Below are 41,254 nucleotides of genomic sequence, written 5' to 3'. Positions count from 1 at the left end.
GAGATCTTGAGAGGGCGCAGGCGCTGTATCAGCGTGCTCTTGAGGCGAGGGAACGCGTTCTGGGTTCGGATCATCCGAGTACGTTGGCTTCATTGACTAACCTCGCTGCTGTGTTGCAGGATCAGGGAGATCTTGAGAGGGCGCAGGCGCTGTATCAGCGTGCTCTTGAGGCGAGGGAACGCGTCCTGGGTCCGGATCATCCGAGTACATCGACAACGAGGCATCAACTTGCGTCCTTGCTCAATGCGCAAGGCCGTGTTGAGTCTGCCCAACAAATCTCAGCTGGTCGCTCAAGGTCTGAAGAGATCAGAGTTGCAGTGCTGGGAGAAAACGCGCGACCGGATTTGGAATCACTTCAAGAGTGGTTGAATTCCGATCCTCATCTTCGCGCCGTACGGATTGCTACCCCGCATCCTGAGCCAGGATCAATGGGTGCGGTTGCAAATGCCATTTCTGTGGTGATTCCGGCGCTGGAGGTGACGTCGCCATTTGTTGCGGCACTCGTAACATGGCTACGGACGCGTAGAGGTAGAAATATTCGGGTAAGTTTGACCTCGTCTAATGGTGTCGGATTGCAACTTTCAGCCGACAAGCTCGGCCAGCTGTCGAATGAAAAGGCCGAGGATCTCACGGCTACATTGTCTGTTGCTCTACGTCAGGATGTTTGAGGCCGATTCCTCATCACACCTGAACCCGGTGAGTTAGCCCAAATCCGGGCATGTACCGGAGCGTGGCTCATTTAGAGCTTGTGACACGTGGACATAGCCGCGTGACGAAGGTCATATGGTCGCTTCGCCAGCACGGATGCGCGTTCCGCCGGGGTGAGGGCTCGCGACCGGGCCTCGGCCAAACTTCGTCGTATCCCGTGTCTTGGATCAGTGCGCCGCGCATCGTTTGGAACACGCGGCCGTCGGGGGCCGTGCCATACGCGGTCACTGCCAGCGCAGCAAGGCGACCAGCTCCGGCGGGATCGGTACGCGGCGAACCGCCTTCCGCGGTCGGTGCTTCAGCCCCTTCTTCTCGTGTGCTTCGCCGTTGTCCGTCCAGATTTCAACCCGCGGACGTCGTGGGACGCACCGGAGGCGGCCCAGTCGCGCCCACGCGCGTGTGCCGTCCAGATGCAGAGTGCCCGGCCGGACGCGGGCAGCTCGCAGTTCTCCCGACGGAGTCAGACGGCTTCCCCCGCCGGCCGCATGGCGGCGTGGTACGGGCAGCCGGAGAACGCGTTGAGGTGCCGGCCACGCGTCCCCTGGTCTACGACGACCTCCAGCAGCGCGAGCCTGCCGCGGGTTGACCACGCAACCCGCTGAACCCGGGGCAGTAGCCGAAACGGGTGTGCGACGGCGGGCCCTGCGACATCAATGACAGCCACCTCCCGCTTGCCCTCTGTCGGCTGCCTTCAGCGGTCAGGGTCCGCGAGCGGCTGACCGGTAGCCGGAGGCGGCCCGGCGCTGCAACGTCTCGAAGGCACCGCCCCGACCGCCGGTTCGGGCCTGTTCGGGTCCTGCTGGTCGCGCTTTCCCGCACGGGTACTAGAATCGAACGTGTGAACGATAACCGTCCGCTGACGCGTCTCGACATGCTGCGCTTCGCGCGCCGCGTCGTCGAACGTCAGGCGGCCAGGCAGCTCGCGCTCATGGACCGGTGGATCGCGGACGAAGAGCGCCGGGAGACCGAACGGCAACGCCGCCTGGCGGTCCGGCAAAACGTTCCGGACTGGTTGGTCGAGCGCGGCCTGGACGGCCGGAACGCGGTCTACGTCCACGTCGGCGGTTGTTCGAGCGCCGGCGGCCGCTCGAAGGGGGTCGGGCGGGAGCAGGCGGTACGCGCGCTCACCGAAGCGGGTGTCGCGGCATGCCCGCTGTGCCGGCCGGACACCGTGCTGGGAATCATCGAATGACCGGCCCGGGTGCGGGAGCGGGCGGTCCGGACGATGCTGGAGCCATGGCCGGGAAACGTCCCATCATCGTGCACCTGCCGTCCCCGACCGGCGGCCGCCGGGTCCGGGTGGACGGCGAGATCCTCGGTCTCGCACACAATGTGCGGGACCTCGTGGAGTTCCTGCGCCGGGCCGGGCTGGAGATCGAGCCCGAGCAGGTGGCCGATTCGCCGCTGATCGACTGGCGCGGAGTGGGCCCCGACCGGTGGGAGGCGGAGACCCGGACCTGACGGCGATGTCGCCTCCGCCCGGCTACGGGCACACTGACGGCATGTCCTCCCGACGCAGAACCTGTCCCGTGTGCCACCGCGAAATCGCCGTCGTCGCGGGCCGCTTCGCGCGCCACGACCCGCCCGGGGCGCGGAAGAGCGCGGACCTCGTCTCCTGCGCCGGATCCCGGCGACCGGCACAACCGGGGGCGGTGCAGCCGTCGTTGGACGGGTACGTCGTACCGCACTTTCCCGGGCAGCTCCCCCTGTTCTGAGTTCCCGGTTCTGAGTTCCGACGGACGGAACTCTGGCGCCCCGACGGTGCGTCAGCGGTCCTCCCGGGCATTGCCGGTGGCCCGCCGCGCATCGCCCATGGTCCCGACGCCCCACCATTCATCGGCCGGCGCTCGGACTCAGTTCCCGGCCACCGACTTCACGGCGACCGACACCGGCGTCGAGCCGCTGATCAGCTCCAGCGTCAGACCGGCCGTCGCCGGCGTGTCCACCAATTCCGCCAGGACGGCCGCCACGTCGTCCCGTGGCACCGACCCCGGCCCGGTGTGCGCCTCCAGCCGGACCTGGCCCGTGCCCGCGGCGTCCGTCAGCGAGCCGGGGCGCAGGATCGTCCAGTCCAGCGCTTCCTGCCGGGTGACGTAAGCGTCGGCCTCACCCTTGGCGCGCAGGTACACGTCGAAGACCTCGTCCCCCTGGTGCGCCGGGTCCGCGCCCATCGAGGACACCACCACGAAGCGGCGTACGCCCACACGGACGGCCGCGTCCGCGAACAGCACCGCCGCGCCCCTGTCCACCGTCTCCTTGCGACCCGTACCGCTGCCCGGGCCCGCGCCGGCCGCGAAGACCGCCACGTCGGCGCCCTGCAGGTGCGCCGCGACCCCCTCCACCGAAGCGGACTCCAGGTCGAGCAGGACCGGTTCGGCTCCGGCCGCCCGCAGATCGTCGCCCTGCTCGGCCTTGCGGATGATTCCGGCCACCTCGTCCCCGCGCGCGGAGAGCAGACGCTCCAGCCGCAGCGCGATCTGACCATGACCACCAGCGATGACAATACGCATGATTCCGACCGTACGCCCGAAGAGGCGCATCCGCCGCACGAGTTAACCGGCGCGGCCGGAGCGCGCCCGGCTCACGCGGAAACGGCGGGCGCTCGGCGTGCGGCGACCGTCCTGCGCCCGCCGTACACCGGCTGATCGCACCCCAGGGAGCAGTGATCGGTCAGGCACCCCGCGCGCACGCCGTATCCCGCGCCGTCGACACGCTCGGGCCGCCGGCGCATACGCCGGACCGCGCGCCCCGCCGGGCGCCGTACCCCGCTCCGCACCGCCTCACGACAGTTCTCCCCGGCCCTGCCGCGGCAACCCGAGTTCCGCCGCGGCCGCCGAGTTGCAGTACTCGCGCACCGCGCTGGTGCGTGCCACCACCCGGCCCCGGTGCACCACGATCCGGCTGTAGGCCAGGGAGAGCGCTCCGGCAAGGTGATCGCCGCGTACGGCGAGGAGCTCCGCCGGAAAGCCCGCCTCCACACGCACGTCCGGCAGACCCAGCACCGCTCGGGCCGAGGCGCACACCGCGTCGTAGGCGTCCTCCGGGCGCAGCCCATGGGCGGAGGCGAGGAGGTAGGCGGCCTCCAGCGGGTCGCCGCGGCCGACGGGGTTGGAGACGTCGCGCAGGGCGCCGCTCCCGGCCGCCACCCGCACCCCGGCCGCGCGCAGCAGCCGTACCGGAGCCGTGCCCTGCCGGTCGGCTCCGCCGCAGCCGCCCTGGGGCAGGCACACCACCGTCACGCCGGCCGCCGCGAGCTGGTCCGCGGCACGGGAGGCGGCCTCGGGGGGCAGGCGCGCGAGACCGGCGCACGGCCCGATCGTCACGCCGGGGCGCAGGCCCCCCGCCATGGCGGCGAGCCGGGACAACCGGGTCGGGTCGGCGGCGTCCGTGTGCAGGTCCACCGGGCAGCCGTGTTCGGAGGCCACCTCCAGGACCGCCTCCACGTAGCCCGTGGGGTCCGGGTCCAGGTCCGGGCAGCCTCCCACCACGGAGGCGCCCATCTTCACCGCGTCCCGCAGCATCACGAGTCCGTCGGCCCCGGCCACCCCGGTCAGCAGCCGGGGCATCGCCACCGTCGTCAGCTCGGCGAGCCCTCGCAGCGACCGCCGGGCCTGCAGAACCGCGCCCAGCGCGCCGAGTCCCTGGACGTCGCCCACGCGCACGTGCGCGCGTGCCGCCGTCGCCCCGTGCCCGAGTTGCAGCAGGGCCGCCTCCGTCGCCCGGCGCTGGACGTCCTCGGGGGCGTACGACGCCGGGCCGGGGCGTTCGGCGGACAGGGCGGTGTCGCCGTGGGCGTGCGGTTCGGCGGGTGCCGGGAGGAGCAGGTAACCGCTCAGGTCCACGCGCGCGGCGGCCTTCCGGGCCGGGCCCGGCGCGAGGCTGCCGGCCGTGCCCACCGCCTCGATGCGCCCGCCGCTCAGCCGTACGTCCACGGTCCGGCCGTCGGTGAGCCGCGCCCCGCACAGCAACAGGGCGGCCTGGTCGGCCGATCCCGAGGACCCCGACGAGTTCGGCGGAGGGGGCTGCGGCTGGCTGTCGGGCATCGCGCTCCAGGGTCGGGCCGGGGGCTCTGGACTGGCCGGCGTGAGGGCTCGGAGGCCGGGACCCCAAGATCACGCAGAGTGAGTCGAGCCTAGGGTGACGCACCCCGCGGGACGCGTAGGAGCGCAATAGTCGTACCGGCGTGGTCCACCCTTGGCGGTACACGTGTCGCCCAGGCGCGTGGCGCTCGCCGTTCCCGGCGACGGCCACCTGCCCCGCGCGCGTGCTCTGCGCGTAGGCGCGAACGCGCGCGTGCCCGCCCTCGCACCGCAAAGCCTCGTCCCCGCCCGCATGGCCGCCTGCGCCCCCTCGCGAAGCCGCCCGCCCGCGCCCACACCGTCGCGCGCCCGTGCCGTCGCCGCCGGCCCAGGCCCAGGCCCGTCGGCACACCCGTACTCCCTGGGGGCTCAGGAGGCGGCGGAGAGGGCTGGGAAGCGGGGCGGGATGGGCGGCCGGATACGGATTTGGGTGAACGGCGGCGGACCGTGTAATGTCTTCATCGCTCGCCCCAATAGCTCAGTCGGCAGAGCGTCTCCATGGTAAGGAGAAGGTCAACGGTTCGATTCCGTTTTGGGGCTCTGGTGTGAGAGGCTCCCGTCGAGAGACGGGGCCCGATCGCATCTCAGCGGTGTAGCTCAGTCGGTAGAGCAAGCGGCTCATAATCGCTGTGTCACCGGTTCAAGTCCGGTCACCGCTACTGACAGTAGCCGATTGCGGGGTCGGTCCTTCGATCGGCTACTCTTTCTTGCGTTGAATTAGTCCATCCGTTCGTCTTAGGAGCACTCACGTGGCTGCCACCGACGTCCGCCCGAAGATCACGCTGGCCTGCGTGGAGTGCAAGGAGCGGAACTACATCACCAAGAAGAACCGGCGTAACAACCCGGATCGTCTTGAGATGAAGAAGCACTGCCCGCGTTGCAATGCGCACACCGCGCACCGCGAAACGCGATAAATAGGCTCGTTCGTGAGGCCGTCCCCTTCCGAGGGGGCGGCCTCACGGCGTTTTCGCCACTCGGCGACCGGCAGGTCCGGCCCACTCGGCGACCGGCAGGTCCGGCCTACTCGGGCGACCGGCAGGTCGGCCGGCTCGGTGGACCCGCTCGTTCGTCTGCTCGCCGCCCCCTCGTTCACCGGCTCGGTGATCACTCGCCGACCCTCGCCCCACGCGCCCCGGCGCACGTCCCCGGCTGGTTTCCGGCTAATTTGGGGCCATCACAGCAGAGATCAGGAGGTGCCGGGCCATGGCGCTCGACCAGTCCTTCGTGGGACGGACCTACCCGCCCACCGCGCCCTATGAGGTGGGCCGGGAGAAGATCCGCGAGTTCGCCGAGGCGGTGGGAGAGGCCAACCCGGTGTACACGGACCCGGAGGCCGCAAAGGCGTTCGGCCACCCCGACGTGATCGCCCCGCCGACCTTCGTGTTCTCCATCACCTTCCGCGCCGCGGGACAGGTCGTCCAGGATCCGCAGCTCGGGCTGGACTACAGCCGCGTGGTGCACGGGGACCAGAAGTTCGCCTACAGCCGGCCGGTCCGGGCCGGCGACCGGCTCACGGTCACCTCCACCATCGAGGCGATCAAGTCCCTCGCGGGCAACGACATCCTGGACATCCGAGGCGAGGTGCACGACGAGGCGGGCGAGCACGTCGTGACCGCCTGGACCAAGCTCGTGGCCCGCGCGGCCGAGGAGGCGTGAGGACCTGATGACGGCGAAGATCGCGTACGACGACGTCGAGGTCGGCAGCGAGCTGCCGGCGCAGAGCTTCCCCGTGACCCGTGCCACGCTCGTGCGCTACGCGGGCGCCTCGGGGGACTTCAACCCGATCCACTGGAACGAGAAGTTCGCCAAGGAGGTCGGCCTCCCGGACGTCATCGCGCACGGCATGTTCACCATGGCCGAGGCGATCCGGGTGGTCACCGACTGGCTCGGCGACCCCGGTGCGGTCGTGGAGTACGGCGTCCGCTTCACCAAGCCCGTCATCGTGCCGAACGACGACGAGGGCGCCGTCATCGAGGTCAGCGGCAAGGTGGCGGCCAAGCTGGACGACAACACGGTGCGTGTCGACCTCACGGCCATGAGCGCGGGTCAGAAGGTGCTGGGCATGTCCCGGGCGGTCGTGCGACTGGCCTGACGAGCCGGAAGAGCTTGCAGGTAAGGGGCGTCCTCCCTTGTGGGGCGTCCCTTACGCGTACCGGCGGCCGGGCGGACGGTGTGATCCCTTGACCAAGTTAGTGATTGAGTACTAACTTATTCGGCATGCCCAGAATGAGCGCAGAGGAGCGGCGTGAGAGCGTCATCCGTGCGGCGACCACCGAGTTCGCGCGCGGTGGCTACCACGGCACCTCCACCGAGGCGATCGCCAAGCGGGTCGGGGTCTCGCAGCCGTATCTCTTCCGGCTCTTCCCGGGCAAGAAGGCGATCTTCCTGGCGGCGGCGGAACGCTGCGTGGAGGACACCATCCGGACCTTCGAGGAGGCCGCCGAGGGGCTGCAGGGGGAAGAGGCCCTGCATGCCATGGGGAACGCGTACACCCGTGTCATCGCGGAACGGCCCGAGCGGCTGATGATGCAGATGCAGACGTATGTCGCCGTGGCGGCCGCGGAGCAGGAGGGCGACCGTGAGTTCGGCGAGGGGGTACGGGCCGGCTGGATGCGGCTGTGGGACACCGTGCGCCTGGCGCTCGGCGCGGACGTCGACGAGACGACCGTCTTCCTGGCGTACGGGATGCTCATCAACTGCTTGGTGGCCATGGGCTTTCCTCCTGAGCACCGGGTGTGGGAAGGGCTCTACCCGTCGGCCCGGCTGACGGGTCGCCTGGGGGAGTAGCGCAAGTGCGGAGAAGGCGGTATCGCCTTTCATCACCGCAAAAGTTAGTCATCGATAACTAACTAGAGACCGCCCTCAGGGGGAGAAGATGTCAGAGCAGACCGCACGGAACAGCGCACCGCGCGGGGGAGCCGTATGGGCCCTCGTGATCACCAGCGTCGCCGGATTCATGGCGGCCCTCGACAACCTCGTCGTCACCACCGCCCTCCCCTCCATCCGCCAGGATCTCGGGGGCGCGCTGGAGGACTTGGAGTGGACCGTGAGCGCCTACACGCTCACCTTCGCCGTCCTGCTGATGTTCGGTGCCGCGCTCGGCGACCGCTTCGGCCGCCGTCGGCTCTTCATCGCCGGACTCGCCGTCTTCACCGGCGCCTCCGCCGCCGCGGCCATGGCACCCGGCATCGGCTCCCTCATCGCCGCCCGCGCGGTCCAGGGTGTCGGCGCGGCCGTGATGATGCCGCTCACGCTGACCCTGCTGACCGCGGCCGTGCCCGCCGCCAAGCGCGGGACCATGTACGGCATCTGGGGTGCGGTCAACGGGCTCGCCGTCGCCTCCGGGCCCCTCATCGGCGGCAGCCTCACCGAGCACGTCTCCTGGCACTGGATCTTCTGGCTGAACGTCCCGCTCGGCCTGGCCGTGCTGCCGCTCGCGCGGCTGCGGCTGGCCGAGTCCTACGGCATCGGTGCCCGGCTCGACGTCCCCGGCACACTGCTGGCCAGCGGCGGACTCTTCGGGATCGTGTACGGCCTGGTCCGCGGGCCCGCCGACGGCTGGACCGACTCCGTGGTGCTGACCGCGCTGATCGCGGGCGGAACCCTGCTGGCGGGCTTCGTCCTCTACAGCTCCCGCGCGGCCGCCCCGATGCTGCCGATGCGCCTGTTCCGCTCCCGCGCCTTCTCCGGGATCAACGCGGCCAGCCTGCTGATGTTCGTCGGGATGTTCGGCTCCATCTTCCTGCTCAGCCAGTACATGCAGGGCGTGCTCGGCTACTCGCCCACCGAGGCGGGCCTCAGGATGCTGCCGTGGACCGGCATGCCGATGCTCGTCGCGCCGATCGCCGGGATCCTGTCCGACCGCGTCGGCGGCCGCCCGGTCGTCGCGGCGGGCCTGTTCCTCCAGGCGGCCGGCCTCGGCTACATGGCCTACGTGGCCACCGCCGACGCCTCCTACGCCGTCCAGCTGCCCGCCCTGATCATCAGCGGCGTCGGCATGGCCCTGTTCTTCGCCCCGGCGGCCAACCTGGTGATGTCCAGCGTCCGGCCGCAGGAACAGGGCGTCGCCTCGGGCGCGAACAACGCGCTGCGCGAGGTGGGCGGCGCGCTCGGCATCGCGGTCATGTCGTCGATCTTCTCCGCGCAGGGCGGCTACGAGAGTGCGCAGAGCTTCGTGGACGGCCTGCGGCCCGCCCTGGTCACCGGCTCGGCGGTGGTCGTCCTCGCCGGGGTCGCCGCCCTGCTGATCCCGGCCCGCCGCGGCGCCCCCGGCCAGGCCGCCCCCGCGGCCGAGCAGACGCCCGCCCCGGTCCTGGAGTCCACCACCCGCTGACCCGGACCCCCGCAAGGAGCCCGTAATGCCCACGCTTCCCTGGTCCGTGCCGAACAGCCCGCCGCAGGACACCGAGGTCCACGTCTTCGCCTCCCGCTTCGAGACCCGCACCCTCTGGGGCGCCCTCCGCTTCCTCGCCCGTACCCCCGCCGTGTGGCGGCAGGTCGCCCACGCGCCCGGCGCCTACGGGGCCTCCCTCAGGGCGCAGCCGCTGCGGCGGGTCTTCTGGACGTTGTCCGTCTGGGAGTCGGCCGAGGCTCTCAAGGCCTTCGCCCACTCCGGGGCGCACCGGCCCACCTCCCGCCACCTGGCCTCCCAGATGCACGACGTCGCCTTCGCCACCTGGCAGACCTCCAGCGACCGGCTGCCGGTGAGCTGGGAGGAGGCGATGCAGCGGCTGACATAGAGCGGCGGCCGCCAGCCCCTCCCGCACGCGCGCGTGGACCTCGAGAGAGGGCTACGCGCGCGTGCGCTTGCGCCGGGCGGCCGACCGGGTCCGGGGCATCGGCGTGGCGGGGTGGGGCGGTCGAGGGCCTTGGCACGCGTCCCGGTGACGAAGAGATGCGGAACGACGGTCGACAGGGGTGGTCCGAGGACCCCGCGCGTGTCCTGTCCGAGAATCTCGGCGCTGGCCGGCGAGCCCGGTCGTGTCGCGCGCGTGCTGCCGACCGACCCGCCTCCGCGCGCCCCGGCGGAGACGGCCAGGCGATCGTCGGCGGTTGCGTGGCCAGAAGGCACCGCCTGCATGCGTGCGGCGCTGTCGGAGGTGTCTCGTAGTCTTGGGCCCGTGCAGGTACTCCACGACGCCCCCCTTGCTCCGCTGACCACCTTCCGGCTGGGCGGTCCCGCGACGCGGCTGGTCACCGCCGGGACCGACGCCGAGGTGATCGCCGCCGTCCGCGAGGCCGACGACAGCGGTACGCCGCTGCTGGTCATCGGCGGCGGATCGAACCTGGTCATCGGCGACAAGGGCTTCGACGGCACCGCCCTGCGCATCGCCACGCGCGGTGTCGAACTGCGCGGCACCACGCTGGAGCTGGCGGCCGGCGAGGTGTGGACGGACGCCGTCGCCCGCACGGTCGAGGCCGGGCTCGCCGGGATCGAGTGCCTGGCCGGCATCCCGGGGTCCGCGGGTGCCACGCCGATCCAGAACGTGGGCGCCTACGGCCAGGAGGTCTCCGCCACCATCACCGAGGTGATCGCGTATGACCGGCGGAATGGCGAGACCGTCACGCTGACGAACGAGGAGTGCGCCTTCTCGTACCGTCACAGCCGCTTCAAGGCCGACCCGAAGCGGTATGTCGTGCTGCGTGTCCGGTTCGGACTGGAGGACGCGGGCGGGCTCTCCGCGCCGGTCAAGTACGCGGAGGCGGCCCGTGCGCTCGGCGTCGAGCCGGGTGACCGGGTGCCGCTGTCCGACGCCCGTGAGACCGTCCTGAAGCTGCGCGCCGGCAAGGGCATGGTCCTCGACCACGAGGACCACGACACCTGGTCGGCCGGGTCCTTCTTCACCAACCCGATCCTCACCGACGAGCAGTTCGCCGCGTTCCACGCGCGTGTGCGCGAGCGGCTGGGGGAGAGCGTCGAGCCGCCCGCCTATCCGGCGGGCGAGGGCCGCAGGAAGACCTCCGCGGCCTGGCTGATCGACAAGGCCGGCTTCACCAAGGGCTACGGAACCGGGCCCGCCCGCATCTCCACCAAGCACACCCTCGCCCTCACCAACCGGGGCGGCGCCACCACCGAGGACCTGCTGGCGCTGGCCCGCGAGGTGGTCGCCGGGGTACGCGACGCCTTCGGTGTCACCCTGGTCAACGAGCCGGTCACGGTGGGCGTGCGCCTCTGACCGGCCGGCGCGCGTGCGGCCTGCCCCCGCACCGGCGCGGCGGGAGCGTCAGCCGTACCGGCTCGCGTGAGCCTCTACCGCACCGGCTTCCGTGAGCCGCACCGGCTTCCGTGAGCCGTACCGGCTCAGCAGGCCACTCAGTAGGCCACCCCCACCCCCTGCTTCACCGTCCCCTCGTCTTCGATCATCGACAGCATCGCGTGGGCGACGTCCGCGCGCGCGATGAAGCGGCCCTCGCGCGGGAAGCCGCCGACGACGGTGCGGTAACGGCCGGTGAGCGGCTTGTTCCACAGGCGCGGCGGCCGTACGGACGTCCAGTCGGTGCCGCTGCGGGCCAGCTCGGCCTCCATCTCGCGCAGATCGGCGTAGATGTCCTTCAGGATCGCCGAGACCAGGCCCCGTACGCCGCGATCCAGGGCGCCGTCGTCCTCCGGAGCCGGGCCGACGGGTGCGGCGCTGACCACCAGCAACCGTCGTACGCCCTCGGCTTCCATCGCGCGCAGGACCGCACGGGTCAGCCGGGCGGCGTCCCCGGCGTTCTTGCGGCCGCGTGCGCCCAGGCCGGACAGGACGGCGTCCCGGCCGACGACGGCGGCACGCAGTCGCTCCGGGTCGGTCAGGTCCGCGGTGAACACCTCCAGCGCGTCCCCCGTGACGTCCAGCCGGGCCGGATCGCGGACCACGGCCGTGACCCGGTGGCCGGCGCCGAGCGCCTGCCGGACGATCTCCCGGCCGATCCCGCCGGTGGCGCCGAAAACGGTGAGGTTCATGACTGCTCCCGCACTCGGGAAGTGGTGGGTGAGTGTTTACTCACCCCGTCGGCCTCTAGGGTGGGTAAGTACTCACCCATCCGTCAAGGCCGATCGGAGATCCCATGGAGACGAAGCCGGCGCGTGTCCGCATCCTCGACGCGGCCCACGAGCTGATGCTCACCGTCGGACTCGCCCGCGCCACCACCAAGGAGATCGCCAAGGCGGCCGGCTGCTCCGAAGCGGCCCTCTACAAATACTTCGACAGCAAGGAGGAGCTGTTCGTCCGGGTGCTCTCCGAGCGCCTGCCCCGGCTCATGCCCCTGCTCACCAGCCTCGTCACCGAGCCCGGACAGGGCACTCTGCGGGAGAACCTCACCCGCATCGCCCGCCAGGCCGCCTTGTTCTACGAGCAGAGCTTTCCGATAGCCGCCTCCCTGTACGCCGAGACCCAGCTCAAACGGCGCCACGACGACGCCCTGCGCAAGATCGGCTCGGGCCCGCACACGCCCATCCAGGACCTGGACGCCTACCTCCGCGCGGAACAGGCCATCGGCCGCGTCCGCGCCGACGCCGACACCTTCGCGGCCGCCTCCCTCCTCCTCGGAGCCTGCGCCCAGCGAGCGTTCGCCTACGACGCCACCGAGAGCGGCGAGCGACCTCCTGTGGACGAGTTCGCCGCCCGGCTCACGCAGACCCTGCTGGGCGGAATCTCCGTTGCGGAGCCCTCCGAGTGAGCCTCGCGCTGAGGGTCCGGGGCAGCCCGCGGACGGTCGGGACCGACGAGGCGCGCACCGCGCGGGACGCGGCGGCCCGGGAGCGGCGCCGTCACGACGCGGACTTCCGGGACATGCTGCGGCACAGGACCCACGCGCGGACGTTCTTTCTCGTCGGCGGCCGCGACGTCTTCGCCGACACGGCCATGTCCTGTGCCTCTGCGGCGGGCCGGAGCCCCCGGCGGAAACGGATCGTCAAGGGCGGCCCCGCCCTCATGCAGTGCGTCCGGGGCCTGAGGGACGAGTCCGGCACCCGGCGCGGCCCGGAGGTGCTGAGCTGCCTCCAGGCCTATCCGCCCTACGCCCGCTTCAGGCGGCCGGGCGAGCCAGCCAGTCGTCCACCCCGGCCAGCAGCCGCGCCCTGACGTCCTCCGGAGCGGCCGAGCCCCGTACCGACTGCCGGGCCAGCTCCGCGAGTTCGGCGTCCGTGAAGCCGTGGGCGTTGCGGGCGAACTCGTACTGGGCCGCCAGCCGGGAGCCGAACAGCAGCGGGTCGTCGGCCCCGAGGGCCATGGGAACGCCCGCCTCGAAGAGGGTGCGCAGCGGGACGTCCTCCGGCTTCTCGTACACGCCGAGCGCCACATTGGAGGCCGGGCACACCTCGCAGGTCACGCCCCGGTCGGCCAGCCGCTTCAGCAGCCGCGGGTCCTCCGCCGAGCGCACCCCGTGCCCGATCCGGGAGGCGTGCAGGTCGTCCAGGCAGTCCCGGACCGAGGCGGGGCCGGTCAGCTCACCGCCGTGCGGGGCCGACAGCAGACCGCCCTCGCGCGCGATGTGGAAGGCCCGGTCGAAGTCCCGCGCCATGCCACGCCGCTCGTCGTTGGAGAGTCCGAAGCCGACCACGCCCCGGTCCGCGTAGCGCACCGCCAGGCGGGCCAGGGTGCGTGCGTCCAGGGGGTGCTTCATGCGGTTGGCGGCCACCAGGACGCCCATGCCGAGGCCGGTCTCCCGGGACGTCGTCTCCACCGCGTCCAGGATGATCTCCAGCGCCGGGATCAGGCCGCCCAGGCGGGGCGCGTACGATGTCGGGTCGACCTGGATCTCCAGCCAGCCCGAACCGTCCTTCAGGTCCTCCTCGGCGGCCTCCCGGACCAGCCGCTGGATGTCCTCCGGCCGGCGCAGGCAGGAGCGGGCCGCGTCGTACAGCCGCTGGAAACGGAACCAGCCCCGCTCGTCCGTGGCCCGCAGCTTGGGCGGTTCGCCGCTGGTCAGCGCTTCCGTCAGCGCATCGGGCAGAGGTACGCCGTACTTGTCGGCCAGTTCCAGGACGGTCCCCGGCCGCATCGAGCCGGTGAAGTGCAGGTGCAGATGGGCTTTCGGCAGCTCAGAGAGATCACGTACACGCTCCATCCCAGGATCCTGCCGTACGCGGCCGCCCTCCTGGAAGCCGTTTGCCCGTTCGTGGTCTTGCTCGCACAAAGGAACGGGCCGCCTCCCCGGAGGGAAACGGCCCGCACGCGCGCGTGAAGCGCCGAACCGGGACGTCAGTCCCGCGCCTCCGCCAGCAGCTTCTGCATCCGGCTCACGCCCTCGACGAGGTCCTCGTCACCGAGCGCGTACGACAGCCGCAGATAGCCCGGCGTGCCGAAGGCCTCGCCCGGGACGACCGCGACCTCGGCCTCCTCCAGGATCAGCGCGGCCAGCTCGACGGTGTTCCGCGGGCGCTTGCCGCGGATCTCCTTGCCGAGCAGTGCCTTCACCGACGGGTAGGCGTAGAAGGCGCCCTCGGGCTCCGGGCAGAGCACGCCCTCGATCTCGTTGAGCATCCGCACGATGGTCTTGCGGCGCCGGTCGAACGCCTCACGCATCTTCGCCACGGCCTCCAGATCGCCGGAGACGGCGGCCAGGGCGGCCACCTGGGCCACGTTGGAGACGTTCGAGGTGGCGTGCGACTGCAGGTTCGTCGCGGCCTTGACCACGTCCTTCGGGCCGATGACCCAGCCCACGCGCCAGCCCGTCATGGCGTACGTCTTGGCGACACCGTTGACCACGATGCACTTGTCGCGCAGCTCGGGCAGCAGGGCCGGCAGGGACACGGACACCGCGTCGCCGTAGACCAGGTGCTCGTAGATCTCGTCGGTCAGCAGCCACAGGCCGTGCTCGATGGCCCAGCGGCCGATCGCCTCGGTCTCGGCCTCGGAGTACACCGCGCCGGTCGGGTTGGACGGGGAGACGAAGAGGACGACCTTGGTCTTCTCCGTGCGTGCCGCCTCCAGCTGTTCCACGGTGACGCGGTAGCCGGTGGTCTCGTCGGCCACGACCTCCACCGGGACGCCGCCGGCCAGGCGGATCGACTCCGGGTACGTCGTCCAGTACGGCGCCGGGACGATGACCTCGTCGCCCGGGTCGAGGATCGCGGCGAACGCCTCGTAGATGGCCTGCTTGCCGCCGTTGGTGACCAGGATCTGCGAGACGTCCGGCTCCCAGCCGGAGTCGCGCAGCGTCTTCGCGGCGATCGCGGCCTTCAGCTCGGGCAGGCCGCCCGCCGGTGTGTAGCGGTGGTACTTGGGGTTCTTGCAGGCCTCGACGGCCGCCTCGACGATGTAGTCCGGGGTCGGGAAGTCGGGCTCACCGGCGCCGAAGCCGATCACCGGACGCCCGGCGGCCTTCAGGGCCTTGGCCTTGGCGTCCACGGCGAGGGTGGCGGACTCGGAGATCGCGCCGACTCGGGCGGAGACCCGGCGCTCGGTGGGAGGGGTTGCAGCGCTCATGAGGCCCATCGTTCCAGACCGGAAATACCCCCGGCACACGGGTTTCACAGACTGAACAGCATGGGGTCGAGGCGTGAACAGGCGTCCGAATCCGCCCGTCGGCCAGGACGATCTTCGGTCAGGCGGCTCCGGGCGGCCGCATTCTGTTCGACGCCGCGCCGCGGACCACGTACACTCTCACCTCGTTGGCCTTCAGCAGCCGCCGCCGCAACCGGTGCACACCGAGCATCCGGTCGGATGCGGTACGTTGGGGGACACACAAAGGGTCGTAGCTCAATTGGTAGAGCACCGGTCTCCAAAACCGGCGGTTGGGGGTTCAAGTCCCTCCGGCCCTGCTACACACACCGCCAGGATGTGTGCGCATGTACGTACAGCAATGCACCGCCGTGCGGCTCAGAAACCGGGCGCGGCACGGCCACGACCCGGGATCAGGTGAGGATTATGACGGACGCCGTGGGCTCCATCGACACGCCTGATGCCCAGGACGAGGTGCCCGAGAAGAAGGCCCGCAAGGGCGGCAAGCGTGCCAAGAAGGGCCCGCTCAAGCGCCTCGCCACCTTCTACCGCCAGATCATCGCGGAACTCCGCAAGGTCGTCTGGCCGTCGCGCAATCAGCTGACCTCGTACACCACCGTGGTGATCTTCTTCGTCACCATCATGATCGCCCTGGTGACCGTGATTGACTATGGGCTCAACCACGCGGCCAAGTACGTCTTCGGCTGAGCCAAGAGCGAAGGGCGCCGTGGTACCGGCGCCCGTTTTCGCATGTTCCACCCCTATGTATCCAGGAAGAAGCAGCCATCGTGTCTGACCCGAACCTGAACGACGCCATCGAGCCGGACGAGACGGTGGACGACGAGCTCGACATCGTCGAAGGCGCGGATGAGCGGGACGAGTTCGAGGCTGCCGAAGCCGAGTCGGGCGAGCCGGCCGAAGAGGCCGCCCTGCACGTCGAGGACGAGGAAGACGACGCCGAAGAGGGCGACGAGGAAGCCGCCGTCGCGGAGGCAGCCGAGGAGGAGCCGGCCGCGCCGGTCGACCCGATCGAGGCCCTGCGCCAGGAACTGCGCTCCCTGCCCGGCGAGTGGTACGTCATCCACACCTACGCCGGTTACGAGAACCGCGTGAAGACCAACCTGGAGCAGCGCGCCGTCTCGCTGAACGTCGAGGACTACATCTTCCAGGCCGAGGTGCCGCAGGAAGAGGTCGTCCAGATCAAGAACGGCGACCGCAAGACGATCAAGCAGAACAAGCTGCCGGGTTACGTCCTGGTCCGCATGGACCTGACCAACGAGTCCTGGGGCGTCGTCCGCAACACCCCCGGCGTCACCGGCTTCGTCGGCAACGCCTACGACCCGTACCCGCTGACCCTGGACGAGATCGTCAAGATGCTCGCCCCGGAGGCCGAGGAGAAGGCCGCCCGCGAGGCCGCCGAGGCCGAGGGCAAGCCCGCCCCGCAGCGCAAGGTCGAGGTCCAGGTGCTGGACTTCGAGGTCGGCGACTCGGTCACCGTCACCGACGGCCCGTTCGCCACGCTGCAGGCGACCATCAACGAGATCAACCCCGACTCGAAGAAGGTCAAGGGCCTGGTGGAGATCTTCGGCCGCGAGACGCCGGTCGAGCTCTCCTTCGACCAGATCCAGAAGAACTGAGGCCTGTCGGCCGACCTGCGCAGCGAGGGCGCCCCACCGGTGAACACCGGGCCGGGGCGCCTTCGGCGTTCCGCGCCCGCGGGTGCCCGCGGCCGGGCGCGCTGGCCGGGCCCCCTCGCCCCGGCGGCACGTCCGCCCGCTGCCCCACGGAGGGGCGGGGTGCCGCGCGCCCATGGCTTGCGTCTCGTGCCGGGCGGCGGGGCTGCGGCCGACGCGAGTATGTCGTCCGGGGGCTCCGGGCGTTTTCGATGTGCGGCTCCGCCACGTGGGTGCGGCTGGCCACGGGCCGCCCACAGCCCTCGGCGGTCCTTACGTCACCCGGCCCGGCTCAGCCGGCCGCAGGCATCCGCAGGCCCGCTGACCAGCGCGATTTCTTGTCTCGAGGGGACAGCGGCTATCGTTGGGCGGTATGCCATCTGCGGGATCTTGCCCCGATGGGCGCAGGTCGCGGCGCGGATGGCAATCAACCTCTCAGTAAGGACCCGGAGAGAGCATGCCTCCCAAGAAGAAGAAGGTCACGGGGCTCATCAAGCTCCAGATCCAGGCCGGCGCCGCCAACCCGGCCCCGCCGGTCGGCCCCGCGCTGGGTCAGCACGGCGTCAACATCATGGAGTTCTGCAAGGCCTACAACGCCGCGACCGAGTCGCAGCGCGGTTGGGTCATCCCGGTGGAGATCACGGTCTACGAGGACCGTTCCTTCACCTTCGTCACCAAGACGCCGCCGGCCGCCAAGATGATCCTCAAGGCCGCGGGCATCGAGAAGGGCTCCGGCGAGCCGCACAAGACCAAGGTCGCCAAGATCACCGAGGCGCAGGTCCGCGAGATCGCCCAGACGAAGCTGCCCGACCTCAACGCCAACGACCTGGACGCGGCCGCGAAGATCATCGCCGGTACCGCGCGCTCCATGGGCGTCACGGTCGAGGGCTGAACCCACCCCTAGCAGTCATGCGGCCGTAGCCGGTCGCACGTGGCAGGGCCTGCTCGGCCCGTACCACGACTCCTTTCAGAACACACAGGAGCAGTTGTGAGCAAGCGCAGCAAGGCTCTCCGCGCTGCGGACGCCAAGATCGACCGGGAGAAGCTGTACGCCCCGCTCGAGGCCGTCCGTCTCGCCAAGGAGACCTCCACGACCAAGTTCGACGGCACCGTCGAGGTCGCCTTCCGTCTGGGTGTCGACCCGCGCAAGGCCGACCAGATGGTCCGTGGCACCGTGAACCTTCCGCACGGCACCGGTAAGACCGCCCGGGTCCTGGTCTTCGCGACCGGTGACCGTGCCGAGGCCGCGCGTGCCGCGGGCGCCGACATCGTCGGTGCCGACGAGCTGATCGACGAGGTGGCGAAGGGCCGTCTGGACTTCGACGCGGTCGTCGCCACCCCGGACCTCATGGGCAAGGTCGGCCGCCTCGGCCGTGTCCTGGGCCCGCGTGGTCTGATGCCGAACCCGAAGACCGGCACCGTCACCCCCGACGTGGTCAAGGCCGTCACCGACATCAAGGGCGGCAAGATCGAGTTCCGCGTCGACAAGCACTCGAACCTGCACTTCATCATCGGCAAGGTGTCGTTCGACGACAGCAAGCTGGTGGAGAACTACGGCGCCGCGCTGGAGGAGATCCTCCGTCTGAAGCCGTCCGCCGCCAAGGGTCGCTACATCAAGAAGGCCGCCATCGCCACCACGATGGGCCCCGGCATCCCGGTCGACCCGAACCGCACCCGCAACCTCCTCGTCGAGGAGGACCCGGCCGCCGTCTGAGCCTTCCGCTCACCCCCGGCAGCCGCGTCAGGTACGCGTAACTAGAGGGCGGGCCCTGCAACCTTCCAGGTGCGGGGCCCGTCCTTTCTTTGTGCGACCTTTCGTACGACTGTCAGTGGCCTGGGTTACGGTGCAGGCACAGGACTCGCATAGGGGTGGGACGACATGAAGAGCACGACCGCGCGCCGGATGGGCCTCTCGATCGCGGTGGTCGCCGCGCTGACGGGTGTGGCCGCCTGCGGCTCCCAGGACGGCGACAAGGGCGGCAAGGCGGCCGGCGGGGGCGCGATACACGTCAGCCCCATCGCGGCCCTGCGTTCCGCCGAGAAGTCCACCGACAAGGCCGACTCGGCCAAGGTGCGCTCCAGCACGTCCATGGGCGACCTCATGGCGATGACGGCCAACGGCGCCCTCACCTGGGGTCACGGCCTCAAGGGCAACCTCACCATCACCTACACCGGCGGCCAGATCGCCGAGATGATGCGCAAGGCGGGTACGGCGTCGATGGAGGCCCGGTATCTGCCGGACGCCTACTACGCGCACATGAGCGACACCTACGCCCAGCAGACGGGCGGCAAGCACTGGCTCAAGTACTCGTACGACGACCTCGCCAAGCTCGGCGGCGCCTCCGGTTCGTACATGAAGGACCAGATCCAGACCGCCACGCCGAACCAGTCCGTGAAGATGCTGCTTGCCTCCGGCGACGTCAAGAAGGTCGGCGAGGAGACCGTCTCCGGCGCCCACACCACGCACTACTCGGGCAGGGTGGACGTCGCCGACCTCGCGGGCAAGAGCAGCAACCTCGGCGCCGACCAGCTGGCGGCCCTGAAGAAGCAGCTCAGCCAGGCGGGCGTCACCACGGACACCGTCGACATCTGGATCAACGACGAGAACCTGCTGGTCAAGAAGACCGAGAAGGCGGACACCGCCAACGGCACCATGACCAACACCACGTACTACAGCGACTACGGCGTGAAGGTCACCGCCGAGGCGCCGCCGGCCGGTGACACCAAGGACTTCGCCGACCTGCTGAAGTCCGGCGGCACGGTGGCGGGCGGCACCGGCACTGGCGCCGGCACCGGCACCGGCTCCTGAGTCCAGCGACGCAGCGGGACCGGGGCGGGCTGTACGGCCCGATTTGCTCGACAGCGCCCCGGTCCCGTACTCTCCTACAGAAGCCAAAGACCGCTGGTCGTTGCCGTGCACTCGAATGAGTGTGCGGTGGCCGAAGGATCCGCTGCAAAGTGGACGACCCGCGCAGGTGTCAGTGGAAGAACTCCCGGTGCATACGCACTATCGCGTGTGCGGCCGGTCGAGTCCGCCCCGTGCGCCTGCGCCGGGGCGTTTCGTTTTCCCCAGTCCTCCTTCGGGTCCGCGCGGTCAGAATCACCCGGAAGGAGGCCGAGGCTCTATGGCGAGGCCCGACAAGGCTGCCGCAGTGGCCGAGTTGACGGAGCAGTTCCGCAACTCCAACGCTGCCGTGCTGACCGAGTACCGCGGTCTCACCGTGGCGCAGCTCAAGACGCTGCGCCGGTCGCTCGGTGAGAACGCCCAGTACGCCGTGGTGAAGAACACGCTGACCAAGATTGCGGCCAACGAGGCCGGGATCACGACGCTGGACGACCTGTTCAACGGTCCGACGGCTGTCGCCTTCGTCACCGGTGACCCGGTGGAGTCGGCGAAGGGTCTCCGTGACTTCGCCAAGGACAACCCGAATCTCGTCATCAAGGGCGGTGTCCTTGACGGCAAGGCGCTGTCCGCCGACGAGATCAAGAAGCTTGCGGACCTCGAGTCCCGCGAGGTTCTGCTCAGCAAGCTGGCCGGTGCCTTCAAGGCGAAGCAGTCCCAGGCTGCCTCCGTCTTCCAGGCGCTGCCGTCGAAGCTCGTCCGCACCGTGGACGCGCTCCGTGCCAAGCAGGCCGAGCAGGGCGGTGCCGAGTAATTCGGCTCGCTTTCTGATCCTGGCCGCATGACGCGGCGAGGGTCTCAGCGGGCCGACGTACGCCCGCCTCACCCAGTACATCCCGGCACCCGCCGATTGAGTGGAAGGACCGCCATCATGGCGAAGCTCACCCAGGACGAGCTGCTTGCCCAGTTCGAGGAGATGACCCTCATCGAGCTCTCCGAGTTCGTGAAGGCCTTCGAGGAGAAGTTCGACGTCACCGCCGCCGCTGCCGCGCCGGTCGTCGTCGCCGGTGGTGCCGCTGGTGGCGCCGCCGCCGAGGCCGAGGAGGAGAAGGACGAGTTCGACGTCATCCTCACCGGCGCCGGCGAGAAGAAGATCCAGGTCATCAAGGTCGTGCGCGAGCTGACCTCGCTGGGTCTGAAGGAGGCCAAGGACCTCGTCGACGGCACCCCGAAGCCGGTCCTCGAGAAGGTCAACAAGGAAGCCGCCGACAAGGCCGCCGAGGCCCTCAAGGGCGCCGGCGCCTCCGTCGAGGTCAAGTAAGACCTTCCGGGTTCCTCGAACCCGGCTGCACGCCGAGTGCGGCCCCAGTGGGCACGGTGAACGACGCCTCCTAGGGCTGTAACGCGAACGCACCGAAGAGCGATCATCCATCCGGGTGGTCGCTCTTCGGCGTATCCGGAGGACCGACTCGGTTGCCTTGCACTCGCGACGACGAGGGGTATGGTGATCTTCGTTGCGTCTCCGGCCAGTCTCGTTTGGACTGAGGGGCCTTGACGAACCGCACGCAGCGCGCAATTCTCAGGACGCGTCGTCACAAGGATCCGAATCCGAGGCATGGATCGGCGACGAAGAGGGCAGTATCAACGTGCGTTGAGGGCAGCATGCCGAGGGCGTTGACAAGAGCGGTGAGCACTACGAGGGTCTCGAACAACCCGCGCTGGACATCAGTGTGCCGAGTGGCTACACTGACCCTTTGCGCTGCCTGTTAGCTGTCCCCTGCCCGTCACCAGGGGTCTGCCCTCACTCGAGCATCGATGACAAAGCTCCCTTGACCTGGGGTTTCTGTCTCTGTGCATGGGGGAGGGGCCGGTACGCGCGTAGTGAGTCCGAGCCCTCGGAAGGACCCCCTCTTGGCCGCCTCGCGCAATGCCTCGACCGCGAATACGAACAACGGCGCCAGCACCGCCCCGCTGCGCATTTCCTTTGCAAAGATCAAGGAGCCTCTCGAGGTTCCGAACCTGCTCGCGCTGCAGACCGAGAGCTTCGACTGGCTGCTCGGCAACACCGCCTGGCAGACTCGGGTCGAGGAGGCTCTGGAGAACGGTCAGGACGTCCCCACCAAGTCCGGTCTGGAGGAGATCTTCGAGGAGATCTCCCCGATCGAGGACTTCTCCGGGTCGATGTCGCTGACGTTCCGGGACCACCGCTTCGAGCCGCCGAAGAACTCGATCGACGAGTGCAAGGACCGCGACTTCACGTACGCCGCTCCGCTCTTCGTCACCGCCGAGTTCACCAATAACGAGACCGGTGAGATCAAGTCCCAGACCGTCTTCATGGGCGACTTCCCGCTCATGACGAACAAGGGCACCTTCGTCATCAACGGCACCGAGCGTGTCGTTGTGTCTCAGCTGGTCCGTTCCCCCGGTGTCTACTTCGATTCCACCATCGACAAGACGTCCGACAAGGACATCTTCTCCGCCAAGATCATCCCGTCCCGGGGTGCCTGGCTGGAGATGGAGATCGACAAGCGCGACATGGTCGGTGTGCGTATCGACCGCAAGCGCAAGCAGTCGGTCACCGTGCTACTGAAGGCGCTCGGCTGGACCACCGAGCAGATCCTCGAGGAGTTCGGCGACTACGAGTCGATGCGCGCCACCCTGGAGAAGGACCACACCCAGGGCCAGGACGACGCGCTGCTCGACATCTACCGCAAGCTGCGTCCGGGCGAGCCCCCCACGCGTGAGGCCGCGCAGACGCTCCTTGAGAACCTTTACTTCAACCCCAAGCGCTACGACCTGGCGAAGGTCGGCCGCTACAAGGTGAACAAGAAGCTCGGCGCGGACGAGCCGCTGGATGCCGGCGTGCTCACCACCGACGACATCATCGCCACTATCAAGTACCTGGTGAAGCTGCACGCCGGTGAGACCGAGACGCTCGGCGAGTCCGGTCGCTCGATCATGGTCGAGACCGACGACATCGACCACTTCGGCAACCGCCGTATCCGCAGCGTCGGTGAGCTGATCCAGAACCAGGTCCGTACGGGTCTCGCCCGTATGGAGCGCGTCGTGCGCGAGCGCATGACCACCCAGGACGTCGAGGCGATCACGCCGCAGACCCTGATCAACATCCGGCCGGTCGTCGCCTCCATCAAGGAGTTCTTCGGCACCAGCCAGCTGTCCCAGTTCATGGACCAGAACAACCCGCTGTCGGGTCTGACGCACAAGCGTCGTCTCAACGCGCTCGGCCCGGGTGGTCTCTCCCGTGAGCGGGCCGGCTTCGAGGTCCGTGACGTGCACCCCTCGCACTACGGCCGCATGTGCCCGATCGAGACGCCGGAAGGCCCGAACATCGGTCTGATCGGCTCGCTGGCCTCCTACGGCCGGGTCAACGCGTTCGGCTTCATCGAGACGCCGTACCGCAAGGTCGTCGACGGCCAGGTCACCGACGAGGTCGACTACCTGACCGCCGACGAGGAGGACCGCTTCGTCATCGCGCAGGCCAACGCGCCGCTGAACGACGAGCTCCGGTTCGCCGAGGCCCGCGTGCTGGTCCGCCGCCGTGGCGGCGAGGTCGACTACGTCGGTCCCGAGGACGTGGACTACATGGACGTCTCGCCGCGCCAGATGGTGTCGGTCGCGACCGCCATGATCCCCTTCCTCGAGCACGACGACGCCAACCGTGCCCTCATGGGCGCGAACATGATGCGCCAGGCCGTTCCGCTGATTAAGTCGGAGGCCCCGCTCGTCGGTACCGGCATGGAGTACCGCTCCGCCGTCGACGCCGGCGACGTCGTCAAGGCCGAGAAGGCCGGTGTGGTCCAGGAGGTCTCCGCGGACTACATCACCACCGCCAACGACGACGGCACGTACATCACGTACCGCCTGGCCAAGTTCGCCCGCTCCAACCAGGGCACCTCGGTCAACCAGAAGGTCATCGTCAACGAGGGCGACCGCATCATCGAGGGCCAGGTCCTCGCCGATGGTCCGGCCACCGAGAACGGCGAGATGGCGCTGGGCAAGAACCTGCTCGTGGCGTTCATGCCGTGGGAGGGTCACAACTACGAGGACGCGATCATCCTGTCGCAGCGCCTCGTGCAGGACGACGTCCTCTCCTCGATCCACATCGAGGAGCACGAGGTCGACGCCCGTGACACCAAGCTCGGCCCCGAGGAGATCACCCGGGACATCCCGAACGTCTCCGAGGAGGTCCTCGCCGACCTCGACGAGCGCGGCATCATCCGTATCGGTGCCGAGGTCGTCGCCGGCGACATCCTCGTCGGCAAGGTCACGCCCAAGGGTGAGACCGAGCTGACGCCGGAGGAGCGCCTGCTGCGCGCGATCTTCGGCGAGAAGGCCCGAGAGGTCCGTGACACCTCGCTGAAGGTGCCGCACGGCGAGATCGGCAAGGTCATCGGCGTCCGCGTCTTCGACCGCGAGGAGGGCGACGAGCTTCCCCCCGGTGTGAACCAGCTGGTGCGCGTGTACGTCGCGCAGAAGCGCAAGATCACCGACGGTGACAAGCTCGCCGGCCGTCACGGCAACAAGGGTGTCATCTCGAAGATCCTGCCCATCGAGGACATGCCGTTCCTCGAGGACGGAACGCCGGTCGACATCATCCTCAACCCGCTGGGTGTGCCGTCCCGAATGAACCCGGGACAGGTCCTGGAGATCCACCTCGGCTGGCTCGCCAGCCGCGGCTGGGACGTCTCCGGTCTCGCCGACGAGTGGGCGCAGCGCCTGCAGGTCATCGGCGCCGACCAGGTGGCCCCCGGCACCAACGTCGCCACCCCGGTGTTCGACGGTGCGCGTGAGGACGAGCTGGCGGGTCTGCTGCAGCACACCATCCCGAACCGCGACGGCGAGCGCATGGTGCTCCCGTCCGGCAAGGCGCGGCTGTTCGACGGCCGCAGCGGTGAGCCGTTCCCGGACCCGATCTCGGTCGGCTACATGTACATCCTGAAGCTGCACCACCTGGTCGACGACAAGCTGCACGCCCGTTCGACCGGTCCGTACTCCATGATCACCCAGCAGCCGCTGGGTGGTAAGGCCCAGTTCGGTGGCCAGCGGTTCGGTGAGATGGAGGTGTGGGCCCTCGAGGCCTACGGCGCCGCGTACGCCCTCCAGGAGCTGCTGACCATCAAGTCCGACGACGTCACCGGCCGCGTGAAGGTCTACGAGGCCATCGTCAAGGGCGAGAACATCCCCGAGCCCGGCATCCCCGAGTCCTTCAAGGTGCTCATCAAGGAGATGCAGTCGCTCTGCCTGAACGTGGAGGTGCTGTCCAGCGACGGTATGTCCATCGAGATGCGCGACACCGACGAGGACGTCTTCCGCGCTGCGGAGGAGCTCGGTATCGACCTGTCCCGGCGCGAGCCGAGCAGCGTCGAAGAGGTCTGACGGGAGTCCGGCGGGGCCCTCACCCACAGGGCCCCGCCGACCCCCAGGCCCCCGTTTCAGACCACAGACTTTCGACCCTGAGAGGGATTGACGCATAGTGCTCGACGTCAACTTCTTCGACGAGCTCCGGATCGGCCTGGCCACCGCTGACGACATCCGTCAGTGGAGCCACGGCGAGGTCAAGAAGCCCGAGACCATCAACTACCGCACCCTGAAGCCCGAGAAGGACGGACTCTTCTGCGAGAAGATCTTCGGTCCGACCCGGGACTGGGAGTGCTACTGCGGCAAGTACAAGCGCGTCCGCTTCAAGGGCATCATCTGCGAGCGCTGTGGCGTCGAGGTCACGCGCGCCAAGGTGCGCCGTGAGCGGATGGGCCACATCGAGCTCGCCGCGCCCGTCACGCACATCTGGTACTTCAAGGGTGTCCCGAGCCGTCTGGGCTACCTGCTCGACCTGGCTCCCAAGGACCTCGAGAAGGTCATCTACTTCGCGGCGTACATGATCACGTACGTCGACGAGGAGCGCCGTACCCGCGACCTGCCCTCCCTGGAGGCGCACGTCTCGGTCGAGCGGCAGCAGATCGAGAACCGCCGGGACGCCGACCTGGAGGCCCGCGCCAAGAAGCTCGAGACCGACCTGGCCGAGCTGGAGGCCGAGGGCGCCAAGGCCGACGTGCGCCGCAAGGTGCGCGAGGGTGCCGAGCGCGAGATGAAGCAGCTGCGCGACCGCGCGCAGCGCGAGATCGACCGCCTCGACGAGGTGTGGAACCGGTTCAAGAACCTCAAGGTCCAGGACCTCGAGGGCGACGAGCTGCTCTACCGCGAGCTGCGGGACCGCTTCGGCACGTACTTCGACGGCTCGATGGGTGCCGCGGCGCTGCAGAAGCGCCTGGAGTCCTTCGACCTCGATGAGGAGGCCGAGCGCCTCCGCGAGATCATCCGTACCGGCAAGGGCCAGAAGAAGACCCGTGCGCTCAAGCGCCTGAAGGTCGTCTCCGCGTTCCTGCAGACCAGCAACAGCCCCAAGGGCATGGTGCTCGACTGCGTGCCGGTCATCCCGCCGGACCTGCGTCCGATGGTGCAGCTGGACGGTGGCCGCTTCGCGACCTCCGACCTGAACGACCTGTACCGCCGTGTGATCAACCGCAACAACCGTCTGAAGCGGCTCCTGGACCTCGGTGCCCCGGAGATCATCGTCAACAACGAGAAGCGCATGCTTCAGGAGGCTGTTGACGCCCTCTTCGACAACGGTCGTCGCGGCCGCCCGGTCACCGGTCCGGGCAACCGCCCGCTGAAGTCCCTCAGCGACATGCTGAAGGGCAAGCAGGGTCGATTCCGTCAGAACCTGCTCGGTAAGCGAGTCGACTACTCGGCGCGTTCCGTCATCGTCGTCGGCCCGCAGCTGAAGCTGCACCAGTGCGGTCTGCCCAAGGCCATGGCGCTGGAGCTGTTCAAGCCGTTCGTGATGAAGCGTCTGGTCGACCTGAACCACGCGCAGAACATCAAGAGCGCCAAGCGCATGGTGGAGCGCGGCCGCACGGTCGTGTACGACGTCCTCGAAGAGGTCATCGCCGAGCACCCGGTGCTGCTGAACCGTGCTCCCACCCTGCACCGCCTCGGCATCCAGGCCTTCGAGCCGCAGCTGGTCGAGGGCAAGGCCATCCAGATCCACCCGCTCGTCTGCACCGCGTTCAACGCGGACTTCGACGGTGACCAGATGGCCGTGCACCTGCCGCTGTCCGCGGAGGCGCAGGCCGAGGCCCGCATCCTGATGCTGTCCTCGAACAACATCCTCAAGCCGGCCGACGGCCGTCCGGTGACGATGCCGACCCAGGACATGGTCCTCGGTCTGTTCTTCCTCACCACCGACGGCGAGCTGCGTGACACCAAGGGCGAGGGCCGCGCGTTCGGCTCCACGGCCGAGGCGATCATGGCGTTCGACGCCGGCGAGCTCGCGCTGCAGTCGCCGATCGACATCCGCTTCCCGGTGGGCACCATCCCGCCGCGCGGCTGGACCCCGCCGGCGCGCGAGGAGGGCGAGCCCGAGTGGCAGCAGGGTGACTCGTTCCGCCTGCGCACGACCCTGGGCCGCGCGCTCTTCAACGAGCTGCTGCCCGAGGACTACCCGTTCGTCGACTACTCGGTGGGCAAGAAGCAGCTCTCCGAGATCGTCAACGACCTGGCCGAGCGCTACCCCAAGGTCATCGTGGCGGCGACGCTCGACAACCTGAAGGCGGCCGGCTTCTACTGGGCGACCCGTTCCGGTGTCACCGTGGCCATCTCCGACGTCGTCGTTCCCGAGGCGAAGAAGGAGATCGTCCGCGGGTACGAGGCGCAGGACGAGAAGGTCCAGAAGCAGTACGAGCGCGGTCTGATCACCAAGGAAGAGCGCACGCAGGAGCTCATCGCGATCTGGACCAAGGCGACCAACGAGGTCGCCGAGGCGATGAACGAGAACTTCCCCAAGACCAACCCCATCTTCATGATGGTTGACTCGGGTGCCCGAGGAAACATGATGCAGATGCGGCAGATCGCCGGTATGCGTGGTCTGGTGTCGAACGCGAAGAACGAGACGATCCCGCGTCCGATCAAGGCGTCCTTCCGTGAGGGCCTGTCCGTGCTGGAGTACTTCATCTCCACCCACGGTGCCCGTAAGGGTCTGGCGGACACCGCTCTGCGTACCGCCGACTCGGGTTACCTCACCCGTCGTCTGGTCGACGTCTCCCAGGACGTCATCATCCGCGAGGAGGACTGCGGCACCGACCGTGGCCTCAAGCTCAAGATCGCGGAGCGGGGTGCGGACGGCGTGCTGCGCAAGACGGACGACGTCGAGACGTCCGTGTACGCGCGCTGCCTCGCCGAGGACATCGTGGTCGACGGCCAGGTGCTGGCCCCGGCCGGCACCGACCTGGGCGACGTCCTCATCGAGGAGCTCGTCGGCCGTGGCGTCGAGGAGGTCAAGACCCGTTCGGTCCTGACCTGCGAGTCCGCCGTCGGTACCTGCGCGATGTGCTACGGCCGTTCGCTGGCCACCGGCAAGCTGGTCGACATCGGTGAGGCGGTCGGCATCATCGCCGCCCAGTCCATCGGTGAGCCCGGTACCCAGCTGACGATGCGTACCTTCCACACCGGTGGTGTGGCCGGTGACGACATCACCCAGGGTCTGCCCCGTGTCGTCGAGCTCTTCGAGGCCCGTACGCCCAAGGGTGTCGCCCCGATCTCGGAGGCCTCCGGCCGCGTCCGTATCGAGGAGACCGAGAAGACCAAGAAGATCGTCGTCACCCCGGACGACGGCAGCGACGAGACGGCGTACCCGATCTCGAAGCGCGCCAAGGTCCTGGTCCGCGAGGGCGACCACGTCGAGGTGGGCCAGCAGCTCACCGTGGGTGCCACCAACCCGCACGACGTGCTGCGCATCCTGGGTCAGCGCGCCGTCCAGGTCCACCTGGTCGGCGAGGTCCAGAAGGTGTACAACTCGCAGGGTGTGTCGATCCACGACAAGCACATCGAGATCATCATCCGGCAGATGCTCCGCCGCGTGACGATCATCGAGTCCGGCGACGCCGAGCTGCTGCCCGGCGAGCTGGTCGAGCGCTCGAAGTTCGAGACCGAGAACCGTCGTGTGGTCCAGGAGGGCGGTCACCCGGCCTCCGGTCGTCCGCAGCTGATGGGTATCACCAAGGCCTCGCTGGCGACGGAGTCCTGGCTGTCGGCCGCCTCCTTCCAGGAGACGACCCGAGTTCTGACGGACGCGGCGATCAACGCCAAGTCCGACAGCCTCATCGGCCTCAAGGAGAACGTCATCATCGGTAAGCTCATCCCGGCCGGTACGGGTCTGTCCCGCTACCGCAACATCCGGGTCGAGCCGACCGAGGAGGCCAAGGCCGCGATGTACTCGGCCGTCGGCTACGACGACATCGACTACTCGCCGTTCGGCACCGGCTCCGGCCAGGCCGTTCCGCTGGAGGACTACGACTACGGTCCGTACAACCAGTAAGCGGGCAGCTTGAGTCGAAGGGCGGCCACCCCGTTGGGGTGGCCGCCCTTGGGCATGTCAGGCTCGTTTGTCCAGATGGGCCTGTAGGTGGTGGAGGCGGGTGTGGACGTCGGGGCAGGAGTCGAGCAACCGCGCGGTGATCGATTCTTTTCCGGGCGGGATGCCGAGCACCGGGCGATCGGCGCGGTGCCTGTTCTTACGGTCGTGCTCGTCGCTGAGCACTGTCATGAGCTGCGAGGCGAAACCCAGACCTGCAGCGTGCTCGTCGGCCCGCAGTTCGGAGCGGCGGGAGACGGCTGCCGCCAGATATGGCGTGGCCAGGGGCAGGAATATCAGCCCGTAGGTCGCGGTGGCCAGCGCGATCACGGTCGCTCCCAGCAAGCCCACCGTGAGAATCATTATCCGTCTCGGCATGCGATCGACGCGCGTGACCAGCCGCCGCAGCACACGCCAGGCGAGTCGGCAGGGCAGCGCGTACCAGAAGGCCAGGAGGGTCGCCCATGCGTGTCCTCGTGTGTGATGGCCCAGCTCGTGGGCGAGCACACCGGCGAGCTGGGAGGGTGGGAGCGTCCTCAGGGAGCGACTGGTCACGCCGACGATGTGGCCGGCCGTCGCCATGGCGTTGATCTCGTGGCTGTCCTCGACCCACAGTTGATAGACACTGCCGTCCACTCCGGCACGGGCGGTGACCTCACGCCAGACAGCCCGCAGGGCGCGGTCCTCCTGAGGCGTGGGGTGGCGCAAGCGGAACAACCAGCGGGCTATGAGGCGCTCGCTCGGGCGGTGGAAGGCAAGGATGCCGCTGAGCGCCCAGCCACCGAGTGGTACCCACCAGGGCGGGCCGCCCACGGCATCGACGGTGTATGAAGCCACGTAGATCACGGTGAGGCTGGCGAGGACGTGGGGCAGGTGCAGGGCCAGCCCTACGAGAGCCGTGACGTCGGTGCGGCGCTGACGTGCGGCGATGTGGACACGGCCGGTACGGAACGGGGATTCGTCGTTCGCATCGGATGCGGATGCGGATGCGGATGCGGTGCCGGACCCGCCGGATGAGGGGGGCACGGGCTTCTGCGCCTCGCGGGGAACGGTCATGGCACTTCCTTCCGACGGCTGACGGGCGCGGCATATGGCCGCTTCAGACGACGAGCAGTGAGCCGGGCAACAGGAGTGCGGCACAGGCGAAGGCGATCAGGCCGGTACGGATCCATAGGTGTTTGCGTGCCGCGATACGGCTGGCCTCGGTGAGGGCGAGGAGCAGTGCGGCGAAGGGATCCCGACCGGTGTCCGTCAGCGCCGCGGTGAGCTCACCGGTTCGCGCGGCGCGCTGGATGTCTCCGAAGTAGGTGAGTGGCCGGCCCGGCTCCCAGCGATTGCTGCCGTAGCGGGGGACGACCGCGAGGAGCAGCGCGAAGAGTGAGACGACCAGGCACCCCGCGCCCACCCACCACAACAGGGCGGCGGCCGACGGCGGCGCCCGGTGGCCACGCCCGGCCGGCAGCACGGCGAGCACACCGCTCGTCAGGCCGAGCACACCGACGAGTACGGCGGCTTTGGTGTCCGCGCGGGTGATCTCGATGCGTAGGTCGGCGAGCAGCCGAGCGCCCGCCTGCACCTGCGGGCTGTCCCAGACGGAGGGCGTGGGCGTCATGCGCCCGCCCCTGTCCGGTCCTCGGTCTGCGTGGGCTTCACAAGTTCCACCGGTGTCCCGGCGGCCTGCTCGAAAGAAGCCGTGGCCCGCAGCAGGGCCGTCATCCGCTCGGCGATCAGATGATGGGGCACCTCCAGCTGGTAGTCCTCCAGCCGGTTGCTCTCCATGACCTGGTCGATCAGATGCAGCTGGTTCTCCACCAGCTTCGCCTTCTCATCGCTGAGATGCGTCAGCATCAGTGGGGTGTCATCGGGATGGGCGGCCAGGTGCAGGGCCAGCGCGGCAATACCGCCCCTGGTCAGTTGACGCTCGTAGAACGCGATCCGCTCGGCCCGGCGCTCGGCCTCGCACCGTTCGCGCAGCAGGGATGCCTCATGTTCCGGTCCCACGGCCTCAATCTCGTGCCGGGCGGTGCGCAGCCTGGCCTGATGGGACCGCTCGGCTGTGTCCCGCCGCAGTCGTAGGATGCACTCGACTCGTAGCCCCTGGTGGGCGCCGATCGACGAGACCTGGTCGTCCACCCGCTGCTGCACTGACTGTTCGGCCTCGGCGCTGGCCTCGATGCGGTGCCCACGGGAGGCGGACCGCAGCAACGGGAGCAGTTCACGGGTGACGAGGCCGGGTACGTCCCGCTCCTGACTTCTGACGAATGACTTGGGGTCGATGACGCGCCAGGTCACATCGGTGGTGGCCTCGAACTCGAAAGTGTCGATCAGGCTGGGCAGGGGCACTCGCAGCCGGAAGCTGTGCGGATCGGTGTCCACCTCGTACAGGGCGACATAGCGCCGCACGGACGTGGGCCGGTCGGGCGGGAGATAGGTTTCGTACCCACCGGTGCGGGTGACACAGACCAGGGCGTGGTCGATACGACCGCTGAAGCGCCGCCTGCCGAGACGGAAGCGTGGCAGCTGCCAGACGGTACGGACGGGGTCGGCGTCCAGCCGTCCGGGGGCAGGGTGGTCGGGCTGCTGCCGGAACCAGTCAAGCGGCTCCGTGCCGGGCTCCGTCGGCTCGACGGCGATGGGGGGTGTCGATGCGGAGGTTTTCTCTTCCATGATCGGTCTCCTGTGCTCGGGTGGCCACCTCGGTCGTCAGGGGTGGGACAGGTGGTCCAGCAACCGTGCGGCGGCCGTCGAGGGCGACACCCGTGAGTCACGCAGGGTGCGCAAAAGGTGGCCGACGCGGCGGTCGTTGGGCGGCTCGGCGGTGATGGCCGGAAGAAGGGAGGCCAGAGCCGACTCGGTCTCCGGTTCACCGTCCGCCCTGCGCACCCAGCCCGCCAACGTCTTCAGGGCGTGGCCGCTGCACGTACGGTCGGCAAGCATTGCCTTCCAGAAGGCGGCGAGGTGCCGTGCGGTGGCCAGGTCGTCGGTGGCGAGGGCCTGTGCGTACCAGTGGAGGACCAGCGGGCGGTCGTCGGGCTCCTCGGTCTGCTCGCAGGCATGCAGGAAGGCGTGGACCGCGTAGCTGCGTACCGTGCGTTCGTGCCCGAGGCGTTCGGAGAGCACGCTCAGCACGGGCTCACGCACCGCGAGAAGCAGCAGTTCGAGGGCGTCCGCGAACTGATGGCCGGCTTCCGTGAGTTCATCCTTCTCGTCGACCGGGTCAGGCTGTTGCCGGACGGTGTCCAGGAGAACGTTCAGCGTTTCCTCGGGCACAACGGGCCCGAGGAGGCCGTACGCGCGGATGGCCGTCCAGCGGCGGCTCTCTACCTCTCCGGTGCACCAGGCCCGCAGGAGCGGGAGGACGGTCCGGACCTCCAGCAGGTGCGCCAAGGTGAGGGCGTTCGCGGCGGTCAGCCAGGAGTCGGGAACCTGGTCGTCCGCCCAAGGTTCGATGAGGTGGGCCATGGCCGACGAGAAATCAGCGGCGGCAAGCCGTGCGGTCGCCGCAGCCGCCCGTGTGCGTACCAGGGGGCGGCCGTCGTCCGCGAGTCGGCTGATCCACTCGACGAGAGCGGGCCGGGCGGAGGGATGCAGGTTCCACACCGCCTCCAGCAGCGTTCCGGCCATGCGTTCCTCGCGGAACTCGGCGATGAACTGGCTGACGACGCCCCACTCGGTGACCTCCGTACCGTGGTAGCCGTGGGCGTGGGCGAGTGCGAGCCGGTCCTCACGGGAGACGCCGAAGACCGGGATGACCGGTCGCTCGCGAGGGTCGGCCGTTTGCTGCAGTCGGGTGTAGAGCACATCGCCGAGCTCGGCGGCGACCGCGTAGGGAGCCTTGTCGAAGACGGCGAGCGAGATCAGGAACGCCTTGTCGAGCAGCTGCCGCTGCTCGTCGGTGAGCCAGCGGGAAACCTGTGCCTCGATGGCCTGCTCGCTGTAGGCGGCGAGAGTCTGCTCATCGGCTTCACCGCGGCGTACGGCGATGAGCCGCTGGGCGAACTCCTCGATCGCGGCCGGCTGGTGCTGTCCGGCGAGGAACTCCTTCACCCGCCCCAGCCCGCACAGCTCCTGCCACCCCGCGTCCCCGACATGAGGGGTGAGGTGTGCCTGCAGCATCTCCTCGGTGCGAGGCGGCTCCCACCGCACGAAGGGGATGTCGTCCAGGGCTGCTGACGGTTCGACCGTGATGACGAGGTGGCCGCCGGAGCGCTCCAGCCGCTCACGGAGACCGAGCATATGGGGTTCACGCAAGGGCTTGCTCCGGCCGACGGCGAAGTTCACCAGGAGATATCCGTCCGCGCGGTCCAGCTGGTCGAGCAGCGCGGACAGCGAGCGCGGCTGGATGAGACTGCGCACCGTGCCGCCGGACACACGGTGCAGCAGCATCAGCGCGGCGGAGCGGCGGCCGGTGTCCCGCCCGCCCGAAAGGATCACAACCTTGTCAGCGCGGAGCCGGGCGAGTGCCTCCTCGAAGCTCGGGCAGCCGCGGAAGACGTCCGCCAGCTTCGTGATCTCTTCCGGGCGGACCACACCGGAGAGGTGCTCGGGGTGCTCGGCGGGCCCGCCGTAGTAGTTGTTCACGTCCCCGTGGACCGTGCCGCCACTGACGCCGAACTGGTCGCGGGCGACTTGAGTCGCGGAGGCGGTCCTGTCCAAGGACATGACGACCGACGGGCCGTGCTGGATCAGCGCTTTGCGAGCGGCCCACGCCTCCTGCCGTTGCCGTTCCGGCGCCTCTTCCTGTTCCTCCTGCTTCTGCTCAGCCTCCTGCGGAGGCTGTTCCCCGACCAGTGCGCTGGCAGCCGCTGTCTCCTGGCTCATCGGAGGCCACCCCGGTCGGGACGGCCGAAGTGGAGACCGCCGTGCACGGTGCCGCCGCTGACGCCGTACTGGTCTCCTGCGATGCTGGTGTGACTGACCGGGGCGCCGGTGCCTGCCCCGGCCGTCTCTACCGGAGGCGAGCAGGGAGCGGTCGGCTCGCCGGCCCGGGGCGGGGTGCCGTGCAGCCATGCCACGGTGGGCCCCTCCTTTGTGTCCACGGTCACGCGGTGGAAGTTGTCGGGCCGGACGCCCAGGGGTCCGTGCCGGACCACGCCGTCGTAGACGCCGTCCGACACGCACAGCACACAGTCGCCGTCCCGTTGCTTGAGGGCGTCCCGCAGGACCTCGGAGTCGAGGAGGCGTACCGCGTGGTTGAGGTCGGAGCCGACCCAGCCGTCCAGCTCATCCACGGCGACATAGCCGGAGGAGAGCACGATGCGCAGGCGGATCCGGGCGCTGCTGGCGAGCAGGCGGTTCTTGCTGTGGAGCAGGGAGGGGGTCTCGGTCAGCAGGGTCTTCACCAGGGCGGGAACGGAGACCTGAGTGTCGATGAGTTCCATGACGGAGTCACCGCGGTCCGCGCGCAGGGCCGTCGTCTCGTCCACGGTGGCTGCGACGAGGGTGGCGTCGACGACGTCGTAGAGGACCCGCCGCAGGTACGCCTGTTCCACGTCGTCACGTGAGCCGAACTGTTCGATGTCGAAGAGCAGGATGGTGCGGTACACGGGATCGGTCATGTTTGCCTCTCGTGCTGGTCGCTTACCGGCACGATGGCGGTCCGCGGCCCTGCGGCGGAGGGGCGGATGACGCGGAAGAACTGTGACTGTGTACGCAGACAGCACACCGGAAGGTGTGCGTCAGGCCGGGCCCTCGCCGACGATGCGGCGCAACACGTCGGGGCGCAGTACGACAATGTGCCGACGGCGGGTGACGACGACCTCTCGCGCACGCAGTTCCGTGAGGAGCCGGGCCACAGCCTCTCTGGAGGAGCCGACCGAGCCGGCGAACTCGTGCTGGCTCAGCCCGATGGTGAGTTCGATGCCCTCGGTGGTGCGTTTGCCGTGGGTGCGGACCAGTTCGAGCAGGAGGACGGCCAGCCGTTCGCGTACGGTGAGGGCGGCCCATTGAAGTCGACGGCGGTCGGTCGTCCGCTGCCGGTCGGTGGTCAGGCTCAGCAACTGCAGCGCCACCCGCGGATTCGCCGCGAGAAAGCCGGTGAACCGGCCCTGCTCGATCACGATCGCCTCAACCGGCTCCAGGGCGGTCACGGTCGCCGCGCGGCCGCGGCCGCTCAGCGCCGCGCCCTCGCCGAGGATGTCGCCGGGGCCACGCAGGGCGAGGAGGGCCTCGTATCCGTTGGCCGCGGTGGCCGTGATCTTTGTCCAGCCGTGCAGGACGAGGAGCACGTGCGCGGAGGGCTCGGCCTGATGCATGAGAACAGCTCGGGCCTGGTAGCGCAGCGGCCGCCCGCTGCTGAGCAGGGCGACCCGGTCCTCATTCTCCAGCCTCGCAAGGAAGGGGACGGCGTCGTCGAAACCGTCGTCGTCCCACGCACGTGTCCGCCCACCGACCATCCCGCCCCCGGACTGAGCCCTTGTAGCATCGCGATCACTCAACGTACTTGACGCGCTCGCACGAGAGAGCGGTAATCGGTCACCCGGTTCCACGCCGTTTTACCCGAACCGATCGTCGATTCGAAGATCGGGGAGGGTACCCCGGCTTGACATGACCCGCAGGGCGAGGCGGGTGGGTTCCATTTGTTTTGACCGCAGCGAATGCGGTAGGTACGCTCAGACCTTGTGCCTGGGGTGTGCCCTGGCTCTCGTGCGTGCCTTCAACCGCATGGCGAGCCGTCACCGGCCACCGTAATCCGCGCCCTTCCCGTTTCGCGGCGGGATGTTGCGGGATTCGACACACCCGACCGCGTGGGTCGGCGAAGTTTCAGGTTAGCTGTACCTATCGGCACACAGAAACCGGAGAAGTAGTGCCTACGATCCAGCAGCTGGTCCGTAAGGGCCGGCAGGACAAGGTCGAGAAGAACAAGACGCCCGCACTCGAGGGTTCCCCTCAGCGTCGTGGCGTCTGCACGCGTGTGTTCACGACCACCCCGAAGAAGCCGAACTCGGCCCTGCGTAAGGTCGCGCGTGTGCGTCTGACCAGCGGCATCGAGGTCACTGCTTACATTCCGGGTGAGGGACACAACCTGCAGGAGCACTCCATCGTGCTCGTGCGCGGCGGCCGTGTGAAGGACCTGCCGGGTGTTCGCTACAAGATCATCCGCGGTTCGCTCGACACCCAGGGTGTCAAGAACCGCAAGCAGGCTCGCAGCCGTTACGGCGCCAAGAAGGAGAAGTAAGAATGCCTCGTAAGGGCCCCGCCCCGAAGCGCCCGGTCATCATCGACCCGGTCTACGGTTCTCCTCTGGTGACCTCGCTGATCAACAAGGTGCTGCTGAACGGCAAGCGCTCCACCGCCGAGCGCATCGTCTACGGCGCCATGGAGGGTCTGCGTGAGAAGACGGGCAACGACCCGATCATCACGCTGAAGCGCGCGCTGGAGAACATCAAGCCGACCCTCGAGGTCAAGTCCCGCCGTGTCGGTGGTGCGACGTACCAGGTTCCGATCGAGGTCAAGCCCGGTCGCGCCAACACGCTCGCGCTGCGCTGGCTCGTCGGTTACTCCCGCGCCCGTCGCGAGAAGACCATGACCGAGCGTCTGCTCAACGAGCTTCTCGACGCCTCCAACGGCCTCGGTGCCGCTGTGAAGAAGCGCGAGGACACGCACAAGATGGCCGAGTCCAACAAGGCCTTCGCGCACTACCGCTGGTAGTCGCTACCCACATCGAGACCGAGAGAAGACTGAAGCCTTATGGCTACCACTTCACTTGACCTGGCCAAGGTCCGCAACATCGGGATCATGGCCCACATCGACGCGGGCAAGACGACCACCACCGAGCGGATCCTGTTCTACACCGGTGTGTCTTACAAGATCGGTGAGGTCCACGACGGCGCTGCCACCATGGACTGGATGGAGCAGGAGCAGGAGCGTGGCATCACGATCACCTCTGCTGCCACCACCTGTCACTGGCCGCTGAACGACGTCGACCACACCATCAACATCATCGACACCCCGGGCCACGTCGACTTCACCGTCGAGGTGGAGCGCTCCCTGCGCGTGCTCGACGGTGCCGTGACGGTGTTCGACGGCGTCGCCGGCGTTGAGCCGCAGTCCGAGACGGTGTGGCGTCAGGCGGACCGCTACGGCGTCCCGCGTATCTGCTTCGTCAACAAGCTCGACCGGACCGGTGCCGAGTTCCACCGCTGCGTCGACATGATCAGCGACCGCCTGGGCGCGCAGCCGATCGTCATGCAGCTCCCGATCGGTGCCGAGGCCGACTTCAAGGGCGTCGTCGACCTCGTGACGATGAAGGCCCTGGTCTGGTCCGCCGAGGCCACCAAGGGCGAGATGTACGACGTCGTCGACATCCCGGCCACGCACACCGAGGCTGCCGAGGAGTACCGCGGCAAGCTGATCGAGGCCGTGGCCGAGAACGACGAAGAGATCATGGAGCTGTACCTGGAGGGCGAGGAGCCTTCCGAGGAGCAGCTGTACGCCGCGATCCGTCGTATCACCATCGCGTCCGGCAAGGGCACCGGCACCACCGTGACCCCGGTGTTCTGCGGTACCGCGTTCAAGAACAAGGGCGTCCAGCCCCTGCTCGACGCGGTCGTGCGCTACCTGCCTTCCCCGGTCGACATCGAGGCCATCGAGGGCCACGACGTCAAGGACCCGGAGACGGTCGTCAAGCGCAAGCCGTCCGACGACGAGCCGCTGTCCGCGCTGGCGTTCAAGATCATGAGCGACCCGCACCTCGGCAAGCTCACCTTCGTCCGGGTCTACTCGGGCCGCCTGGAGTCCGGCACCTCGGTGCTGAACTCCGTCAAGGGCAAGAAGGAGCGCATCGGCAAGATCTACCGCATGCACGCCAACAAGCGTGAGGAGATCGAGTCGGTGGGCGCCGGCGACATCGTCGCCGTCATGGGCCTGAAGCAGACCACCACCGGTGAGACGCTGTCCGACGACAAGAACCCGGTCATCCTGGAGTCCATGGACTTCCCGGCGCCGGTCATCCAGGTCGCCATCGAGCCCAAGTCGAAGGGCGACCAGGAGAAGCTCGGCGTCGCGATCCAGCGTCTGGCCGAGGAGGACCCGTCCTTCCAGGTCCACTCGGACGAGGAGACCGGCCAGACCATCATCGGTGGCATGGGCGAGCTGCACCTCGAGGTGCTGGTCGACCGTATGCGCCGTGAGTTCAAGGTCGAGGCCAACGTCGGCAAGCCGCAGGTGGCGTACCGCGAGACGATCCGCAAGGCCGTCGAGCGCGTCGACTACACCCACAAGAAGCAGACCGGTGGTACCGGTCAGTTCGCGAAGGTGCAGATCGGCATCGAGCCGCTCGAGGGTGGCGACACCTCGTACGAGTTCGTGAACAAGGTGACCGGTGGTCGTATCCCGAAGGAGTACATCCCTTCGGTCGACGCCGGTGCGCAGGAGGCCATGCAGTTCGGCATCCTCGCCGGTTACGAGATGACCGGCGTGCGCGTCATCCTCCACGACGGCGCCTACCACGAGGTCGACTCCTCCGAGCTCGCCTTCAAGATCGCCGGTTCGCAGGCCTTCAAGGAGGCCGCGCGCAAGGCCAGCCCCGTGCTGCTCGAGCCGATGATGGCCGTCGAGGTCACCACGCCCGAGGACTACATGGGTGAGGTCATCGGCGACATCAACTCCCGCCGTGGTCAGATCCAGGCCATGGAGGAGCGGGCTGGTGCCCGCGTCGTGAAGGGCCTCGTGCCCCTGTCGGAGATGTTCGGCTACGTCGGCGACCTCCGCAGCAAGACGTCGGGTCGCGCAAGCTACTCGATGCAGTTCGACTCCTACGCCGAGGTTCCGCGGAACGTCGCCGAGGAGATCATCGCGAAGGCCAAGGGCGAGTAACGCACCGCGTTAACACGCCGTAGGCTTGACTCCGGAGCCTCAAGGGGCAAACGTCCGCAATCGTGAGCGTTTGCCCCGGGTTCCGGGCCATTACAGCAAAGATCACCTGGCGCCGATGAAGTAAGGCGTACCAGAACCACTCCCAGGAGGACCCCAGTGGCGAAGGCGAAGTTCGAGCGGACTAAGCCGCACGTCAACATCGGCACCATCGGTCACATCGACCACGGTAAGACGACCCTCACGGCCGCCATTACCAAGGTGCTGCACGACGCGTACCCGGACCTGAACGAGGCCACCCCGTTCGACAACATCGACAAGGCGCCCGAGGAGCGCCAGCGCGGTATCACCATCTCCATCGCGCACGTCGAGTACCAGACCGAGGCGCGTCACTACGCCCACGTCGACTGCCCGGGTCACGCGGACTACATCAAGAACATGATCACCGGTGCCGCGCAGATGGACGGCGCGATCCTGGTGGTCGCCGCGACCGACGGCCCGATGCCGCAGACCAAGGAGCACGTGCTCCTGGCCCGCCAGGTCGGCGTCCCGTACATCGTCGTCGCCCTGAACAAGGCCGACATGGTGGACGACGAGGAGATCCTGGAGCTCGTCGAGCTCGAGGTCCGTGAGCTCCTCACCGAGTACGAGTTCCCCGGCGACGACGTTCCGGTCGTCAAGGTCTCCGCGCTCAAGGCCCTCGAGGGCGAGCAGGAGTGGGTGGACTCCGTCCTCAACCTGATGAAGGCCGTCGACGAGTCGATCCCGCAGCCGGAGCGCGACGTCGACAAGCCGTTCCTCATGCCGATCGAGGACGTCTTCACCATCACCGGTCGCGGTACGGTCGTCACCGGCCGTATCGAGCGCGGTGTCCTCAAGGTGAACGAGGAAGTCGAGATCATCGGCATCAAGGAAGAGAAGACCAAGACCACGGTTACGGGCATCGAGATGTTCCGTAAGCTGCTGGACGAGGGTCAGGCCGGTGAGAACGTCGGTCTGCTGCTTCGCGGTATCAAGCGCGAGGACGTCGAGCGCGGCCAGGTCATCATCAAGCCGAACACGGTGACCCCGCACACCGACTTCGAGGCTCAGGCCTACATCCTGTCCAAGGACGAGGGTGGCCGCCACACGCCGTTCTTCAACAACTACCGCCCGCAGTTCTACTTCCGTACGACGGACGTGACCGGCGTGGTGACCCTCCCCGAGGGCACCGAGATGGTCATGCCGGGTGACAACACCGAGATGACGGTGGCGCTCATCCAGCCCGTCGCCATGGAGGAGGGCCTGAAGTTCGCCATCCGCGAGGGTGGCCGCACCGTGGGCGCCGGCCAGGTCACCAAGATCGTGAAGTAAGCTCCGCTTGCTTCAGGGTCACATCTGACCTGAGGGGAGGCCCGTACGACTTCGGTCGTACGGGCCTCTTCTGCTGTTCCGCGCCGCTTCCGGAGCCGCTCACCGCACGACCGTGACGAAGACCGGCGTCCACCGGTTGAAGGTCTGGATGGTGGATCCGACGGTGGTGCCGCAGCGGCTCCTGACCGGCACGGGAGGGCTGCCCGCGCTGCACCTGGGTCCGCCGGAGAGCCGATGGCTGTAGCGGGGCGAGGAGTGGACCATGGGTGATGTGTCCGGTGGCCGGGGACCGGGGGATCTCGTGTCCTCGCCCGCCGAGAAGCGGGCGGCGGCACGGGCCGTCGAGGACCACATCGAGCCGGACACCCGCAAGGCCGGCCGGTGGGCGGACGACGAGACCGGGGCGGCGGTGAAGGCCTTCGGCGCGCGGGACGGATGCGGCTGGCTGACCTCAGGAGCGCTGCGCGCGGCCCACGAGACCTGGGCCGGCCAGGTCAAGAACCTGCTGGACCGGCTGGGCGCCGAAAAGGAGGCGCTGCGCGTCACGAACACGGTGCTGACCAGCGCCGACATCGGCACCGGCACGGCGCTGCGAGAGCTGTCCGCGCTGGACCGGTACTGAGGGGGCGGCCGGATGCCGACGTACCACGAGATCATGACCGCCGACCTCGGCACACTGACCACCGCGGCCGAGCGCTGGGAGGGCATGGCGGGGCAGTTCGCCAAACAGGAGAACGCATACCGCCGGTGTGTGTACGGCGTCTCCACAGGCACCGCGTCGTGGGCGGGCATGAGCGCGGAGGCGGCACACGGGCGTTTCGCCGTCACGCTCAAGGAGTTCGCGTACGCGCAGACGGAGGCGAGGGCCGTCGCCTCGCTGCTGCGGGACGCACACGCCCAGTTCGTGGAACTGAAGGGCCGCCTGACCG

The 41,254-nt window shown here is 68.7% G+C and carries 39 protein-coding genes and 3 tRNA genes (1 of these 42 cut by a window edge); 31 read left to right on the top strand and 11 right to left on the bottom strand.

Annotated features, from left to right (window positions below):
- The 4 genes from ABZ079_RS20275 to ABZ079_RS20260 all read left to right on the top strand — a co-directional run.
- The coding region (locus ABZ079_RS20275) for a tetratricopeptide repeat protein (protein ID WP_356940797.1) at positions 1–668 on the top strand (668 nt) is incomplete at its 5' end.
- Between the two features lie 878 nt (positions 669–1,546).
- Complete coding sequence (locus tag ABZ079_RS20270; RefSeq protein WP_356940796.1) at positions 1,547–1,900, top strand: DUF6233 domain-containing protein; 354 nt, start codon at positions 1,547–1,549, stop codon at positions 1,898–1,900.
- Between the two features lie 44 nt (positions 1,901–1,944).
- The gene (locus tag ABZ079_RS20265) at positions 1,945–2,169 is read left to right on the top strand and encodes a hypothetical protein (RefSeq protein ID WP_356940795.1); all 225 of its coding nucleotides are present in this window, start codon (positions 1,945–1,947) and stop codon (positions 2,167–2,169) included.
- Positions 2,170–2,210: 41 nt separating this feature from the next.
- Positions 2,211–2,423 carry a hypothetical protein gene (locus tag ABZ079_RS20260; protein WP_356940794.1) on the top strand — a complete coding sequence of 71 codons (213 nt, stop codon included), beginning with the start codon at positions 2,211–2,213 and terminating at the stop codon, positions 2,421–2,423.
- Positions 2,424–2,561: 138 nt separating this feature from the next.
- Here the strand turns inward: ABZ079_RS20260 and ABZ079_RS20255 are convergent, their stop codons facing one another.
- Positions 2,562–3,218: an SDR family oxidoreductase gene (locus tag ABZ079_RS20255; RefSeq protein ID WP_356940793.1), complete on the bottom strand. Its 657-nt coding sequence runs from the start codon at positions 3,216–3,218 to the stop codon at positions 2,562–2,564.
- A 270-nt stretch (positions 3,219–3,488) separates the two neighbouring features.
- The gene (locus ABZ079_RS20250) at positions 3,489–4,751 is read right to left on the bottom strand and encodes an amidohydrolase family protein (protein ID WP_356940792.1); all 1,263 of its coding nucleotides are present in this window, start codon (positions 4,749–4,751) and stop codon (positions 3,489–3,491) included.
- Positions 4,752–5,254: 503 nt separating this feature from the next.
- On the opposite strand from ABZ079_RS20250, the gene ABZ079_RS20245 reads away from it, so the two are divergent.
- The 9 genes from ABZ079_RS20245 (at position 5,255) to ABZ079_RS20205 (ending at position 10,963) form a co-directional block, all read left to right on the top strand.
- Positions 5,255–5,327 (top strand) — tRNA-Thr (locus tag ABZ079_RS20245).
- A gap of 46 nt (positions 5,328–5,373) precedes the next feature.
- Positions 5,374–5,446: transfer RNA gene (locus ABZ079_RS20240), tRNA-Met, on the top strand.
- Between the two features lie 90 nt (positions 5,447–5,536).
- Positions 5,537–5,701 (top strand): 50S ribosomal protein L33, encoded by a 165-nt coding sequence (rpmG, locus tag ABZ079_RS20235; RefSeq protein ID WP_003948671.1) that lies wholly within the window; start codon positions 5,537–5,539, stop codon positions 5,699–5,701.
- Between the two features lie 289 nt (positions 5,702–5,990).
- The gene (locus ABZ079_RS20230) at positions 5,991–6,443 is read left to right on the top strand and encodes a MaoC family dehydratase N-terminal domain-containing protein (protein ID WP_356940791.1); all 453 of its coding nucleotides are present in this window, start codon (positions 5,991–5,993) and stop codon (positions 6,441–6,443) included.
- Positions 6,444–6,450: 7 nt separating this feature from the next.
- The gene (locus tag ABZ079_RS20225) at positions 6,451–6,879 is read left to right on the top strand and encodes a MaoC family dehydratase (RefSeq protein WP_356940790.1); all 429 of its coding nucleotides are present in this window, start codon (positions 6,451–6,453) and stop codon (positions 6,877–6,879) included.
- Between the two features lie 125 nt (positions 6,880–7,004).
- Complete coding sequence (locus ABZ079_RS20220) at positions 7,005–7,574, top strand: TetR/AcrR family transcriptional regulator (protein ID WP_356940789.1); 570 nt, start codon at positions 7,005–7,007, stop codon at positions 7,572–7,574.
- Between the two features lie 88 nt (positions 7,575–7,662).
- Positions 7,663–9,120 carry a DHA2 family efflux MFS transporter permease subunit gene (locus ABZ079_RS20215; RefSeq protein WP_356940788.1) on the top strand — a complete coding sequence of 486 codons (1,458 nt, stop codon included), beginning with the start codon at positions 7,663–7,665 and terminating at the stop codon, positions 9,118–9,120.
- A 25-nt stretch (positions 9,121–9,145) separates the two neighbouring features.
- Positions 9,146–9,526: a DUF3291 domain-containing protein gene (locus ABZ079_RS20210; protein ID WP_356940787.1), complete on the top strand. Its 381-nt coding sequence runs from the start codon at positions 9,146–9,148 to the stop codon at positions 9,524–9,526.
- Between the two features lie 339 nt (positions 9,527–9,865).
- Positions 9,866–10,963 (top strand): UDP-N-acetylmuramate dehydrogenase, encoded by a 1,098-nt coding sequence (locus tag ABZ079_RS20205; protein ID WP_356940786.1) that lies wholly within the window; start codon positions 9,866–9,868, stop codon positions 10,961–10,963.
- A gap of 137 nt (positions 10,964–11,100) precedes the next feature.
- On the opposite strand, the gene ABZ079_RS20200 is transcribed toward ABZ079_RS20205, so the two are convergent.
- On the bottom strand, positions 11,101–11,733 hold the full coding sequence (locus tag ABZ079_RS20200; RefSeq protein ID WP_356940785.1) for an NAD(P)H-binding protein: 633 nt from the start codon (positions 11,731–11,733) through the stop codon (positions 11,101–11,103).
- Between the two features lie 104 nt (positions 11,734–11,837).
- On the opposite strand from ABZ079_RS20200, the gene ABZ079_RS20195 reads away from it, so the two are divergent.
- Positions 11,838–12,449, top strand: coding sequence for a helix-turn-helix domain-containing protein (locus tag ABZ079_RS20195; protein WP_356940784.1), 612 nt, complete (start codon positions 11,838–11,840; stop codon positions 12,447–12,449).
- Positions 12,450–12,797: 348 nt separating this feature from the next.
- Here the strand turns inward: ABZ079_RS20195 and ABZ079_RS20190 are convergent, their stop codons facing one another.
- Entirely contained in the window at positions 12,798–13,838 is a 1,041-nt protein-coding gene (locus ABZ079_RS20190) for an adenosine deaminase (RefSeq protein WP_356940783.1), read from the bottom strand.
- Positions 13,839–13,972: 134 nt separating this feature from the next.
- Positions 13,973–15,199, bottom strand: a complete 1,227-nt coding sequence (locus ABZ079_RS20185) for a pyridoxal phosphate-dependent aminotransferase (RefSeq protein WP_356940782.1) — start codon at positions 15,197–15,199, stop codon at positions 13,973–13,975.
- Positions 15,200–15,461: 262 nt separating this feature from the next.
- Between ABZ079_RS20185 and ABZ079_RS20180 the strand changes: the two genes are divergently transcribed.
- The 10 genes from ABZ079_RS20180 (at position 15,462) to ABZ079_RS20135 (ending at position 29,123) form a co-directional block, all read left to right on the top strand.
- Positions 15,462–15,534 (top strand) — tRNA-Trp (locus ABZ079_RS20180).
- Between the two features lie 106 nt (positions 15,535–15,640).
- Positions 15,641–15,922, top strand: a complete 282-nt coding sequence (gene secE, locus ABZ079_RS20175; RefSeq protein WP_356940781.1) for a preprotein translocase subunit SecE — start codon at positions 15,641–15,643, stop codon at positions 15,920–15,922.
- A gap of 80 nt (positions 15,923–16,002) precedes the next feature.
- On the top strand, positions 16,003–16,851 hold the full coding sequence (gene nusG, locus ABZ079_RS20170) for a transcription termination/antitermination protein NusG (RefSeq protein ID WP_356940780.1): 849 nt from the start codon (positions 16,003–16,005) through the stop codon (positions 16,849–16,851).
- Positions 16,852–17,344: 493 nt separating this feature from the next.
- Positions 17,345–17,779, top strand: a complete 435-nt coding sequence (gene rplK / locus ABZ079_RS20165; protein WP_316750050.1) for a 50S ribosomal protein L11 — start codon at positions 17,345–17,347, stop codon at positions 17,777–17,779.
- A gap of 96 nt (positions 17,780–17,875) precedes the next feature.
- Positions 17,876–18,601: a 50S ribosomal protein L1 gene (rplA, locus tag ABZ079_RS20160; RefSeq protein ID WP_356940779.1), complete on the top strand. Its 726-nt coding sequence runs from the start codon at positions 17,876–17,878 to the stop codon at positions 18,599–18,601.
- A 165-nt stretch (positions 18,602–18,766) separates the two neighbouring features.
- A complete protein-coding gene (locus ABZ079_RS20155; RefSeq protein WP_356940778.1) occupies positions 18,767–19,696 on the top strand; it encodes a hypothetical protein in 930 nt (309 codons plus the stop codon).
- 316 nt (positions 19,697–20,012) lie between these two features.
- Complete coding sequence (rplJ, locus tag ABZ079_RS20150; RefSeq protein WP_356940777.1) at positions 20,013–20,543, top strand: 50S ribosomal protein L10; 531 nt, start codon at positions 20,013–20,015, stop codon at positions 20,541–20,543.
- 117 nt (positions 20,544–20,660) lie between these two features.
- Entirely contained in the window at positions 20,661–21,050 is a 390-nt protein-coding gene (gene rplL, locus ABZ079_RS20145; RefSeq protein ID WP_356940776.1) for a 50S ribosomal protein L7/L12, read from the top strand.
- Positions 21,051–21,640: 590 nt separating this feature from the next.
- A complete protein-coding gene (rpoB, locus tag ABZ079_RS20140) occupies positions 21,641–25,126 on the top strand; it encodes a DNA-directed RNA polymerase subunit beta (RefSeq protein ID WP_356940775.1) in 3,486 nt (1,161 codons plus the stop codon).
- Between the two features lie 97 nt (positions 25,127–25,223).
- A complete protein-coding gene (locus tag ABZ079_RS20135) occupies positions 25,224–29,123 on the top strand; it encodes a DNA-directed RNA polymerase subunit beta' (RefSeq protein WP_356940774.1) in 3,900 nt (1,299 codons plus the stop codon).
- Positions 29,124–29,180: 57 nt separating this feature from the next.
- Here the strand turns inward: ABZ079_RS20135 and ABZ079_RS20130 are convergent, their stop codons facing one another.
- From ABZ079_RS20130 to ABZ079_RS20105, 6 genes are all read right to left on the bottom strand, one after another.
- A complete protein-coding gene (locus ABZ079_RS20130) occupies positions 29,181–30,215 on the bottom strand; it encodes a M48 family metalloprotease (protein ID WP_356940773.1) in 1,035 nt (344 codons plus the stop codon).
- 43 nt (positions 30,216–30,258) lie between these two features.
- Positions 30,259–30,771: a Pycsar system effector family protein gene (locus tag ABZ079_RS20125; RefSeq protein ID WP_356940772.1), complete on the bottom strand. Its 513-nt coding sequence runs from the start codon at positions 30,769–30,771 to the stop codon at positions 30,259–30,261.
- Positions 30,768–31,826: a hypothetical protein gene (locus tag ABZ079_RS20120; RefSeq protein WP_356940771.1), complete on the bottom strand. Its 1,059-nt coding sequence runs from the start codon at positions 31,824–31,826 to the stop codon at positions 30,768–30,770. Before ABZ079_RS20120 ends, ABZ079_RS20125 begins: the two co-directional genes overlap by 4 nt.
- 36 nt (positions 31,827–31,862) lie before the next feature.
- Positions 31,863–33,980 carry a hypothetical protein gene (locus tag ABZ079_RS20115; protein ID WP_356940770.1) on the bottom strand — a complete coding sequence of 706 codons (2,118 nt, stop codon included), beginning with the start codon at positions 33,978–33,980 and terminating at the stop codon, positions 31,863–31,865.
- Positions 33,977–34,717 (bottom strand): hypothetical protein, encoded by a 741-nt coding sequence (locus ABZ079_RS20110; protein ID WP_356940769.1) that lies wholly within the window; start codon positions 34,715–34,717, stop codon positions 33,977–33,979. The genes ABZ079_RS20115 and ABZ079_RS20110 overlap by 4 nt, the downstream gene beginning before the upstream one ends.
- A 120-nt stretch (positions 34,718–34,837) precedes the next feature.
- Positions 34,838–35,554, bottom strand: coding sequence for a Crp/Fnr family transcriptional regulator (locus tag ABZ079_RS20105; protein ID WP_356940768.1), 717 nt, complete (start codon positions 35,552–35,554; stop codon positions 34,838–34,840).
- A 410-nt stretch (positions 35,555–35,964) separates the two neighbouring features.
- Between ABZ079_RS20105 and rpsL the strand changes: the two genes are divergently transcribed.
- The 7 genes from rpsL to ABZ079_RS20070 form a co-directional block, all read left to right on the top strand.
- Positions 35,965–36,336, top strand: coding sequence for a 30S ribosomal protein S12 (gene rpsL, locus ABZ079_RS20100; RefSeq protein WP_003948652.1), 372 nt, complete (start codon positions 35,965–35,967; stop codon positions 36,334–36,336).
- Positions 36,337–36,338: 2 nt separating this feature from the next.
- Positions 36,339–36,809, top strand: a complete 471-nt coding sequence (rpsG, locus tag ABZ079_RS20095) for a 30S ribosomal protein S7 (protein WP_003992340.1) — start codon at positions 36,339–36,341, stop codon at positions 36,807–36,809.
- Between the two features lie 39 nt (positions 36,810–36,848).
- Entirely contained in the window at positions 36,849–38,975 is a 2,127-nt protein-coding gene (gene fusA, locus ABZ079_RS20090; RefSeq protein ID WP_356940767.1) for an elongation factor G, read from the top strand.
- A gap of 156 nt (positions 38,976–39,131) precedes the next feature.
- On the top strand, positions 39,132–40,325 hold the full coding sequence (gene tuf, locus ABZ079_RS20085) for an elongation factor Tu (protein WP_356940766.1): 1,194 nt from the start codon (positions 39,132–39,134) through the stop codon (positions 40,323–40,325).
- 70 nt (positions 40,326–40,395) lie between these two features.
- A complete protein-coding gene (locus ABZ079_RS20080) occupies positions 40,396–40,569 on the top strand; it encodes a hypothetical protein (RefSeq protein WP_356940947.1) in 174 nt (57 codons plus the stop codon).
- Between the two features lie 18 nt (positions 40,570–40,587).
- Positions 40,588–40,947, top strand: coding sequence for a hypothetical protein (locus tag ABZ079_RS20075; RefSeq protein WP_356940765.1), 360 nt, complete (start codon positions 40,588–40,590; stop codon positions 40,945–40,947).
- Between the two features lie 12 nt (positions 40,948–40,959).
- Positions 40,960–41,254: the beginning of a hypothetical protein gene (locus ABZ079_RS20070; protein WP_356940764.1), read on the top strand. The gene runs 1,745 nt beyond the window's last position; the window shows 295 of its 2,040 coding nt (coding positions 1–295); the start codon lies at positions 40,960–40,962; its stop codon lies beyond the right edge, outside the window.

Origin of the sequence: Streptomyces sp. NPDC006314 (genome assembly GCF_040613075.1) — a bacterium.
Taxonomy (GTDB): Bacteria; Actinomycetota; Actinomycetes; order Streptomycetales; family Streptomycetaceae; genus Streptomyces.
The sequence above is the reverse complement of the archived record's forward strand: the minus strand, read 5'-3'. Positions and strand labels throughout refer to the sequence as shown.

Bases quoted from the DNA above. Each gene is read 5' to 3' on its own strand.
- ABZ079_RS20255 (WP_356940793.1), bottom strand. From the start codon at position 3,218: ATGCGTATTGTCATCGCTGGTGGTCATGGTCAGATCGCGCTGCGGCTG.
- ABZ079_RS20130 (WP_356940773.1), bottom strand. From the start codon at position 30,215: ATGACCGTTCCCCGCGAGGCGCAGAAGCCCGTGCCCCCCTCATCCGGC.
- ABZ079_RS20205 (WP_356940786.1), top strand. From the start codon at position 9,866: ATGCGTGCGGCGCTGTCGGAGGTGTCTCGTAGTCTTGGGCCCGTGCAG.
- rpsG (WP_003992340.1), top strand. From the start codon at position 36,339: ATGCCTCGTAAGGGCCCCGCCCCGAAGCGCCCGGTCATCATCGACCCG.
- secE (WP_356940781.1), top strand. From the start codon at position 15,641: ATGACGGACGCCGTGGGCTCCATCGACACGCCTGATGCCCAGGACGAG.
- ABZ079_RS20260 (WP_356940794.1), top strand. From the start codon at position 2,211: ATGTCCTCCCGACGCAGAACCTGTCCCGTGTGCCACCGCGAAATCGCC.
- ABZ079_RS20195 (WP_356940784.1), top strand. From the start codon at position 11,838: ATGGAGACGAAGCCGGCGCGTGTCCGCATCCTCGACGCGGCCCACGAG.
- ABZ079_RS20115 (WP_356940770.1), bottom strand. From the start codon at position 33,980: ATGAGCCAGGAGACAGCGGCTGCCAGCGCACTGGTCGGGGAACAGCCT.
- ABZ079_RS20200 (WP_356940785.1), bottom strand. From the start codon at position 11,733: ATGAACCTCACCGTTTTCGGCGCCACCGGCGGGATCGGCCGGGAGATC.
- ABZ079_RS20075 (WP_356940765.1), top strand. From the start codon at position 40,588: ATGGGTGATGTGTCCGGTGGCCGGGGACCGGGGGATCTCGTGTCCTCG.
- ABZ079_RS20190 (WP_356940783.1), bottom strand. From the start codon at position 13,838: ATGGAGCGTGTACGTGATCTCTCTGAGCTGCCGAAAGCCCATCTGCAC.
- ABZ079_RS20265 (WP_356940795.1), top strand. From the start codon at position 1,945: ATGGCCGGGAAACGTCCCATCATCGTGCACCTGCCGTCCCCGACCGGC.
- ABZ079_RS20225 (WP_356940790.1), top strand. From the start codon at position 6,451: ATGACGGCGAAGATCGCGTACGACGACGTCGAGGTCGGCAGCGAGCTG.
- ABZ079_RS20185 (WP_356940782.1), bottom strand. From the start codon at position 15,199: ATGAGCGCTGCAACCCCTCCCACCGAGCGCCGGGTCTCCGCCCGAGTC.
- ABZ079_RS20220 (WP_356940789.1), top strand. From the start codon at position 7,005: ATGCCCAGAATGAGCGCAGAGGAGCGGCGTGAGAGCGTCATCCGTGCG.
- rplK (WP_316750050.1), top strand. From the start codon at position 17,345: ATGCCTCCCAAGAAGAAGAAGGTCACGGGGCTCATCAAGCTCCAGATC.
- ABZ079_RS20155 (WP_356940778.1), top strand. From the start codon at position 18,767: ATGAAGAGCACGACCGCGCGCCGGATGGGCCTCTCGATCGCGGTGGTC.
- fusA (WP_356940767.1), top strand. From the start codon at position 36,849: ATGGCTACCACTTCACTTGACCTGGCCAAGGTCCGCAACATCGGGATC.
- ABZ079_RS20110 (WP_356940769.1), bottom strand. From the start codon at position 34,717: ATGACCGATCCCGTGTACCGCACCATCCTGCTCTTCGACATCGAACAG.
- ABZ079_RS20125 (WP_356940772.1), bottom strand. From the start codon at position 30,771: ATGACGCCCACGCCCTCCGTCTGGGACAGCCCGCAGGTGCAGGCGGGC.
- ABZ079_RS20105 (WP_356940768.1), bottom strand. From the start codon at position 35,554: ATGGTCGGTGGGCGGACACGTGCGTGGGACGACGACGGTTTCGACGAC.
- ABZ079_RS20250 (WP_356940792.1), bottom strand. From the start codon at position 4,751: ATGCCCGACAGCCAGCCGCAGCCCCCTCCGCCGAACTCGTCGGGGTCC.
- ABZ079_RS20120 (WP_356940771.1), bottom strand. From the start codon at position 31,826: ATGGAAGAGAAAACCTCCGCATCGACACCCCCCATCGCCGTCGAGCCG.
- ABZ079_RS20210 (WP_356940787.1), top strand. From the start codon at position 9,146: ATGCCCACGCTTCCCTGGTCCGTGCCGAACAGCCCGCCGCAGGACACC.
- rplL (WP_356940776.1), top strand. From the start codon at position 20,661: ATGGCGAAGCTCACCCAGGACGAGCTGCTTGCCCAGTTCGAGGAGATG.
- ABZ079_RS20230 (WP_356940791.1), top strand. From the start codon at position 5,991: ATGGCGCTCGACCAGTCCTTCGTGGGACGGACCTACCCGCCCACCGCG.
- rplJ (WP_356940777.1), top strand. From the start codon at position 20,013: ATGGCGAGGCCCGACAAGGCTGCCGCAGTGGCCGAGTTGACGGAGCAG.
- ABZ079_RS20215 (WP_356940788.1), top strand. From the start codon at position 7,663: ATGTCAGAGCAGACCGCACGGAACAGCGCACCGCGCGGGGGAGCCGTA.